This is a genomic window from Microbulbifer yueqingensis, assembly GCF_900100355.1.
GTDB classification, from domain to species: Bacteria; Pseudomonadota; Gammaproteobacteria; order Pseudomonadales; family Cellvibrionaceae; genus Microbulbifer; species Microbulbifer yueqingensis.
Map to the genome: position 1 here is coordinate 56,011 of NZ_FNFH01000008.1, position 57,671 is coordinate 113,681.

Below are 57,671 nucleotides of genomic sequence, written 5' to 3' on the forward strand. Positions count from 1 at the left end.
TCAAGCCAATCGCTCAGGCCGTCGCCATCGCGGTCGATATCGGCAGCGTCGTAACTACCAGGCGCAAGCTCATAGCGAACCTCCCACTCGAAGGGCAGGGTGTCACCATCTTCATCAAGGGCATAGGTCGGGTCCAGCGGCCAGAGGTCACGGAAATCCTCTACACCATCGGCATCGGTATCTATCAGCAGGGGGCTGGTGCCCCGGACGAAGTCCATCAGTGGACGGTCTTCAAAACGCTGGTAATCGGCCGGGTCAAAATCGCTCAGGCCATAGGCTTCCTCCCATGCTGCGGGCAGGCCGTCGCGGTCCTCGTCCCGTGCAAAGAGAGGGTTGAGAGGCCAGCGATCTACAAAAAATTCTGGCTCATAGTCACCGTCGGTATCGTCATTGTCGGGGGCGGTACCGAGCTGGAACTCCTGCAGCGGGGTGAGCAGGTCGGGGTCGAGCGCGAATGGATCGAGGGCATCAAAGGGGTCTGACGGGGATAGACCGTACTGGGCTTCCCACTCATCGGGAAGGCCGTCACCATCCGCGTCAAGCTGGTAACGGGGATCCGTGGGAGCTGCATCATCTCCATCAAGCAGCCCGTCACCATCACTGTCAGGGTGGTCGAGGCGAGTCTTCGCAGCAAACTCCTGCAGGGCTGTCAGGCCATCCGCGTCAAAATCCGCCTCATCGTCACCCGGGGAATAAGGGTCGAGCCAGAACCGGGTAAGTTCAAAATTATCCGGCAGGCCATCGCCATCAGTATCTCTACGGTAAGCCCGGTCGAGCGGCCAGGGATCCTCCCTATCCGGGACAAGGTCCCCATCGGTATCCTCACGATCAATCCGGGTGCCGAGATGAAATTCCTCGATTGTACTCAGGCCATCGTAATCCGGGTCTTGGTGGGCATCGTCGGGGTAAGCCGGATCCAGGCCATGACTGAATTCCCACGCATCGGGCAACCCATCCTGGTCATTGTCGAGCGCATAACGGGGATCTGCCGGCCACAAATCTTCGCCATCAGTGACAAGGTCGCCGTCGGAGTCAGGGATATTGGGAAAAGTCCCCGCCTTAAACTCGGCGAGGTTATCGAGGTTATCGCCATCGAGATCAGCGACAGCATCATTGGGATCAGTCGCACTGAGCCCATGAATATTTTCCCAGTAATCAGGGATGCCGTCCCCATCGGTATCGAGCTCGACACTTGCATGCGCTGCGTCGATGGGGATGAGTGTTAGCGCTACAGCGCACAGCAGAAACCCTTGCTTCCTGCAGAAAGCCTTAAATGAAGCCCCCATGAAAATCCTTATTCCAAATCCAGAGTGATAAAAGGCCAGCGAAACCGCACACTGGCTGTAGCCAACCCCACCTCACGATTAGGGCATATTATCAATATGCCCTAATGCAGGTGGGGCCCCCTCCCGTGCAACAGGCTTGGTTTTTATCTGTTTATCTGCGCAGGGAATATGGCAATCGCAAAAACCGGAAATTATATAGACTTGTTATCAGAAATACTTGAGCGAACATTTGTTCGATTTATTTTTATTAGCTAAAAACAGAAGGCTACTGCGGCTGCAATACTGCGACGGCCCGCGCCATACCTACGTTACAGCTGAGGCCCGTCGGCGATACTCGGACAAAACAGGTCTTTCACCGCTTTATTACAGATGATTACACGCAGGGCCTGCTACCCCGAAGGGACCTCCCACAGCCCGTTTATTTCCAGGCGATACTGGATTTGAGTGGCACGAATGCACCATTTATCGAAATGACAGATCCGGACCTGGATGATAGCGACAGGCGAAATCAAGCAGCGGCATAATTGGCCGTTCGGATAAAGGTGTTTTCCGCTCCAACTGATCTGTTTTCATGTTGATGACCAGCTTTTAGATGGCGCCGCTCGGGATGCTCCTGAAACACCTTTATGAAAAAGAGGAATTCGAATTTCTATGAGTTTCGGAAAAGCGGCTGAATTATTATTAACTTATATACAGGCAGGAGTTGCAGTCTGTTTCGCGCGGAATTATAGAGGATAACCTGGCGCACTCACGATGGTGGCGGCGGCAATCGATCCTGGCGACCCACCTATACGGAGAGAGCATTCAAAAATCATTATTACTGCAAGCGTGGCGGCGCTGGTCACCTACGGCATGCAGGGGCCTCGTCCCCTGAAGCCCCACAACCAGCGCCCGACGTGGCAATTAATACATCACGGACTACTCAGAAACCATCTTCACCCTTGCAGTGGGCTGCAGCGCCTGCGACGCCGGGAATTTCAGGGCGACCCTGGATCACAATGATATTTCCCCGAGGGTATTGGCTAGCAGCGGGCCTCTTGCTTTACCTGAGGCACCACTGCCCTGTCGGTTAGTCGCGAGCCAGTTGCACTGCGAATCACACCAGCCTGTGCACCACCCGGTGACTCCCCGCCTCACTGAACTCGGTACTGTCGATGTTATCCACAAACCGCCACTCGGCCTGGACCTGCTCCCGGTTGAAGGTCAGGGACATGAAGCCGCGCTGGTGCAGGTTGCAGTACTGCAGGTCGTCGATCAGTACCGGCATGCCCCGGGCCAGCTCGACCGCGGACTGCTCGTCCAGCTTGAGGTAGGCCTCCATCCCCGGTGAGGTCACGCTGGGCGTGGCGAATTCCAGCCCCACCAGCCTGCCGCTGTCGTCGGTCAAATGGTTACTCCAGGCGTTGTGGGTGTCCCCCGCCACCACGACTAGGTTCTTTTTCAGCCTGGCGATATGGCGAAACAGAGCCTCACGCTCCACCGCGTAACCATCCCAGGCATCCAGGTTGTAGGGCACTACCTGCGCCAGGCGCGCGCGCTGGGCGTCGGTCAGCGGCTGTCCCTGCAGGCTGGCGGCTTTCAGCTGGACCAGCTCGCGGGTGGGATCCGGTTTCTTGCCGCGGCTGTAATAACTCATGAGGACTTCGGCCGGCAGGAGCATCTTGCCCATCAGCACCTGCTGGCCCAGCAGCTGCCAGTGGCCGGTGGACTTCTCCAGCGTCTCCGCCAGCCAGTTCCGCTGGGTGGGGCCGAGCAGGGTGCGCTCCGGGTCCGCCAGCGCCGCACCGAAGGCGCGGCCGTCGAAGCTGCCGTCCTCGCCCAGGTAGGCGGCGAAGTCGATCTGTTTATCGCGGCCGATCACGCGGGTATCAAGCATATGCAGATCCAGCAGGTCGCCGAACTGGAAGCTGCGGTAGATCTGCGGCCTGGTGTCGCCCATGGGCGGACGGATGGGCAGCCATTCGTAATAGGCCTGGATCGCCGCGGCGCGGCGGGCGAAAAAGTCGCCCTCTTCCGCACTGTGGTTCTCCGCCCCCTCTTTCCAGGTATCGTTGGCCACCTCGTGATCGTCCCACACCGCGATAAAGGGAGCGGCCGCGTGCAGCGCCTGCAAGTCCTCATCGGTGCGGTAGAGGGCATAGCGCTTGCGGTAGTCCGCCAGGGCGAGCGTCTCGCCGCCGTTGTCCGCCGGCAGGGCGCGGCCGATTTCCGCCGCGCGCTCGGTGGCATAACCGTCGGCCGGGTATTCATAGATGTAATCACCCAGGTGCAGCACCGCATCCCAGTCACCGCCCTGCGCCGCCAGCGCGTAGGCATTGAAGTAGCCGGCGGGATAGTTGGAGCAGGAGAAGACGGCCAGCCTAAGCTGTTCCACACTGCCCACTGGCAAGGTCCGCGTCTGGCCTACCGGACTCTGCTCATTGGCGCCCACAAACCGGTAGAAGTAGCGGGTAGCCGGCTCCAGTCCCTGCACATCGATCTTGATGGTGTAGTCCCGGGCGATGTTCGTCTCGACACTGCCCCGGCGCAGAACCTGGGTGAAGTCCCGGTCCCGCGCCAGCTCCCAGGTGACCCGCACCCGATCCGCCGGGGATAACCGGTCACTGTCCCTTACCGGGGTGGCGCGGGTCCACAGGATCACGGCGTCCTGCAGCGGGTCGCCACTGGCAACCCCGTGGCGGAAGCTCACGTCGGAGGGCAGCTCCGGCCGGCTCATGGCCTGCAGCGGGGTGGATACCAGCACGCCGCCGCTGGCGGCGAGCGCGGCCTTGAGAAAGTTGCGTCGGTTAAGCCTGTTCACAATCGTCACGCCTGTCTTGTTTTGTTTATCGGTTGTGACCGGAGAGATCAGGCAGACAGTATGACAGCCTTGCTAAAGGCTGTTAAAGCGGGCGGTGCGCCTTTTTGATAGGCTGGCTACAGTAAACCCCATGACGGTCCCGGGCATGAAATTCGCACCCCTGCATATCCCACTCTCCCTCTCCGCCCTGCTTCTTGTGCTCACCGGCTGCGAGCCGGCCCAGTTCGGCGGCGGCACCGCCCTGCCCGATGGCGCGGTCTATTCCGGCGAGCTGGAGAACCAGCTGTTTCACGGCCGAGGCGAGCTGCGCTGGCCGGACGGGCGCCTCTATGAGGGGGAGTTCCACCGGGGCCGGATGAGCGGCCGCGGGCGAATGGTCTATGCCGACGGCTGCACCTACGAGGGTCAGTTCCGCCAGGGCGAGTTCAACGGCCAGGGGCGCTATGCCTGCGGTGACGCCGTGTGGGAAGGGGAATTCGCAGCCGGGGACCTGGTCCGCGGCTCGGTATCCACCGCCGAGGGGGACACCTACGAGGGTGAATTCAGGGATTTCGCACCCCATGGCGAGGGACACCGCACCACCGCCGGCGGAGCCGAATACCAGGGCACCTTCGAGGACGGCTTCCTGGTGCAGGGAAGCTACCGGAATGATGAGGGGTATCGCTACAAGGGCGGCTTCGAATACACCTACTACAACGGCGAGGGTGAACTCACCAGGCCGGACGGCACCATCATCCGGGCCAATTTTGAGTACGGCGAGGCCAATGGCGAGGGTGTACGGATCCGGCCAGTTGAGGAGGGCGAGGCGCAGGAAGAGAAAGGCTATTTCGTCTCCGGCCGGTACTACCCCAGTGAGCAGGCCTACCGGGCCGCCGAGCGGAACCAGCGCGCCGCTGTAGAAGCGAGACTGTACAGCGAGGCGGAACGGCTGCAGTCAAAACTCGCGGGACTGGAACCCCAGCGCCCCGGGGTCCGCGACGTCTATCTGCTTGTGGCGGGTGGTGATGGTACCGAGGGCGTCTTCGCCCGCGAGGTCAAGTGGGTGGCGGAGCGGCTGGGCACTGTATTCGATATCGAAGGCCGCCATATCCGCCTTAGCAACGGGGGCAATGGCGACCTGCCGCTCGCCACCCGCACCAGCATCCGCAAAAGCCTGCACAAACTCGACGAGTTGATGGATCCGGACGAAGACCTGTTGCTGGTTCACCTGGTCAGCCATGGCGACGACAACGGCGACCTCAAGCTGGCCGAAAAGAAGCTGCCCCTGAACGACCTGTCGGTTAAGGACGGCAAGCAATGGCTGGACGAGCTGGATGCCCGCTACCAGTGGATCATAGTCTCCGCCTGCTATTCGGGCCTGTGGAAAGAGGCCCTGGCTAACCCCGAGCGCGTGGTATTCACCTCGGCCGCCAGCGACCGCACTTCCTTCGGCTGCAGTGATGACTCCGAACGCACCTGGTTCAGCTCCGCACTGTATGGCGACGCACTGCAGTCCGGGGTCGACACCCCGTCAGCCTGGTTTCAGGCTGCCAGCCGCCGTGTCACGGAAATGGAGAAAGAGCAGGATATTGAGGAAGATGAACACTCATTACCACAGCACTCGGTAGGCAAGGAATTCTTGCGCTGGTGGACCCAGTAAACACCCCGGTCCCGGTACCAATGGCGACACGAGGGGTTCCCGCTTCCCCCCATCAGCCCCTGTTGGTCACAAACCAGAGTATCGCCAGCACAAGCAGTATCAAGCCTCCGCCTGCCAGGTGCACGGCAGATATGCCCATCGCAATATCCGCGGCCCCCGGCTGCACTTCCTCCCGGGGGTAGTACTCACCCTCATCGCCCTGCACCCTGGCCTCCAGGGACCTGGCAACAGCGATCATCTTGCCGAGAATTTCTTCATCAGGATTCTTTACGCTGATATTGCCATCGCGATAGTAAAACCAGGCCATATTGCCGCCAGGTTCGTGCCCGCTGTAGGCGGTCCAGACGGCAAGGCCATCGCTTTGCACGCGGATAACCGAACCTTCTGCCGTCTTTCCCTCGGCTGAGTTATCCATCCGCATACTGGGATCGCCGTGGACATATTGCTCCCACTCGGCAAGGGAAATGAGGGGCCCCGCGTAGTCAGACCAGTTGTCCTTCCTGGTAATGTGGAGGTCGTACCCCATCACTTATCCTTTTGTATTCGAGCTGGAATTTTTGCGGCAATGCAAGTGCGCAAGAATTGCGGTGACGCATAACGCACCCAGTGCCAACAGCAGATAAACACTGGCCGCCTGTTCGTCCCAGACCACCATGCCATCGAAGTAGCGGCCCTGGTCGTTGTAGGGTAAGACGCTGCGCAGATAAGCGATTCGCGCAAAGATCAGCGAGAGGCCCAAGCTGATGAACGACGCGATGGAAAATCGGTTGAGCTTCATATTCCTATACCAGGCCGTTTCCTGCTGGGAACTGTTCATCAACCTTCATCGTCCGTATCCCATTGCGCCAGGTCGCCAACCGGCCTCGGCAACCTACCAGCCAGCCACTCCGCACAGTTACCCGGCCTGAAACCCGGATCGTTACACTCGATTACCCACGACAGGAATTCCGCCGGCCCTCCATTCATGTAGGGCGGCGGTGAAACTGGGTAGAAACAGGTGGGCAGGCGATCATTTACGGACAGGTAATTCAGGACATGCCCCAGCTCCTGCACCGTTTGCCAGGCAAGATGATGTCCTATGTCGATATCGAACTTGACCCACCAGCAGCCATCATCGTCGGCATCCTGGCCGTTGACGCCCCGTACCGCGGGCACCTGCTCCAGGAATCCGGTCAGCGTGGCGAAAGCACGTTCATCCATCGTTCTCTCTCTTTTACCTATTCGCTCTTACCGGCGACCTCGCCTCAGGCGAGCCCACGGATTATATCCAGCCGGTTCGCCGGGGCCTCCGGCGAGAGGAAATCGGGAATAGTCCTGGCGTTGCGCCGCGGTCGTGCCAGGAACTCGATGGGCCACTCCGCAATGCGCGCTTCTTTCACGTGAATATATTGGCCGGGTTCCGGCTCATCGATATATTCCTCCTGCAGCACCAGCGCCAGTGGCTGCTCCGCGCCGGCTGCAGACCGGGAAAAGGCGAGCGCCTCCTCGCATGAGGCAAAGACATAATAATAATCATCGCCGCCCTCGGTATCCGGCGCGCCGTTACGAGGTGAGCACCACACACGGTACTCAAGCACCTGGTCCCATACGTAGCCTCCCCCGGCCTTCGCGAGCGCATCATAAGTCCCGATCAGATCTGGGGCTTTTACCGCTGGGTAATCGATCATCGTTTCCTGTTTTCCTACAGTGATCTGCACCCGGCCTCAGCCATGCATCGCCAGTTCGGCGATATGCTGAGCCTTTTCTACCGTAATTCCATCGATAAAGTCCTGGTACAGCTCGTGATCGGTCTGGTGCAGGGAGAGGATCGGCCGCTTGCCGTCGGGCTGGGGATAGACGTCCGCGCCCATAGCGTGAGTGCTTTCATAGTAAGGCAGCTGGTTACAGAGCCAGCCAAAATACCCGCGCTGCGGATCCGGCTCACTCCAGGTTTCCACGTAGTGTTCATAGCTGCTGCGACTGAGGGACACCCACACTCCCCACATAAAGGGTTCAGAGACCCCATCGATGGGTATCTCGAGAATGACACGAGCAAAGTAGTGATACCCGTCCTCATCCTGGTAGTAGCACAGGTCATCGCCTAGCTTGCCCTCGCTCTTGATCCCATCGTCCTGGCCCAGCCAGTGATCCGGTGCGCTGAAGCCAAAACTGGGCGAACCCTCGTGGACTTCGCCGCAGCATGAGCATTTGAAGCTGAAGATTCCCGCCATGTTTATTCCATCCCTATTTTTTAGCCCGCCACTTTCGGGTCGACAGTTTCCTTTCTGTATAGGCAATCGCCCCGGGTGCCAGGCGCAGCCAGCAGCAGGAGGCAGAACCTGCAGATGGTCCGCGCCAGGTTTCCGAGGGTCACCATCGCGCGGCCTCTTTCCGCCAGTACTGCTCCGCCTGCCCATCAAGCAGGGGCAGCAGCTCATCCGCAACCCGATGGCAGGGGTCGCGCCAGAAGAAGATACCTTTCGTATCGTAGCGGGACCAGTGATCGGCCCCGGGGCCATCCGCCCCGAGTCGCAGGCGATGCTGGACATCGTGTGCCGTCACCTTCTCCGCGGGTACCGTCTCGCCCCAGTGCATCCTGGCCCCCGCCGCGGGGCAGGCCGCGACCTCCACCACGAACCCGCCTCCCCGGCGGTCAAACTGGAACGTCAGCAGGTGAACAGACTCGCCGGCATAACGACGGAAATGCGGAAATCTCCCGCTAAAGCCGCTTTTCCGCAGCCGCGGGACCACGCGGTTCTTGAGCACAGCGATCATTCGTTCTCGGGAAGGAGGCATAAAAGGGACAATCCTGGTTCCATTCCGCAGTCGGGCGGTCTTCCGCAACGCCTGGCCGTGCGGTATACCCGAATCTTACCCCGGTTAGCGCCCTCCACATCAAGACCTTCCCTGATATCCTTCGCGGAACAAGACCGGTGCCCCAACGGAGTTGCCGCCGGAACCTGCACCGCCCGCAGGCGTCCTAGACTCCGGATCGCACAGATTGGCAACAGAAGGCTTCATGAAACGACAACTGCAACTCGGTGGCAAAATCGCACTATGGCTCGGCATCGCCTTCACTGCCACCAGCATCCTGCTGGTGCTGGCGCTGCGCTGGGTAGACCCGCCCTCCTCCATGGTGATTTCGGCCTGGGAGCGCAACAGCGGCCGGCAGGCACAGCACCAGTGGCGGCCGCTGGAGCAGATCTCACCCCACCTGCAAATGGCCGTGATCGCCGCCGAGGACCAGAAGTTTCGTGACCACTTCGGCTTCGATTTCACTTCCATGATGAAAGCGCTCAACGAGGATCGCGGCCGCATCCGCGGTGCCAGCACCATCAGCCAGCAGACTGCCAAGAACCTGTTCCTTTGGAACGGTCGCAGTTATGTGCGCAAGGCCCTGGAAGCGTGGTTCACCCTGTTGATGGAAATCCTCTGGTCCAAGGAGCGGATCCTGGAGGTGTACCTGAACGTCGCCGAGTTCGGCGAGGGGGTATACGGGGCCCAGGCGGCGGCGCGAAACTTCTACGGCACCTCCGCGCCTTACATCACTCGCTGGCAGGCTGGGCGCCTGGCGGCGGTGCTGCCGAGTCCCAGGCGCATGTCAGCCAGGTACCCCTCGGCCTATGTGCGCAACCGCACCGCGACCATCGTCAGGCAGATGCGCCAGCTGGGCGGGACCGGCTACCTGCGCCAGCTCTGACGGAGCGCCCGGTCAGGATCCGTTTACATTCAGGACCACCTTGCCAACCGAGCGGCCGCTGCGCAGGCACTCAATGGCCCCGTGTGCATCCTCGAAACCAAATTCATGGCCCACGTGGGGCGCCGGCAGGCACAGTCCCGCGCAGCCTTCCAGCAGACGATCGAACAGCGCCTGCTCCTGCCACAGCCATATCAGGTTGAAGGCCAGCACCGAGCGGTTGGTGCTGATCATCTTCATCACGTCGTAGCGGGGGCGCTTCAGGTACAGCCACGCAGCCTTCAGCCAGTTAGGGCGGTCGCCAGGAGTAAATTCTGCGGCCCCGAAAACCACCAGCCGGCCCGTTGGGGCGAGCGCGTCGAACGACTGTTTCTGTACTTCACCGCCGATGCCGTCCAGCACCGCGTGCAGCGGCCGGCCGGCGAGTTGTTTCCGCAGCTGGGCCCCGAAATCGTGGCCGCGCACGATCACCTCTTCAAAGCCCTGCCCGGCCAGGAATTCCCGCTTGGACTCGGAGCTTACTGTTCCAATGGGCACCGCCCCCATCTGCTGCAGCATGCGCATGGCCTGCAGGCCCACACCGCCGGCGGCGCTGTGTACCAGCACCACCTGCCCGGGCTGCACCGCACCCAGGTCGTGCAGCGAGTAATAGGCCGTGAGGCTCTGCACAGGGAAGGCCGCACCCTGTGGAAAGGACCAGTCTTCCGGGAGCCTGCGGCAATGGCCCGGCAAGACATCAACCGAAGTCGCGTAGCCCCCGAAACGGATGCAGCCGTAGACCCGGTCGCCCACCCGCAGGTCGGTATCGGCCGACTCCCCCAGCTCGCTCACCACCCCGCTGAACTCCAGGCCCGGCACAAAGCTGCCTTCAGGCGTGGCCGAGTAGAGGCCGGTAAGGGCAAAGATATCAGCGAAATTCAGTCCCACAGCCCTGACGTCGATGCGGATCTTTTCCGGGGCCAGAGCCGGAAGGTCCTCTTCCACCAGTTTGAGGTCACTGATGGCTCCGGCTTTGCCTATCCGCCAGGCGTTACGCGATTTATTCACTCGTCAATCTGCCTCTCTGCTTGAGGGCCGGACACAAATAGTCCGGTCAGGGCCCACGCGCTTTTAGTAAGGCTGTGCCAACTATAAAAAATCGCGTTTTCTCAAGGATGAAAAAAGCGACGGTAACTTGACTGCGCTCACAGTCTTTAGCCTGCCGTACGTGTGGCAATTGCTACTGGCCCCCGGCAATGTATCTAATCCCGGGCCAAACCAATACACAGGGGGACCTCCACTTGAAACTTGCACACACGTACAGGGCAGCCACTGCATTCTTTCTTATTTACGGCGGGCTTTTCAACTTTGCGTCCGCGAGCGAAGCAAACATTCCGCACAGCTTTTCCGCCGGCACGCCGGCCAGAGCGGCGGAGGTGAACGATAACTTCAATTCGGTAAAGGCCGCTGTCGACGATAATAACGCACGCATTTCCGATAACGCCGCGGAGATTGCAGCTAACAGTAGCGCGATCAGCCAGATGCAGGAGCAACAGACCCACGTCTACGTCGTTAATCCTACAAGCGTAAATACCGCGCGAGAGCCGGAGACGGCGGTAGATCCTTCCGGCATCGTTTCCAGTACCAGTCGTGGAAGCCGGGTCTGGGCGCCCCTATACCTTCCGCAGGGCGCAATCGTAAGCGACATGGATTGCATGGTCGTGGACTATGCCGATCCTGCGAACTTCTCTGGGGGATTCATTAGGTTGATCCGCTATCCGGTCGCCGTGGAGGGCGCCAATCTGGGAGCGGTTTATGAGGCATTGGTGGATATTCCGCTGGAGACAACCGGGGTCGACTTCACATACCAGCGACTAGCTGACTCTGACGGAGTAGTGGAACACCCCGAAATCGATAATTCGCAATATGTTTACACCATTCAATACGTTATCCAGCGCACAGAGGCGTCCAGCCGCCTCGCAGTTTCCCATTGCCGCATCACCTACCAGCACTGAGGCCCGGAAATGACGATATTGAAAAATTTCACCCTGCTTGCCCTCATGGTAATGGGGACACTCAGCGTTAATGGCTGTGGGTCGGATTCCGGTTCCGGATCCACCAATAACGTCGCGACAACCACAAGCACGCCGCAGCCGGAGCCCACCACCGCTAACTGGGATGAGTTCGACTGGGATGAGGCGGACTGGGAGTGACCCGGTATCGCGATATTAAAAGCTGATCTCAGGCGCCAATCGCGGCGCCTGCATCCGACTGACTCGTAACCGAGGGCTAGATTCAACGTCAATGGTAACTTTTGGCCAGATCCACGCATCGAGTTTTATTTCCCCACCCACTCTCGCCCGGTAGCGGCCTGCCCACCCCAAGCAGCGATGAGCTATTTTCACGAGGCCCCGCCTGCCCGTTTCCGGCCTGATACCGCACGGCCGTATGTCCCGCCGATAGCGAGAAAAGACACGCGCGCAGTCGCTTTTCCAGCATGGCGGAGCGCCAGTCAACTTTGTAGCTAAAACAGGTCGGTCACACGGTGGCGCCTGTTCGCTCTTGCCGGCTCCGGGCTGTGGTAGCATCGGACCATTCCTCATTACGAGGATCCACATTGCGAATAAATAGAGGGAGCTTGCAAACATCATGCATCGCACCAGAATTGCACTGATATTTACCGCCGCGCTGCTGGCAGCCTGCGGCAAGGGGGGCGAGGAAACAGCCTCCAAGACAGCCAGCGCGCTGCCCGAGGGCGTCACCCTGGTCGAGACCTTTGACGGGGAAGGCGCGGACCTCGCCATCCCCTATACCAAGTACAAGCTCGATAACGGCCTGACCGTAGTCCTGCACGAGGACGACTCGGACCCCCTGGTTCACGTGGACGTGACCTATCACGTGGGTTCCAACCGGGAAGACCCGGGCCGCTCCGGCTTCGCCCACTTCTTCGAGCACATGATGTTCCAGGGTTCGGTCAACGTTGCCGACGAGGAACATTTCCGCATTATCCAGGAGGCCGGTGGCACCCTGAACGGTACCACCAACACCGACCGCACCAACTACTACGAGACGGTGCCGGCCAACCAGCTGGAAACCGTGCTGTGGCTGGAGTCGGACCGCATGGGCGTATTCCTGGATGCGGTTACTGAAGAGAAATTTGAAGTCCAGCGCGAAACGGTCAAGAACGAGCGCGGCCAGCGGGTGGACAACCGCCCCTACGGCCGGGCACTGGAGACCATGTACGCCGCCACCTATCCCGACGGTCACCCCTACTCCTGGCCGGTGATCGGCTGGCTCGAGGACCTGGACCGCGCCGACCTGAATGACCTCAAACGCTTCTTCCTGCGCTGGTACGGCCCCAACAACGCGGTGCTGACCATCGGTGGCGATATCGACAAGCAGCAGACGCTGGAATGGGTGGCCAAGTATTTCGGGCCCATCCCCGCCGGCCCCGAGGTCGAGAACCTGCCCAAGCAGCCGGCCACCCTCGAGTCCGACCGCTATGTCACCCTCGAGGACAACATCCACCTGCCCGCGCTGGCGATGATGATCCCCACCGTCCACCGCGGCCACGCGGACGAGCCGGCACTGGACGCGGCGGCAGAGATCCTCGGCCAGGGCCAGGACTCCATGCTCTACCAGCGCCTGGTGCAGACCGGTCGCGCGGTCCAGGCGAGCGTGTCCCACTCCTGTAAGGAGCTGGCCTGTGAAATGTGGTTTATCGTGATCCAGAACCCCGCCTCCGGCGAGTCCCTGGCGGAGATGGAACAGGCGGTCCGCAACACACTCACCGAGTTTGCCGAGCGCGGCGTCAACAAGGACGACCTGGTCAAGTTCAAGGCCGGCTATGAGTCCAGCCGCGTGTTTGGCCTGCAGTCGGTGTCGGGCAAGGTTTCCGCACTGGCCGACTACGAGACCTTTACCGGCAGCCCCAAGGGTATCGACGACGAAATCCAGGCCTACCTGTCGGTAGAGACCGGGGACGTCACCCGTGTTTTCGAGCAGTACATCGCCGACAAGCCGGCGGTATTGCTCAGCGTGGTACCCAACGGTAAGCCGGAGCTGGCCGCAGCCCCGCAGAACCATGAGTGGGAGCGCACCATCCCCGAGAGCTACGGCGACGATGACAAGGCGCTGGCGCTGCGCCCGGTAAAAGACAACTTCGACCGCAGCGTACAGCCCACCGCGGGGATCAACCCGCAAGTAGAGCTGCCGGGTATCTGGGATACCAAACTCGACAACGGCGTGCGCCTGCTGGCGGTGGAAAATACCGAGACCCCCACCGTCACCGTGCAGGCGGTGTTCGACGTGGGCCAGCGCGATGAACCGCGCGGCAAGGCCGGCCTGACCGCGCTGATGGCTTCCCTGATGGGCGAGGCCACCACCGAGCGGAGCGCCGCAGAGTTTGCCGAGGCCATGAAGCGCCTGGGCGCCTCCATCAGCATCAACGCGGACAAGTACGAGACCACCGTGACCCTCAATGTGCTGGCCAAGCACCTGGATAAGGCCATGCCGCTGATGATGGAGCGCATCCTCAAGCCGGCCTTTACCGAAGAGGATTTCGCCCGCATCAAGCAGCAGACCATCGAGGGACTGCAGCAGGCCCGCAAGACCCCACAGGGCCTGGCTACCCGTGCCCTCGGTGCGGTGATGCGCGGTCCCGAGCACCCGCTCAGCTTCCCCACCAGTGGCCTGCCGGGCACCGTTGCCGCCATCACGCTGGAGGACATCAAGGGCTACTACAAGGCCCACGTCCCCACCCACCTGGGCGGCGTGACGGTAAGCACCAGCCTGCCGAAGGAAGCCACCCTCAAGGCGATGGAAGGACTCGCCAAGCTCAAGGTGGCGCCGGCAGCCCGCCAGGCACTCGCCTTCCAGAAGCCGGCGGTCGAGGGGCGCAAGGTCTACCTGGTGAACAAGGAAGGCGCGGCCCAGTCCAGCCTGCGGGCCAGCCAGTACGCCCTGCCCTACGACGCCCTGGGTGACTACTACCGCGCGTACCTGGGCAACTTCCCGCTGGGTGGCAATTTCAACAGCCGCATCAACCTGAACCTGCGGGAAGACAAGGGCTATACCTACGGCGCGCGCACCTACCTGGTGGGCGAACCGCAGGACGGCCTGTACCTGTTCAGCTCCGAGGTTAAGAAAGATGCGACCGCCGACGCGCTGACCGAGGTACTCACCGAGCTCGAAACCTACGATAAAGAAGGCATGACCGAGACCGAGTTCAACTACCTGCGCTCGGCCATCGGCCAGCAGGAAGCGCTCAGCTATGAGACCCCCGGCGACAAGCTGGGCCTGCTCAGCCGCATCCTGCGCTACGACCTGCCGCTGGACTACCGCAGCCAGCAGAACGCCATCCTGCGGGAGGTCGACCGCAAGACCCTGAACAAGGTCATCAAGGACGTGCTGGAACCGGAGAAGCTGTCCATCGTGGTAGTGGGCGATTCCGCCAGCATCCGCGAGGAAGTGGAAGCGCTGGGCATGCCCATCGTCGAGCTAGATGAGGACGGTTATGTGAAAGAAGCCGAAGAGCCCAAAGAGTCCGCGGAATCCGCCAGCCTCTGAATCGGCTGACACTGTGGTAAATCAAAGCCCGCCATCCGGCGGGCTTTTTCGTTCTAGGCAAGACACCAGTTCCGCCCAATGGCGACCTGGTGTCTTACGAGAGGCGACAAAAAAAGCCCTTCGTTTTTTCCAAAAATCATTGGTGGCGGGGGCGCCTTGAGTTAACGGCTTTGTGATTTACGGGCACTGTCCTGCTTCAAAAAAACCCGCCTACAACCCGAGCCGCTCAGCGACTGACCCGAAGTGAAGACGCCTCCACACAGGGCAAAGCCCGGCCGGCCAGGGAAAAATACCATGCCCGGTTTTTGCCGGTCTCACCGGCCGCTCATGGACTTCGCCTGACAGACCGGGCGTCAGGGCGCTGTCCTCCGGGAGTGGGCAGCCGCATATTCCGCCGCGGTATCATCATCGTCAGCGCCGACGCGCCCGCCAATAACTGCCACCACCAGGCTCAGAGCGTAGGCCACAAAAAACAGCCACAGCATCGCCACGATGTAGTCAGAGATTGCCTCGACGTCCTGTTTGAAGGCCTGGACGAGATCTTTCCTTTCGGCGGCAAGGCGAGACTCCACCCTGGAAACGATAGCCTCAACTTCCTGCGGATTGAGTTCGGTATTGGCGGTCAGGGCCTGTCGCGCCCTCTCGACGTCCCCGGTCAGCAGATGCCGCCCAATCTTGGCGGCGAGTTCCGCATCGAGCTGGCTGAGCGTCTTGCGAAGCTCCGCGCGGCTGACCTTCGGTCCTGCGGCCTGGGCAAGGTTTGCTGTCATTGTGTCCAGCCGGTCTTCCACCATTGCCCTGGCTTCCTCAACGGCCTCGCTCTCCTCGAGGGTTTCGTCGAGTCGGTTCCTTACGCCTGCCAACAGCTCATCGGCTTCCCGGCGCGACAGGTTGATCTCCCGCAACAGTGTCGCCCGCGCCTGGTCGACATTCCCGGCGACCAGGTGCTCTGCCACACGCTGCAGCGTCTGCGGATCGAGTTTTTCGATGGCGGTACGGATCTCGGCCTCGGTAACGCTTGCGCCCCCGGCAGGCTCAACATCCGCGAGTGTGTCGGCCGCTGCCGTCTTCAGCTCAGCGCGAATTTCATCTGTATAGCGGGAGGAGGCCAACTCTGTGAGACCGTCCACCGTCATCCCGGCGCCACGAACCACTTTACCGCCGAGGCTCATGGTAGTGGTCGCTATCCCTTCCGCGGCAGCGGCACCACCCCGGGCTGCGCCACTGAGCAACATGCCGTCAATGATTAAACTGATTATGAGCGCCACGGCCCAGACGACAACACCATGCATCATTCCCGCGCTCCGGGTGCGACGGCCGGACATACGCGCGGCCAGGAAGCCGCCGATAAAGTACACGACAAGCATGGTTGCCACGACCCAGATAACCGTGCCGACGCCCAGCCCCTCCCCGATGGCACCGAGGTCCGTCACATCGACGACACTGAAGCCAATCGCGCTGCCGAGCAGGAGAAGCAGGAAAGAAATCGCAAGTATCGCAAACACGGCTGCGATGACGGCGCCCCAGCTAATGCGGGAGCGATATACCGGGTTTGCAATCGTGACGGGTTCTTCGTGAGTGACCATTTTACTATCCAGCTTTCTTGGTGAGTGTGGAGCCTGTCGGTGCAGTCAAGGTGCCGCCCTCCGCACAACAGGTGCCCGGGTGCGGCAGGTTTCTTCATCGAGAACACGCATGCAGTTTAGCTCCCGATTCGATTCAGGCTGGCGCAGGGATATGGATAGAGCTCCCGGTCGGGCGACAGCTTTACCGCCAGCCGACCTGGCTTCGCAGTAAAAGCTTCTGACTCAGCGACATCTGGTCAGTTTGCGAGGTCATGCTGGGCGCCTGTTAGCAACGTCTCGTTCAACGATGACGTTATTTCCAGGCCAGTAGGTTTTTCCTGGCAGAGCCTTTCGTCTCCAGGCGCACTTGGCTCTATGAGTTGTATCCTGCGCCCGCCTGTGTTCTTGGCAGCGGCGTACTTGAAGCAGCGTAGCTGCCCGCGCAGGGGCCTGTGTGCGCCAATGGACAGGCCTGGCGCTTTGCGGCGCCAATTTTTACCCAAGAAATAACACCAGAAGCCAAAGATGGGAAAACCCGGGATAACCTGCAGCTTGCAGGCTCCCGGGTGGGGGGAAAGGTCGAGCGGCGTGGCCAGTGGCCTGCGATCGCCGCCGCGCGAGTCAGCTCAACCCGGCACTGGCCGCTCGCGCGGCATGCAGCTTTTTATAGCTCTCGATCAACCGCAGGTGCTTGTCAAGGCCCTCCAGCTGCATATTGGTGCGCGTGAGGCCGTGGAAACGGACGGTGCCGGTTACTGAACCCACCACCGCTTCCGTGGTCTCCTCGCCGAACATGCGCTTGAGATTGGGGAGGAAGTCGTCCAGTTCCAGCTCGTCGTCCAGCACTATTTCCAGCACGGCGTTCACGGCCTGGTAGAAGAGCCCGCGCTCGACGGTGTTGTCGTTGTACTGCAGGAACATTTCCACGTGCTCCAGCGCTTCTTCATGGCGCTGCAGGGCGAGGTAGATTAGGAGTTTCAGTTCCAGCACGGTGAGCTGGCCCCACACGGTGTTCTCGTCGAACTCGACCCCGATCAGGGTGACGATGGTCTCGTAGTTGTCGATCTGGCTTTCCTCTAAACGCTCCACCAGGTCTTCCAGCTGGTCATCGTCCAGCGTGTGCAGGTTGAGGATATCCTCGCGGTAGTCCAGCGCCTTGTTGGTGTTGTCCCACACCAGGTCTTCCACCGGGTAGACCTCGGAGTAGCCGGGCACCAGGATACGGCAGGCCGGCGCGCCCAGGTCTTCGTACACGGCCATGTACACCTCCTTGCCCATGTCCTCGAGGATAGCGAACAGGCGCTCGGCCTCGGTCTGGTTGGTGTCGTGGTGATCGCCGGAGAAATCCCACTCCACGAACTCGTACTCAGACTTTGCACTGAAGAAGCGCCAGGACACCACGCCGGTGGAATCAATGAAATGCTCCACGAAGTTGTTGGGCTCGGTCACCGCCTCGGTGCTGAAGGTGGGCGGCGGCACGTCGTTCAGGCCCTCGAAGCTGCGGCCCTGCATCAGCTCGGTGAGGCTGCGCTCCAGCGCCACGTGGAAGCTGGGGTGGGCGCCGAAGGACGCGAACACGCCGCCGGTGCGCGGGTTCATCAGGGTCACGCACATCACCGGGAAGCGCCCGCCCAGGGAGGCGTCCTTTACCAGCACCGGGAAGCCCTGCTTCTCCAGCGCCTCGATGGCCTCGACAATATCCGGGTATTTGGCCAGCACCCCGGCAGGCACGTCCGGCAGGGCGATTTCGCGCTCGATGATCTCTTTCTTCACCGCCCGCTCGAAGATCTCCGACAGGCACTGCACCTGCGCCTCGGCCAGGGTGTTGCCGGCACTCATGCCGTTGCTGAGGAACAGGTTCTCGATCAGGTTGGAGGGGAAGTACACCACCTCGCCGTCGGAGCGGCGCACAAACGGCAGCGAGCAGATACCGCGATCGATGCGGCCGGAGTTAGTGTCCACCAGGTTGGAGCCGCCCAGCTCGCCCTCCGGGTTGTAGATGGCCAGGCAGTAGTCGTCCAGGATGCCCTCGGGCAGTTCGTCGCCTGGGCCGGGCTGGAACCACTTCTCGTCCGGGTAATGGACGAAGCCGGCGTTGGCGATTTCCTCGCCGAAGAACTGGTCGTTGTAGAAGAAGTTGCAGTTCAGGCGCTCGATAAACTCGCCCAGCGCCGAACACAGTGCCGCCTCCTTGGTGGCGCCCTTGCCGTTGGTGAAGCACATGGGGCTTGCCGCGTCGCGGATATGCAGCGACCACACGTGGGGCACGATATTGCGCCATGAGGCGATCTCGATCTTCATGCCCAGGTCCGCCAGGATCTTCGTCATGTTGGCGATGGTCTGCTCCAGCGGCAGGTCCTTGCCCTCGATGAAGGTGCGGTGCTCCGCATCCGGCTCCACCATAAGTAGCGCCTGGGCGTCCTCGGCCAGGTTGTCCACCGTCTCGATCTGGAACTCTGGCCCGGTCTGCACAACCTTCTTGACCGTGCAGCGGTCGATGGAGCGCAGGATGCCCTGGCGGTCCTTCTCGGAGATATCCTCCGGCAGCTCCACCTGGATCTTGAAGATCTGGTTGTAGCGGTTCTCCGGGTCGACAATATTGTTCTGCGACAGGCGGATATTGTGGGTCGGGATATCGCGTGCCAGGCAGTACACGCGAACAAAATAGGCCGCACACAGCGCCGAGGAAGCCAGGAAGTAGTCGAACGGGCTGGGTGCCGAGCCGTCGCCCTTATAGCGGATGGGCTGGTCGGTGATGACGGTAAAGTCATCGAACTTGGCTTCCAGTCGAAGGTTATCGAGAAAGTTGACATTGATTTCCATGGGGGACTACCGGGCTTGGGAAATGTGGCGAGCCATAGGGCTGAGGCGCGCATTATCCAGTTTTTGCCCCGGCCCGTCTGCCTGATTTGTAACCAGACGGTCAGTGTCGGCCTCTCCCCAGGTGACTGCACGGCACCAGGAAGTCAGGGGCCGTGCCAAACCACCGGCTCGCCCAATCGGGCCCTTTGGCGGAGGTTTCATAGGCCTTCTGAGCGCCTGGCGGCTTCATCGTAATTTCTCACCTGCCATTTGGGTTTCAGGGCTTCACTCTCCCTGCCCGCTTCGATGTGAATATGGGCTAACTCGATAACAGGCTGCCAACTTTCCTCGGGAGAATGCTGTGCTGCCTTGCAGCTGCAAAAGATTAAAGTATTCGCAGAGTGGAAAATCAGATATTTTTTCCGTCGCCTGAGGCACATCATCGGCGCCATTTTCTGAGCTTCCGGAATTGAGATTCATTAATTTTTCATGATATTTGCTTTCTGTTTCGCCCAAACCTCTCACTTTATGATTTTCTGCGCCAACAGCTAGATCCACGATGGATATCTCCCGCCTCGGTGACAAAATACCGGCGATATAACAGCCCCGTCATTTTGAGTGCCTTTAATTTTTCCCCTTTCAACTCCCTGCCCCGACTATCGCGAAGACTCTTTCGTTATCTCCTTAATTTGAGCGGCAGCAGCGAAGCCCCCTTCGCTGTCATTGTCGCGAGCTTTTTCAAGGGTTCGCTATATGACTGCCAGCAGTACTGTTGGCCCACCACTTGCAAAGTTCAGGTGTGCACGGCGCTCAGCGGAGCCGAATACCAGCAAGATTTTCAGAGGAACACATCATGAACCACGACATCGACCGCGCGCTGGACGATCTCGAGGCGGAAGGAACATGGGAAACACCGTTCGCCGATGGAGTAGATACTGACGAGGGCTATGAGGCCGGAGAGTCCGAAGCATTCGGAGACGAGAATGAAGACGACGACGACGACGGATATGGAAATGAGTTTGATGAGTATGGAGAAGAGGCTGACTCACCCCTGACTGAGGAGGAGGAGATAGATTTCACCATGGAGCTGCTCGATGTCTCCGGCGACGAGGAGCTGGATCAGTTCCTCGGCAAGCTGATCAAGCGCGCATCACGAGGTATTCGCAAGATTGGCAGGCGCGGGCGGCGTTTCATGCGTAGTCGGGCTGGGCGACGGTTGAGAAAGCTTGCAAGGGGCGTGGCCAGGCGAGCGCTACCCCTGGCAGGAAAGGCGGTGGGCACCTACTTCGGTGGCCCTGTCGGTGGTGCCGTTGGAGGGCCAACGGCGGCAGCCGCTGGACGTGCCCTCGGCCTGGAAATCGAAGGGCTGAGCCCCGAAGACCAGGATTTTGAACTGGCGCGCCAGGTCGTACGTTTTACGGCCGGCGCCACCAATGCCGCTGTAGAGGACAACGAGCGGGGCACCTCGTCTGATGAGGCCCTGCGACGCGGCGTGGTAGCGGCAGCAAAACGACACGCGCCAGGCCTGCTGCAACGTAATTCGCAGCTACGTAGAGGCTCGGCTTTGAGCGGGAGCTGGATACGCCGCGGCGACCGGATCATCCTGAGTGGCGTTTAACTGTGTCATCTCTTGATACATCAATACGCTTCCTCGCCTGGGAGGCAAGGGCGCTGCTGGCACGGCTGGGCCAGCTAGAGCCGCTGTCACTCCGGACACCTGCCGCGCCGGCAGCAACCCTGGCGCCTGCCGCCATGGCAGCAATCGAGGCCCATTTGATCCGGGAGCGACGCGAACTGCGAGTAGAGGTATTGGATTTCCTGGCATGGCTCGAGGGGGCCGACGGGCGCAATGCCGCACCCAATCAGCGACAACGACGCTTCGCGCTTCTGAAAATGCGATTCAATGCAGAACTCGATTCGCTGGACATCTTTGCCGACGTGCTTAACCAGCGCAGCGAGCACGAGACGGGACTGTGGCTGGGGGGACTGGATGCGGCGGCCAGTGACGGCCTCCATCGACCGGGAGTGCTGGCAGCACCCCCTCCCGTAGTAACGTACCTCGACCGCGGTCACGGTGCAGCGATTCGCCGGGCGCGCACACGCCTCCCCGGACGTGGCACTAACCCCGTAGCCGTGATTCGCGTGCCCCGCGAACGCATGGTCGGGAGTGGCATTGGAGCCTCTTTGCTTCACGAAGTGGGCCATCAGGCAGCAGCGATGCTGGACCTGATCACCAGCCTGCGAGGCGCACTGCGGCACCACGCTGCCCGGGCAAGTGGTCACCTACCGGCCTGGCGACTCTGGGAGCGCTGGATCTCGGAGATTGTGGCGGATCTCTGGGCCCTGGGAACTCTCGGGATCTCAGCCACTACGGGCTTGATCGGCGTGGTCAGCCTGCCCGGGTACTTCGTCTTCCGCATGCGACTCGACGATCCGCATCCCTTTCCCTGGCTCAGGGTAATGCTGAGTTGTGAAATGGGCCGCCAGCTCTTTCGTGATCCGCAGTGGGACCATCTCGAACAGCTCTGGGTAGGCTTTTATCCTCCCCAATCCCAGAGCCATTCTCGCCGGCGGCTGCTGGAACTACTTCTGGAGACCCTGCCCGAGTTCGTGCAGCTGCTGCTGGAGCATCGCTCAACCAGGCTGCACTGGCGCTCTCTGCGTGAAGCCCTTCCCGCTTCGGCACGCTCGCCCACCCGACTGCGCCAGCTATTCAGGTCTTGCGGTGGCGACATTTCGCAATTGTGCAACATCAGTCCAACCCTAGCGATGGCCACTATTGGCCAGGCTGCAGCCGACAAGCGCCTTGCGCCCACTACCGAGAGCCGCTTACTTCGCCAACTACTACGCCACTGGGCCCTGAAGCGGGTAATTGCACAGAAGACGGATAACGCCATCTGCCATTGCCAGCCCCCTCTCCGACCAGTCAGAACGCGGTGAGGCCCGACAATTACCACTGATTATTACTGGAGAACGGACATGACAAACGATAGCGAACTGAAACTGAAGCTTGTGGCAGATCCTGAGCTTGTCTACAAGGGCAACCCGGTTAAACTCACAGCCTCTGTGTTAGGGCCTAATGAGGTGGATTACACCGATGATTATACCTTTTATTGGGAGCTCACCGCAGGTCCGGATCTCGCTCAGCTCAAGGGCGATGTCTTTAAGGTAGGCAGTTCATCAGATGACGCAGAGGTATTCCTAGACACGGAAAATATGCTTCTCGGCAGCTATACTATAAAGGCCTCAGTGAAGGGCTCCAATGAAAAAAATAAAAATGGCGGTACCGCAAACGACAAAACGACTGCTAGGGCCCGGAAAGAAAGCAAATCACGCACCAAAGAAGAAGACATCTCGGATCTATATGATGAAGTGAAGATCACTGTTCAAGCTTCCGCTCAAGCGGTGCTAGCGGACCAGATCCTCAAAGATGGCATAACGGTCACCTCTCGCAATCCTGAGCCTAGTGCGGACCAGGGCCTGTGGGTCAAGCTGCGCGAGTGCCTTGAGGGCCGGCGCTTCACAGAAGACTACAAAGAATTCATCGATGAGATCATGTGCGGTAAAAGCCGCAGACCCAACCACAATGAGCTAGATGCGCTGCCCCGCGAACCCTGCGCGTATCGGCACGGTGTCAATGGCTATCAGCTGCTAAAGGCAGCAACAGAAGCCTTCCTGCTCTGTCATGCGTGCTGCGACAGCTTGACGGAAATCAAGCAGAAAAAGTTCGACGCTGATGAGGAGCGCTTACGTCTGGGCTACAGCGCTTCGCGACAACAGATGCAGCAGCGCTTGAAGGCCTACCTGAAGACAAACGCTAGTCCCCAGACACTACCCTACCTACGAAAAATTCTTGGCAACCTCGATCTACTCAATTTAAAGCCTGACGCCTACCCCTACTGCAATGACAGCCTCCGCGGCCAGCCCTGCCTGTTTGAGCTCATCTGGTCGTACTGGCAGGAACAGGGCGGACTGATGCAGACGATCAATGCCATCACGCTGCGCTTCCAGAATCGTCGTGTCCGCCCCGTGGGTGAAGCGGATCCCCTCGCAAACCTTGCCCTTGACCCGTTGCGCCCACTGAATAACCTCTTGTGGGGCTATATCCAGGATACCAACCAGCGCCTGACCGTCGCCCGCCGCGCTTACGAGTACGAGCATGAATATGGCCTCACCATACAGGGCAAGGCGGTGGGCGATCTGCAGCCGGTCGAGCGTCGGGCCCGCTTCCTGGAGTCATTCCACGCGCTGCTCCACGCAGCTTCTGTGTTCTACCACGACAAACAGAACACGATGGTCAATCCCGATCCTTTCCCAATACTTGAGAAAATTCGCGCAGTCCACCTGCTGCTCGCCGAGGGAGCACACAATCAGTTTGGCGACCTGCCATCAACGGCTCGCGCAGAGATGATGCTGGCGCAGTGGCTGATGGCCCAGCAACCGATGCGAGAATTCCTTCAGTCCCGGGCCATGGTCCCGTATGCCGAGCCCTGGATGGGGCAGGTGGACGCCATGCATAAGTTGATGGGCTGGTCCGACGCTTCTGCCACCTACTTCGCGCGCCTTGCCAATTATGGCGAGATGATCCTGCTGTCGATCAGGTATGGCAATTGGGCTAGCGTCAACCACCCCGCGCAAGCGGAAAACTGGCTGACTTACTGGCGCGCCGAAATCCAGGGCTACATCGAAGCCTATAGAACCGTGACTGGAGTGGACCTGGCTGCGAAGCCACAGCAGCCGGCACGCATTAATACGACGCAGCCCAGTGAGCTACTTCAGAGAGGGTCCCAGTCATGAGATACCTCTCAAAGGCCGATCGGACTCGACTCATTCCACAGCTTGAAACTCTGCTCGTCGATCGAAAAGAAATTCGAGAACTACCGCCACAGCCCAAGTTGCCTCCGAGGAGACATAGCCGCTTGTCGGGATCAGTCGGAAGGAGAGGTACTAATCGCAAGAAGGACGTCCGGTATGTTCAGCTACTACTGAATACATTCATTGTTGCGGGCAAGCTCCCTGGATTTCGGCGCTTGAATATTGATGGCATCGCGGGCTCGAACACGGTCAAAGCAATTAAAGCTTTTCAGCGCCTCGCCGTTGGTATGACCAATCCTGACGGCAGAATCGACCCAGGCGGAAAGACACTAAAAGTGCTTGGTGGATCGGCCTTGCCGAACACCATATTTCCGGGACCACCGAGACAACCTACGGTTCCATCATCGACACCTCTCGGCCCGACCGGTGTTCCCTATTTCCGGGGTGTCCAGAAGCCGATTTGGCCTGTCCAAACTACACACCCTAAACGTCTGAAAATAGCCCCACAAGATATTCGTAGCAAGTGGAGAAGCAGAGGGTTTGGTGCGCGTCGGGATAATGGTAGAAGACACCAAGGTGTTGATCTCTATGGTTATCACAAAGATCTAGTTGTCGCCATAGCAGATGGCGTAGTAGTCGATAATCCTCGGCATTTTTACCATGGGACCGACAGAGTTCTCATACGTGGCGAAGGGGGCGTTATTCTCTACGGTGAAATCGAACATCGCTCTGCCCAGAAAATGGGTTTATCAAAGGGAAAGTACGTAAAGGCAGGAGACCCAGTTGGTAGGGTCGGGCGCATGTCCGGAGGAAGCAGCATGCTTCATCTGGAGGCCTACCGAACAGACATAACAAGTAGGCCACGCAAACGGTGGTATGCAGGAAAGTCCCCGCCAGCCGAACTACTCGATCCTACCGATTTATTACAGCGGGCAGCGGCGCGGGACCGGGAGGCCTCTGGCATAAAGAACGAATTGATCGGCAAAGATCAAAATCTTGCACTTCTCCCGGAGATCGAAGCGTTTCTCGCCGATTCCCCTAACTCAACTGACCAGATTCAACAGCTGGAATTCCCCGCGTTAATTGTGCGGAGGCTGTCGGGGTCAGTCGGAAATAATGGCATCAATCGAGAAGACGACGTCCGCTCTGTCCAGCAACTACTAAATATTTTTATCATTGCAGGCTGGCTTCCCGGCATTGGCCCTTTATCGGTCGACGGCGTTGTTGGTCCGAAGGTCATCGCTGCTATTAAGGCTTTCCAACGCGTCTTTGTTGGTATGATCAATCCCGACGGCAGAGTCGACCCAAGTGGGAAGACCCTCGCGAAACTCAACGGCTCAGTGTTCCAGCAACCAGCATCAGCAGCCGCGCCATTAAAACCAATCGCAACGGATGGCACTACTCCAAGCCTGGTCACCGGACCTGTGCAAAGAAGCCTTGCGGACATTCGGTTTATTGCCTACAAAGCTGGGCTTACAAAGGCTTATCAGGACTTCTTGACGTTCCTGGCTTACGGTGAATCAAGAGGAAATAACCTGACAGGGCTAGGGATCCCAGGGCAATTCCCTCCATGGACGAAGACATACCAAAAGTGGGTTGACCGTGGAAGGCCATCTCTAAAGGGCAGTCAGATCCGAGAGGCCAATGCCGCGGCGAAGGGATATCGTAGAAATCAAAGATCGCTTGGCGGATGTTGGCCCGAAGTAAACTACACCTTCGGATCCGGAGGATGGTTTGGTTTTCTTCCTTCAAGTGGCCTGGCAGTTTTCAGAAATACAGAAATTACTTGCTTACATCCTTGGTCGATCTTCGATGGGCCGACCTCTGTGGTCATGGCAATGGGCTATATTTATAGTCTCCAGCGTCGATTTTCGTACAAAAGAAACCCTACTGTACTCACATTAAGAATCGGCTTTGCGTCCCCATCAAAGATGAGCGACGTTGAATTCACCAACAAGAGGATTCCCAAATATACACGACAGCTTCGGGCGATTGGCTTAAGCGACGAATTCCTGAATATGGAGCTTCCTCCACTACCGGCATTTGACCCTCTAATATTAATGAAACGGCTTGGCGCGATACTATGGCTCCCCAGATAATTAGTTGCTTCTTTCGTCGGGCTTGGTAGTCTGGATTGGATATGGCCACTAAGTATGGGCTAACGAGCGGTGGAGACTACCAAGTCTGGCGATCTAGAAGTCTGCATATATACCTGATAAACGCTGCGAGTATCATCACGCCCACTATCAGGCTATTTTTCCTAGTTCCATGAAATTAAAATCAGCCAAGTTTAATTAGCCCCCCAAATTAAGCTCCGGCGGCCTGCAGATATTGCTGCACAGCACGTTGTGATACTCGCAATCGATGCGCCGAGCGAGCGGTGTCACCATTCTCCTCTATCAGCACTATGCGGTAAGCAGTGTCGGCCACAGCACTGCGCAGCTCGGCGATCCCGTTACCTCTGGCCAGTGCCGTTCGGATTGCTTGCTCCCAAGCGTTATCAGGCCAAGTAGGCATGTGCTCGATAGCAGCGTTGACTTCCGCCTCCGGCAAGCAACCCAGGGTAATCGGCCCCGGCGGTACATAGCGCTGACCGACATGTAGTAGCAGCTGGCGCAATTCGCGGACATTGCCGGGGTAGCTGCGCTGCAACAGGTAGTCGCGTACAGACGCGTCAAGCACTGGTGTTACCCCTTCCTCCATCAGCTCTTCGATAAACGCCTGCGCCAAGTGGGGTATATCTTCACGACGCTCTGCCAGTGAAGGCATCCGTAGCACGCATCCGGCGATACGATAGTAGAGATCCTCCCGGAAACGCCCGCCAGCTATATCTGCCTCGAGATCGCGATGAGTGGCACAGATCAGGCGGAAGCAGGTGTGCAGCCACTGGTTGCTGCCAACTCGCTTATAGGTGCCCTCCTGTATCACACGCAAAAGCTCCGCTTGTAGGCGCAGCGGAAGTTCACCAACTTCATCCAGGAACAGGGTGCCTCCATCGGCTTCAGCGAAGGCACCATCGCGGGCGCGAACGGCACCTGTGAAGGCACCCCGCTCGTGACCAAAAAACTCACTCCCCGAGAGCTCCGGGACAATAGTCGTACAATCGCACACGACGAAAGGACACGCTTCGGAATTTTCACCCAAATCATGGATCATCCGCGCCAGCAGCTCTTTGCCCGTGCCGGTTTCGCCCGTCACTAACACCGCACTTCGCCTGAACCGGGCAACCTCTGTCGCTGCATAAAGCACTCTCCGCAGGGCGGGGCTTTGCCCGCGCAGCCGCGCTCTTACTATGGGTGTATTCAGTGACGTGTCGATTTCAAGCCAACGCTGTAGTCGCGACACTATTGAGTTGGCGGGCTCCGCACAGCTGTCCCAAGCCAGAATATCGCGGGCGCCGGCGCGCAGCAGTGCCCAGGAATTCTCACCGGCAATGGTGCTGGCACTAGCTGCCACCGCTAAAGTCTGTGAGCCTCGCTGTCGCTTGACCTCGTGTAGAAAGTTGTGAACGTCAGCACACGGCTTCTCGAACAATAAAACGCCCGGGCCCCGGTAGTCTCCGGCGGCCCTGGTCACAGCAATATCCTCGTGCGCTAACTGCCCAATCAATATGTCGCGTGCTTCCGCGGGGAATTCCGCTGTGCATTGGAGCCAAACCCGCCGCTCTCCCATCTTGCGTTCGCTGATGATGTGACCCACTATTCGACCCTCGGCTTTTAACGCCAAGCATGCCCGTCGAAAGCCGCAAATCCCCTCCTCGATGGCGCGATCTGGGCTTGGCTCAATGGACTATTGGATGCTTAAGTGGGAGAGATAATAGCGGAATTGAATTCGTGTATGTTGGTCTAACTGACGAAGGGCAGCATAGACGACGGATCAATTATTACACCTTGTTACAACAATCCCCAGTACGACAGTGCGCACTAAAGCACAGACAAGTAACCGGCCCATTTTGCCCAAAGGAAGCTATTACCGACAATTGAGAGTCCGCCAATTCATTACACAAGCTCATTTCCCAGCAGATACAGTTTAGATGAAACAGATGAAATCTGTGGTCACCAGGATCGAGGCAGAAAAGAAGCGACAAGGTTTAGCTGGCTTTCAGATCAACGACTTGTCGAACTAGCCGAATAAGAGGAAGTGCGCGTTCTCGCTGGCTCGCTTGCCTAGTTCGCAACCAGCCGGACAGGCCCCGGCACAGAGTGACGACACCCGCTCGCGGGAGTCACTCCCGCCCGCCTCCCTGCCCGGCGCCGGCTTGTTGCAGGGAGATCATCTTCTGGAACGGCTCGAGCATGGACCGGAGATCCTGATCCGGCTCGAGTAGCTCCATTGCCATCGCGATACTCTCCACCGTCGACAGACTGTTGGGCAGCGAGGAGCGGCGCACCCGGTAGTTGGACTGCAGGTCCCCCTCCAGGCTTACCCGCGGCAGTTGCTGCAGCGCCGGGTGCAGGTGGAGCATCTTCTTCGACTTGCGCCAGTTAGCGTCGATCACAACCAGCTGCTCCAGGGGGCCGCTGGCCATCATCCCGCCCTTGCCCACCTGCTCTACAGCGGGAAGCCAGTCCAGGTTGGGATAGAGCAGCGCCGAACGGGGCGCAAGCAGTCGCGCCAGCCCGGTACCGGTCAGCGTTTCCGCCACCACCAGCTCGCTGTTCTCCAGGCACAGGTGCGCCATGCGGCCAGTGTTGAACGGGTGCTTCTCTTCCAACGGGTGCTGTATGATCAGCACCTTGATTCGGTTGGGAATATGGACCAGCGCGCTGCAGTAACAGACGTTCAGCGGGCGTTGGCAGGTGGGGCAGATCTGGCGCGGCATAGATGAGTGAGAATCCCGAGTTTACGGCCCACTGGCTCTCCGATGCAGAGATCCCACTGGCCAGCAAATTCTACCGCACCTACAAATTTCGCGGCAAAGCGCGGCGCCATGATCCCTGCATGGTGATCAGGAACAGCCACCAGCAGATCATCGCCTGCGGATGCCTGCGTCAGCTGACCGGCGCGCAGTTGCTCACCGGGGTGGCGGTGGCGCCGGACTACCAGGGACAGGGGGTCGCTCGCTTGCTGCTAAACAGCATGAGCGAGGCTTTTGGAGAGCTTACATTTACCTTCCCCTACCGCCACCTGGTTCTGTTTTACAGGTCCCTGGGTTTTGCAGAGGAAAGGCCGGGTGGGCAGCCAAGCTCGATCGTCGATCGATACTCCACCTACCAGAAGCAGGGGCGCGATATCCTGGTGATGCGCTATCACGCCCCGGCAGATTCCTGACTGACGTTCTTACTTATTCGGTTCTTCAATAAAGCGCAGGTAAGGAATCTTGGCGTGGAATGTACCGAACTTTTCCCTGGCCTGTTCGTCGTCCAGGGTCAGCGCCACAATCACATTCTGCCCCGGCTCCCAGTCTGCGGGTGTCGCAATCGGCACACCATCCGTAGCCTGGACGGCATCCAGGGCACGCAGGATCTCGCCGAAGTTGCGCCCCACCGACATGGGATATGACATGGTCAGCCGTACCTTCTTGTCTGGACCTATGATGAATACCGTACGCACGGTTGCAGTGTCGGCCGCTGTGCGGCCATCGGGCAGGTAGGCATCAGCTGGCAACATGTCGTAGAGCTTGGATACCTCGAGCGAGGAATCATCGATGATGGGGAAATCGGCAGGCGCCCCGGCAAAGGTTTCGATATCCTGCTTCCACTTCACGTGATCATCGACACTATCTACAGATACGCCAATCAGCTTGGTGTTGCGCTTGGTGAATTCATCGGACAGCTTTGCGGCGGCCCCGAACTCGGTCGTACATACCGGCGTAAAATCCTTCGGATGTGAAAACAGGATAGCATAATTGTCGCCAATCCATTCATGGAACTTCAGCTCGCCGGCGGTAGAATCCGCGGTAAAATCTGGCGCGGTATCGTTTATACGTATAGCCATAGACACTAGTCCTCAGTTGAAACCCAACGTGAATTCAGGGCCATTGCCCCCGAAGCCAGACATGGTCATAGGATCAGGGAGCATGTTGCGGCCAAATGATTTGGAAGCGACGCAAGGCATAGTACCTGCAAGCCGGGCCCTGCGCGCACCGGGGCGTGGAAACCTGCAGGATCAGTCACCAGAATCTACAGGAAAGACAATCCACAGCGGACCTGGTCGTCGCTCGCAAAAATTCGTGACTAAAAATAGCCAGAGAGAATCAAGGTAGACAAGATCCCGGTGGCCAACCAGCTATGGAGGACGCCACGCCTGACGTTTGGCTGGAGCTAATGGCCTGAAGGGGGCTCGGGCTGCGGGAAGATAAACAGCGCGACAAGCTATGTGGACACACCGGGAGAGAACAGCTCGGCAAGCCCGCGCCACAGGGGCTTCCTGAGGGCGAGCGCTTCAAAGCCTGCTCGGGTGGAGCCACTTTTATTCCGGTGGCTCCAACCAGCTTCATGACATCCAGAGCGCCGGGAACGCCAGCGTTTGGCCCAAATTCGTGGCAGGAATAATCGCAATAAAGGCAATTTGGGTAACGACGTAAATAGGGACGCTCCACTTCAATACCGGATGTACACCATTGAATTTCATCCGGTCCATGATCATTGGGGCTACCAGGAGGACATAGGTCGACAATAGGGTCACAGCCATACCGTCAACGGGAACGACTGGCAAATAAGCCACACGTGTGACAGAGGCCGAAATCATGCTCAGCGAGGCCATTAGCATAAAACGTTTATGGCTATGCAGCCGTTTCCTGTACAGCACGCCTAGCGCGTAAAACACAGCAAAGCTTAAGAGCGTGTGCAAAATAGCCCATACAAAAGTTGCACGGTACATCAAATACGACTGGTCCCAACTACTATCGTACCCCGCCATTACCCCTACAAGCATTTCGATCCCGCTGAAAAGTAGCAGTGCGAAAAGAGCCAGGCTTGAGTAGCCAAGTTTCTTGTGAAGTGCAGTATTGCCTGTTGCCGACAGGTTAGACTGTACCGTGAACAGGACATACCAGCCCAGGTACAATATCGCATGTACGATAAAGGACACTGAGACAGATTCAGCTGGGTCCAAAATCTTGGAATAGTGCGGCAGGAGGCTGACTATGATTACGCCGAGCAATATGAGCGAGAAATTCCGATATATGGGCTGACGCGTAAACCGAACGCCTTTCTCCGACCAGCCAAGCTCGCCTGATTCCAGTTTTCCTGTCTGCTCCATCTTATTATCCTTTTCTGGTTTTTATTAATTTCATAACTGCGGTCAGCAGGATCGGCCAGCGCTGCGTGACTAAGGTGGTTATCGTGAGCGTTTTTATTATGTCAGGCGCCACTCCTTAGATCAGCTTTTCCAGATACTCTTTCAAGACCCGGGCGTGGTTGTGCTCCTTATCTTTCGCACCATACAAGAGAACAAGGTTTTTCTGGGTTACCTCTTCGAGGTGCTCTTTCGCCAGTTCCTTATTCTTGCTGAGCTCGCTTAGATACTTCTTCCTGAAATCTCCCCACTTATCGGGGTCATGATCGAACCATTTGCGCAGGTCATCACTGGGGGCCAGGTTTTTCCAGTGGCCGTCCAGGTCAGCCTCATCCTTTGAGATACCGCGTGGCCACAACCGGTCTACGAGTGCGTGATATCCCTGTGGCACGTTGTCATCATAAATACGATGTATCTTGATATTCATACCTGCAGCACCGAGCGACGGGAGACATACCAGAGGTAACGATCCTACTTCTGGATATATGAAGCCCCTGATCATTTACCATGGTAGATCAGCTTTCTAAGCTTAACTGCTTTGCAGGTCAATTTCCTATAAAAGTGGTCCCGCCAACCCCCAGTAGTAGAGGCATAAGCAGATACTCAGGCGGCTCACGGACAGCTCAGAGACGCTCCGACAAAGTAGAGGGTTGGTACGGTCGTGTAGTTAATAGATTCGGAGTGGTTGCGCGATTTGAATTAAGCCCTGAGGCCGGAATCAATATCGCTTAACTGTCTCACGGTAGCCATCGCCTTCTCCTTCTTTGGCTGCATAGTTTTCCAGTGAAAATTGCTGCCCACGCACTCCCCCTCCCACCCCGTAGCTATACAGGAGCTCATACCTGGGACTCGGATCCGTGGCAGTCTCAGCCAATTACCCTAATTGTGGGTGCCCTTTTTACTTTTACACCGGGAGGGAGTGAATACCGGCGGATGTTTTCCCACCTGTTTGCGAAGGCGTCCGCCCTGTTGGGCGGGCTATCTAGCAGCTTGCCTCGCGCGGCTTCAGATTGACCAGGTTATTCAGGACGCCTTCCAGGCCACCGTAGACAGATATCTTGTCGATACGCGCGGTTACCCGCTCCAGGGCTTCCAGCTCCTTCAGGCGCATAAGTACCGGGTTGTTGTCCATCATCTTTGCGGTGTTATGCAGCGACCGCATCGCCTGGGTTTCCTCCCGGCGCTTGATCAGGTTGGCCTCGGACTCCTTCTGGGCCTCCACCACCTGGTTGAGGATCTGCTTCATATCCCCCGGCAGGATAATGTCCTTCACGCCGACCGTCGCCAGCTCGATACCGTACTGTGCCAGCTTTTCCCGCGCAGCCGTGGCGATGCCCTGGTTCAGGCTGTTCTTGTCCTCCAGCAGCGCGTCCAGGGTGTTGCCCCCAACCGCCTCACGCAGGCGCAACTGGAGTTCACGGTAGATGTATTCCGCGTAGTTACCCAGCTTGAGCGCAGCGCGCTCGGCATCCAGAACCCGGTAGTTCGCGCTCAGGTTGATGCGCAGGCTCACCCGGTCACGGGTGAGGATTTCCTGGCCACTGACCTCCACGGTCTGCAGCCTGAGATCCACCAGGGGCACAACGATGGTCCGGTTGTATTTCCAGAAGCCGTAACTGCCGGGTTCGAGTTTGCGTACCAGCGTTCCGTTGACGGTGAGCAGGCCCACGTGTTCATTCGGCACCTCGACATAAAGGAGAGCGGACTCCACCGACGCCTTCGGTACCGCGGCGGAGCCCCGACCGAGCAGGCTGACAAGCCGCTCATCCACGGTGTACTCCTCGCTGATATCGATAATATCGACGCGCACCTTCTCCACGCCTTTCCAGACCGCCAGGAAAGTACCCGGGCTGAGGACATCCACCAGATGTCCGTCGCGGTACAGCAGGCCAACCTGTTTGTCACCCAGCTCGTAGGTCTCTGTGTACGGCGCCAGCTTTTCCGCATGGGTGCTGAGGAAGAATTTGGCGTTCGGGCGCTCGAACAGCACACCACTGATATCGTGGATCTCGACGGTGGCCCTGCCAGCCAGGTGCAGCAGGCGGTGCCGGCCGGGCTCGAGCACGCCGACAAAACGGTTACGGCGGAACAGCAGCGCCCGCTCGTGATCGGCAATATCTACACTTTTCCATATCATCATTTTGCTTTTCCTTACATCCATTCCCCGGCGCATTGACTGCGCAACCAGAGGTGAGGCCCACCCGGAAGCCCGGGGGCCGGCCGCTTGAACCAGGCAGGTGACACAGTCATCGGCCGGCCGGCCTGCAGCGGGATACGCCAATGCGCATTGCCTTCGCTTCAGGCGAGTCCGGCGTGGCTGCGCCACGTGCCAGGTTGCCCACCACCGGCGCCCGGACTTCCGGCGCCTCCGGACACCAGCGGCTGCCTTCCCGGGGGACGGCAAGTCGCCAGGACCCAGGGGCCATGGGCCTCTGGTAGTCAACAAGGGTCTTAACCCTGTGGGGATTTGAACCCCAGGCTTTCGCCTTTTCCGGATAAGTCGTGTAATCGACGACGTTACTCTGGCAGGAGTCGAACCTGCGACCGGCCGAAACCTTCGGCTGCTCTACCTCTGAGCTACAAAGTAGTGTTCAGGTAATTGCGCCGGCAGGTACACAGCAAGCCACAGGCTCCTGTGCCGGGCTGGCGTTGTGAACCAGCTCCGCATGCCGGGCCATTGGCCCAAACTCTTTGACAGTCACCAGCGTATTGCAGGTGACCAGTGTTCTAACGGGGGCACATCCCCTGTGCCATTTTTCATCCCTGGGCATATCCTGCTGCCAATACCTACCGTGCTTGCATGCTGTCCGGCACATTGACAATCCAAGCCGGCCCGCTCTCCCTGCGCACACTGATTTCTGTCCCGGTGAGCTGCCGGATCACCTCGATATTGGTCAGCAGGTGCTGGCTCGGCGCCAGCGTCCTGAAGCAGCCGCCCCGACCCAGCACCATCGGCAGCAGCAGCTGGTCCGCCAGGTGTTCGCCAACCGGAACACCGGCTTCCATATATCGCTTGAACTCTTTCACCGCGCGGCCGGCAACCCGTTCCGACGACAGCTGCTTCTCGCCCACCACCTCGATCACCTCGGTGACGTGCTCCGCGTACACACGCAGCGAGACGATGTTGCCAGGCCCGAATGAATCCACCTGCCGGCGGTGCAATTCTTCCGGTACCCAGTCGCCCTTGCTCGCGATATGCCGCAACTCCCGGTCAGCGACGTGGCCCGGTATCTGCGCCGAGGTGACCAGCGCCTCCTTGCTGAGCACAGCGCCCCGCTCCAGGAGATCCAGCGGCTTCAGTTCGCCCACCGGGTAGATTCGTGCCCGCCACTTGCCGCCGCCGGCGGGGTAAAAGCCGAACCTTTCCAGCTGCACCTCGGCCCGGTAACCCATCTGCGCCATCACCGGCAGGAAACCAGCCTGGATAAAGTCGAAGCTGGGCGCCTGCTTGTTGTGAGTGCCGCCCTCCAGGCAGACCTCGCTCACCCCATCCGCCAGCAGCAACGGCAACAGGATGGTCTGGAACACCAGGCTGGTGCTGCCGGCGGTGCCAATGGCAAACCGATACTCCCCCGCACGCACCTCTCCCGGCTTAAAGGTCACCTCGGTGGAGCTCAGCTCAGCCCCCGTCACCTCCGCGCCGGAGATCGCCTGGGCCGCATGCAGGCACACCAGGTGCTGGCGCATCAGGCCCGGCTTGCGGCGGCCGGCGCGGATATTCCTTATCCGCACCGGCTCCCCCAGGCAGGTCGAGAGAGTGAGCGCGGAGCGGAAAATCTGGCCGCCGCCCTCGCCCTGTGATCCATTAATGGTATGCATGGTCCTATCCTTTCACGCAGACGACCTGTTTCAGGGTGTAGACCACTTCCACCAGGTCTTTCTGGGCGGCCATCACCTTCTCGATCGGCTTGTAGGCCGCCGGGGTTTCATCGATTACGCCGGCATCCTTCCGGCATTCCACATCGGCGGTGGCCTGCAGGTGCTCTTCCAGCGACACCAGCTTCTTGGCCTTGGTGCGGGACATGACCCGGCCCGCGCCGTGGCTGCAGCTACAGAAGCTGTCCGCATTTCCCAGCCCGCGGACGATGAAGGAACGTGCCCCCATGCTCCCCGGGATAATCCCCATCTCGCCTTCACGGGCACGCACCGCCCCCTTGCGGGTAACCAGCACGTTCTTGCCGAAGTGGTGCTCGCGGGACACATAGTTATGGTGGCAATTCACTGCCTCCATACGGGCCTCGAACTCCATCCCCAGCGCCGCCTTCACCGCATCGATGGTGCGGGCCATCATTACCTCGCGGTTGATGCGGGCAAAGTCCTGCGCCCACTCCACCGCCTCCACATACTGGTCGAAGTGCTCGGTACCTTCCGGCAGGTAGCTCAGGTCGGTATCCGGCAGGTGAATATGCCAGCGCTCCATGTCCTTCTTCGCCATCTCGATAAAGTGCGTACCGATGCGGTTACCCACACCGCGGGAACCGCTATGCAGCATCAGCCAGACGCTGTCGTGCTCATCCAGGCACATCTCGATAAAGTGGTTACCGGTCCCGAGCGTACCCAGGTGGTTGATGTTGTTGGTGTTCTTCAGCACCGGGTGCTTTTCCTGCAGTGCATCAAACTGCGCCGCCAGCGGCGCCCAGGCCTGCATCACATCGTCCGGCAGGTTCCCCCACGCACCCTTGTCGCGGCTTCCGCGCAGCCGCGCGGAACGCCCGTGGGGAACCGCCCGCTCGATAGCGGAACGCACACCCGCCAGGTTGTCCGGCAGTTGCGACGCCTTGAGGCTGGTGCGAACCGCCATCATGCCGCAGCCGATATCCACACCCACGGCCGCCGGGATCACGGCGCCGAGTGTCGGCACCACACTGCCGATGGTGGCACCCTTACCCAGGTGCACGTCCGGCATGGCCGCCACCCACTGGTGGATAAACGGCATGCGGGAGATGTTCTTCAGCTGCTCCTTGGCCTCAGCTTCGAAAGGCACGCCGACAGTCCACGACTTGATCGGTACACCACCGTCCTGCATTACTTCATAGGCTTGCTGAGTCATTTTTCCTTTCCTTCTTCTTTCTTCCTGGCCTTTCTCAACCGCTGCCAGGTTCATACTTGCTTATGTGTAATCCCTGTATTGCCAAGACAGTGCCAACTTTTGCCCAGCTGACGAAAAAACTTTTAACCCATTGATTTAGATACAGAAATTCCCTCGTAAATTGATTCGCCGCCATCGACCACCATCATCGAAGCGCCACGCATCTATCTTTTTCGATAGGCAGATAATATATTCGATACCCATGAAAACAGTTGCTATCAGTATTCTCGGCACCACCATGGACCGGCGCGGCAAGGGCGATAAGCGCTGGGACAAGTGGCGGCCGACCGTTTCCATGTGCCAGCACGAAGACCTGCTGATCGACCGGCTGGAACTGCTGTTCGACAACCACTCCCAGGGCCTGGCCAACCAGGTCACCGAGGACATCGCGCTGGTGTCGCCGGAGACCGAGGTGGTTCACCACAAAGTGAACTTCCCGGACCCGTGGGATTTTGAGACGGTCTACAGCCAGCTACTGGATTTTGCCCGCGGCTACCAGTTCCGCCCCAACCGCGAGCGCTACCTGACGCATATCACCACCGGCTCCCACGTGGCGCAGATCTGCCTGTACCTACTGACGGAGGCGGGCTACCTGCCCGGCCAACTGCTGCAGACCTCCCCCGCCCGCCACAACAGCGATGCGCCCGGCCAGTACCAGGTAATTGACCTGGATCTATCCCGGTACGACCAGATTGCCTCGCGCTTCCAGAAGGAACACCAGGAAGGCACCGTCTACCTGAAGGGCGGCATCCAGACCAACAACGCGCCGTTCAACCGCATGATCGAGCAGCTGGAGAAAGTTTCCATCCGCTCCAACGCACCGATCCTGATCACCGGCCCCACCGGCGCCGGCAAGACCCAGCTGGCCCAGCGGGTGTACGAACTGCGCAAGCAACGCGGCAAGCTGGAGGGGCGGCTGGTGGCCATCAACTGCGCCACCCTGAAAGGGGAGAACACCATGTCTGCCCTGTTCGGCCACAAGAAAGGCGCCTTCACCGGCGCCACCGCCGACCGTGCCGGCCTGCTGAAGGAAGCCCACAAGGGACTGCTGTTCTTAGACGAGATCGGCGAGCTGGGGCTGGATGAGCAGGCCATGCTGCTGCGGGCCATCGAGGACAAGCGCTTTATCCCCTTTGGCTCGGACCACGAGGCCAGCAGTGACTTCCAGCTGATTGCCGGCACCAACAAGGACCTGGCCCAGAAAGCCAGGGAAGGCAGCTTCCGCGCCGACCTGCTGGCCCGGATCGACCTGTGGACCTACGAACTGCCATCCCTGCGCGACCGCATCGAGGACCTGGAACCCAATGTCGACTACGAACTGGAATCCTTCTCCAACAAGGCCGGGCACCTGGTGAGCTTCAATAAGGCAGCGCGGGAAAAATACCTGGCGTTCGGCCGTTCAGCCGACGCCACCTGGGCGGCCAACTTCCGCGACCTGAACGCCAGCATCACCCGTATGGCCACTCTCGCAGATGGCGGGCGCATTACGGTGGAGGTAGTGGATGAAGAGATCAGCCGCCTAAAGTACAAGTGGCATACGTCCGGGCACAGTGGGGAGCATGCCCGCAGTGCAGTGGAGAGCGTCCTGGGCAGCGGCCGCACCTCCGAGATGGATTACTACGACCAGCTCAAGCTGGCCGCCCTGATCGATGTGTGCCGGCGTTCCAGCTCCATGGCGGAGGCCGGGCGCAAGCTGTTTAACGTGAGCAGGCAGGCGAAAAAGTCGAATAACGACTCGCACCGGGTGAAGCAGCTGCTTGGCAAGCACGGGTTAAGGTTTGAAGACCTGAAGTGCTAGCCGCTGGGCCGGCATGAAAATTGGGCCCCGCTATCCATGCGGGTCACCTACCACGACTGGCCGCTACATGGATCTCACAACACCAATTAAGGGTTCCAGCAGGCCCCAGTAATGCAGCCCGAACGTGATACTGGCAATGCTCATCGCCAGCCCGACCATGACCCCGATAAAGTAGAGAACCGGCACCGTTGGGTAGATAACAGACTCGGAGGGATGGCGGGGGTTGTAATGCACCATCAGGCCAGGCCCAGTGCTGCGTAGCTTCTCCACAGTACCGATTGCTTTTTCCTCCCTCTGGGTGCCATAGCCTTCCCAGTGATAATTGCTTCCCGTGTATTCCCGGCCTCCCACCCTGTAGCTGTACAGAAGGTCCAGGCCGTAGAAATAGCTTGGGTTGCCCCCAGCGGAGGAACGCTTGAGGGACGTCTCAGCTTTCTGGAGCTGCGCAGAGGCCCGGGGCCAGTAGCGGGATGCGCGTGCCCGGCGCCACCCCTGCAGGTTAACCTTGATTACCGAGCAACCTAGTAGGCACCATGCCAGCAGTGCCGGAGCAAGGAATACTGTGGTACTGGCAAAGGCAGCCAATGCGCTCAGCAACAGAACTATCAAGATAATGCGGCCACTGTACTTCTCCTCGAAAGAGAGGCTCCGCTGTGGACGGGCTTGGGCTTGATCTAGTCGCTCTCTTATATAGTTGCCTTTCTGCTCGTACAAAGGTTGCTCCCCGTTAGGCGCCCGGATGTATTCTCGATCGAGAACGAACTTAATTTCACCCTACTCAGCGATATGAATATATCCCCGTCAAAGGAAGGCTTCTACCTGTCTTTTTAGTTCGCACATGTGAGCCCGCGCTTCTTCTGCGAATGCTTCATCCGTTTCTGAGAATCCCATTTCATAGGCGACCAGACTTCGCTGACCCACAAGTCGCAATTGCAATGTTACCTTGGTTGACGGCTTTATTGGCCTGTGAGGAACATCACTCGATGTTACTACATCTGAATAAACAGTATCGTGACGCGCCCTGATGTCTACCCTTTCGAAGCTATTAAGCGGAAGGGTACGGGTGAAGATAGGTTTTACTATCCCGTAATGGATTTTCACGACTTGCTCTGCCGGACAGATCTGAATGATTCTCCTACCAAACGAATACCAAAGAAAGAATGGAAGAAATGTGAATACCAGAACCACTAGCATCCAGCGTGGTGTTGGAGGAACCAAATCCAGAACCAGCAGTGGAGACGCCCAAAATACTGCGACAAAAAAATAGAAGACTCTGTGCCAGGGAGAAAATATCTCTTGGAATGTGAACACGCTTTTCCCTAAAGATTTCGCCATGAAGATCCCGCCTTACGCTAGTGCCCAAACCTGGACATCCACCAACTAAAAACGATTACGCACCATCCGCATTGAAAGCCCTTTCTGCTTGTGGAAAATGCTGGTTTATTTATCCACCTCACTGGATAGGCGGCTGAGTGGGAGCTGCAAGAAGTGGTGGAGCGCTGGCACCAGCTGTGCAGGGGCTCTGTGCTCTCCCATCACTACGTACGCAATGAGGCGCTGGGAGCTGCGGAGGTGGCATGCCTTACCGAGGTCAATTAAGTCTCGGGGCTCCGCTTTATTTGCCGGCACGCCAACATTTTACTCTGACCCAATTATTTTATTTTTTAAAACTATTGAATAATGGTTGTGTGAGACAGCCACTCGATGAGGTCCGTTACCGTTAGGAATGCCAGGACTATCACGATTACACAGAAAACCAGTGTTCCAATCTGGTCCCGAGTGATTCCGCGGCGTACAAATGCCTCTGCGGGGTTATCCGGGTTTACAAATAAATAACGGCCGTAAAGTCCCGCCCTGACCCGCTCTATATGATTCGTGGCATCGTGAAGTGTGGCGAAAAGCTCGCCGAGGTGGAGGTTTATGTCGTCATTAAGGCGCCGGTAGGTCTTCCCACCATACTCATATTCAAGCTCATATTTTGGCTTGTACCTGTGGTTGATGCCGTCCGAAGATCCTCGCTCAAAGATAACTGTTGACGAAGCAACTCGGTATTCCCGCGGGACCCAATCGTAGCTGCTACAAGATCTGCGCATAGACCCTGTCGTATATACCAGGCCCCAGATACCGAGAACTGTTACCAGCCCACATAACAGGTTGATCGAAAATTCGCCTGCGACGATATAGGCATAAATAGCGCTAAGTGCTGTCGCCAGAAGCAGCCATAAAAATAGTTTCACTTTAAGACTCATCTTTTCATCTGATACCAATAGTGTCTACTCCAATAGCAAATTAAACGTAACAGGTTCAACATATTAGGCCGCACTAATTCGTATTCTGGCTTATCAACTGGAATAAGTTTCCGCTTCCGGAAAATTTTCCAATATATCGTGTTCTGTGCTGCCACCCTCACGTAGAACTTCTCCAATTCGCAACTCAAATGAATAGCTGTGTATCTCTAGGAAGCCCCATACAATGAGGGAGAAGATGCTTATGATCATCCAATTACTGTGAGCAATCGAATCTAGAAAGTCGACTTCAGTCGGCCCCAAGAGCTTACTTGTTATCCAAAGCAATAAGATATTTACAAATGCACCTCTAGCGATACGATCTCTACTGCTTCTTGAATTTAATTCGCTTACAAGCTCTGGCTTCTTTGTGTACACGCTAATCAATCCTTTAGAGCTTGCTCCACTTTCTCCTAGAAAAATATTTCCGGCATTTTTACGTACATTTTCAAACTCATCTTTACGGAGGACATAGCCTTTAAGTAACGCCTTTAATGAATATTTCTTTATCGGGAACTTAGAGGTGATCATATAAGCAAGTGCGTCAATGAACATTCCTAACACGTAAACGACAGGTGTAATCATTACAGCCTGGGTAAGAGGAGCGGCAGCCTGAAATGGTACCTCCATCATTGGGAAAAGCCACAATAAGGCCATTGCGCCTACAACAAGGTATTCGATTAGTAGTCCTGGTAACGCCATGATTATTTCCGAGCTTTTAAGGTTGTGCGTAGGGTTCTATATGTAGAATTGCTCAATATCAGCTAGTTGTCAGCCTCAGCCGAGAAATTTTTCTGCGGAGTTCTTGGGCCAGCTTCTGCTTTTGAGCACCGTAGTGAAGTTGTCGGTGGCAATTAGGACACAGGGCGGCAGCATTGTTGATTGTATCTTCGCCCCCATCCGCGAGTCGCTCAACGTGGTGCACCTCTAAAAATGGCGAGCCATCTTCTCGCATGAAGGGCGCAGGATTACCACAGCACTCACAATTTCCAGCCGCCGTAGCTAATACCCAGGCCACTACTTCGGGGTCTCTGACAAACTGGGTTACTGAGGACTGCGTTGCAGGTGGCTTCTTGTTCCCCTTCGGCGGCAATGACGGCGGATTCTTCCGAAGCTTTTCAACGGAAGCCTCGAAGGCGGCGCTTGAACCAATGTGTTGCCCTTCACTGTCGGCAATGAGCCTTTCCAGAACCCGGATTACATTGGCTCCAACATTGCGTGCTGGCTTCAGACCTGAAATCCAGCGACGGCCTTGAAGGGCGTACACATATGAAATATTTTGCATTCGGTATTCATATGACTTGGGAGTACGGCCAAACCTATTTGCAAGCATTTCATAGTACGACTTCTTAGTGAACGCCTGCGCACTGCTTTCTCGTCGGTGCATTTCTACGTAGACATCTACAGATGCCTTAAGCTCTTCTTCTGTCCAGTTCTCACTCAAGGATTACCCCTAACATTATGATGCGTGCGTCGCCAAAGACTACGATGAGCGTATATTCTAGCCATCAGGTTTCTCGTCGATGCCAGCTATCCAAATCTTATTCTAACCCCACAGATTCAACGACAGGCTAAGCACCGCCTGTGCTTAGGTAGCGATCCCCGGGAGCCCATGCCGGAGCGGATGTCATTCCGGAGCCAGTACTATATTGGCCTACGTGGACCTGAATCCGATCCGCGCCAGAATGGCCGACACTACGGAAAGTTCGGACCACACCTCAATCCAGCGCCGCATCTCTGCTGCGAGAGATGGCCGCCAGCCGGACGTGCTGCTGTCCTTTGCAGGCGATCCCAGGGAAACCATGCCGGAGGGCATGCCGTTCCGGACGCAGGACTATATCGAGCTGGTGGACTGGAGCGGGCGCATTCTACGCAAAGGCAAGCACGGAGCTATCGATAGCAGTCTGCCGCCGATCCTCGAGCGGCTACAAATTGATCCAGGCACTGGCTGTATCTCAACCGTAACTTCGAGAGCCGCTTTAAGTCACTCGTCGTCAGCGTTCACACCGTGCGGAGTGCGTGAGAGCAGCTTGGCAAGCGCTGGACCCATGGCATTCGCGACTGCGAGCGCTGCTTATCCCCGCCGTCTACTCCCTAAAACCTTGCTTTGCTATTAACCGACGCTATCGCGGCCTTACTGCGAGGGTCTGGCTCGTATCAGGAACGCGATCTGCCGTGACTATACTCAATTCTCTTCTACGACGAGGCTTATCGTCCACCATTTAATACAAAGCAACCTAATTCGGATAAACCTACAGGGAACGACAAAATTGATGGGTGTCCTATTTATTTCCCCTCAACTAGTGGCAGGCTTCTCGCAGTTCCCCCTATAGTGAAAATTGCATTTTCACCTTCGGTGGCTATGTCTAGCTCTGTATTTTTCAAGGAGTTAATCGTATCTATTTTGGACTTCTCTGCAATTTCGGCGAGATCCTTTACAAGAGCGGCATTATCTTTCTTTAGTCTCTCCGCTACTTCTCTCCAAATTTGAGCCTCACGCTTTAATTTTTTAATCTCATTTGGATCTAGTGAATCCATAGCAGACTGTTCGGCTTTTGCTGCTTGCACTTCAAAATCATTAACTTGGCTGCTTGCCTTTTCTGCCATTTTGCCCTGTATTTTTTCGCTTATTATCTTGACAAGCGATGAAATAATCTCAATCAAATGCTGCTTAATTATTGGCCAAGCATATTCCTTAAACCATGGCCAAAATGTAGCCACTAAAAATTCTCTGACGGTGTTTACAATACTCATTACTTCCTCCTTAAGTCACCGACCTACGTAAATAAAGTACGATTTTCGTAATAAACTAAAAATTTCTGTTAGATTACCATCTTGGGAAGTTACTTTTTAGTTATTTCTCCCCACAAATCTCTCTTGAGCTTCAATAGTAACGTTTTCGTCCTTCCTACTCTTTTTTATTATTCGAAAGAATGTTTTCTACTTTAACTTAGCTCTTTTATTCACAACCACCAAAAGCGGCTGTTTCTGCGAAGTTGACTCGATGCAATTATTCAAATAGTGAGTGTTCTTTTTATTTGCAGTCCGGCCAATCAGGTTGAGGTATAAACTGTCTGGCCCGGTAATTCTTGACTGCCTTATTGAGCGGTGACTTCGGCCGCCTTGTCCACAGACCCGGAATAGCGCGCGGTAATATCCTCCAGCACCCAGTCCAGCACCGCATCCCGGCCCACGCGGTAATCCGCCCAGCGGGTTGGTATCAATACGTCCGGCTGGATACCCTGGGAGGCCTGGTCCTGGAAGCGGTACAGGCGCTTGGAGTAGTTGACTTCGATACCGGAGTTGGGCAGCGTGAAGCTGTCCATGTCCTGGTAACCCACCGGGTTGCCCCCGGTGGGTTCGCCTACCAGGGTGGCGTTAAACATTTCGCGGAAGTGGGCGGCGTTGCTCATGCCTGCGGAGAAGGTGGCGTTGCCGATCAGGGTGTAGATGCCGCCGTCCCAGTCCAGCCCGTCCACCAGGATCATCTGGTGGGCGAAGCGCAGGCCGACAAAGAAGTCGCCGCCGGTGTTGTCCCGCAGGTCAATGACCAGGTTGCGGATGCGGTGGTCGTCCAGGTACTCGCGCACATCCTCGGCAAAGGACCCCATGTCGGAGAAGGATGGGTAGCGGGCAAAGTAGACGTAGGCCACGCGACGCTCCTCATCGGCGGTCAGCCACAGGTACTCTGACTCGGTCACCAGCTTTTCCCCGAAGGGCACAATCTGCTCCGCGTAGCGGACGGTGACGCTCTCACGGTAATCCGAGCAGGAAATGGCTTCCAACGTGACCATTTCCCGCTGGCCACGCTCGTCCTCAAGGGTAAAGGTGGCGGAGGCAGGATCATCCACGATACCCAGGCCCGCCAGTATGTCTGCGACATTGAGGTGATACGGCAGGTGGCTGCGCAGGGAGTATTCGTTCTCCACGGTCTGTACCACGGGTTCCAGCTTTTCGACTACCTCTGCGGTGGGCATCTCCCCCACCGCCACCAGCTTGCGCCCCAGCAAGCGACGGTGTTCCGGCCCGGTACGCAGCAGGCGCAACTCGCCATCCATGAACTGGAACAGCAGCGGGTAATGCTGGTGATCCGTGCTCCAGAATGGCACGCGGGTATGGCCGTCTCCCACCAGCCGGCTGATGCGCATCAGCTCGACCATTACCTGATCTTCTGTGAGCCTGGGGAGGTCTTCCTTGAGGACTTGCAGTGCACCCTGGAAGTCGTGCTTACCAACTGAGTGATACAGGTTGATGTGCCGCTGTTCGAGCGTATGGCGATATACCTCGATATCATCCTGCCACTTCTCTGCCTCGGTAGGGGGCAATGCTGATGCGGAAGAACCGCTAAACAAGGCCAATCCGGCGAGGATGGCTACATGTAATCCTTTAAACATTCTTCTTCCTTGATCAATTTGCAGAGTTATTATTTTTGGCTATCCCTTCGAGCTCATAGGCCTCTCGATTCAAGCAGGATCATAAGTGCATTAGTGCGTCAATATTTTACTCTGACCCCAATTATTGTGCGTGTGAGCGGCTCGGCAAGCGCTGGGCACAGGGCGTTCGCGACTGTGAGCGTTACCTATCCCCGCCGTCTATTCCCTGAAACCTCGCTTTTCTCTTAACGGGCGCTATCGCATGCTTACTGCGAGGGGCTGGCTCGTGCCGGTAATGTTATCTGGCATCGCCTTCCACACATCATCTTTGCGGCGAAGCGAATTCCCCATCATCTAACACTTGGCAGCCGGGTTCGGAGCGGTCTACAGGGAATTGCCCAATTGATGGGTGTCCTTTTTATGTCCAATCCTTTTCGTGCCTGATTCCCAATTGGTGGGTGTCCTATTAATTTCCCGATTGGTGGGTGTCCTTTTATTCTTCTTTATTCGAGTTTCTTTGCCAAGTGCAATGCTAGGCCACTGATGACAATAGAGCTTCGTAATGAGCTTTGTCTGTCTGTAGATGTTTCATTATGTCGTCAACGGCATTACCTATATCACATACCAGGTCCGAATTATTGGCCAACCTTTCAATATTATTCAAGTGGCTAAAATAATGAAGTACTTTCAAAATTCTTTTAGATTTCTGGGCTCCAAACAACTGTTCTGCCCGCTGATCTACTGTATCTCGGGTGAAGCTTGGTATTCTAGAGTATGTATATAACTCGACAAACCGCCTTACCGCATTCGGTATTGACAAAAGCAACTCTAGGTCTTCCTTATCTTCGCTTTCATGGAAGCGATAAATAATACTGAAGAGATAGTGGTACTCCGAGGAATACATCTCGATTGACTTTGGTAAGTTAACGATTTTAGATTCCTTACTAGAAACTCTCTTGACCTGAAAATATGCACTTTTTTTATTTCCTAGCGGCAACTCTTTGAGCAGAGAAAAAAATTCGAAGTTATGAGTTGATATAAAGATTTGCTTGCACTTACATTGCCATTGCAAAGAGCCACCATCTTGATTTTCAAACTTTCCGAAGAAATAATCTTTAATCAATGCATTCACTTGGAATATGTGGTTGCTATCAAGACTCGAAATAGGATCATCAATATATACAATAACCTGATTAAGCTCCTTGAGCTCCGCTAACTTCGTTAGGAAGAATGAAAATGCAATGGCAGATTTTTCACCTTCACTCAGATTTTTGGCGAGACTCCCCTCTCTAGAAAGCCTAAATCTTTCATATCCATCTATCTCAACCACTTCAATCCGAATTTCGTCTCGGCCAAGAAAATTGGATATATATTCGTTAAGAACCTCTCTGCCTTTTTGAGCTTTACTTATCGAGGCCTGCAATTCCTGCACTTCAGCTTTAAAATTCTCAGCTATGCTTCTATATTTTTTCTTATGATTTGAGAGTATTTTTCTCTTAGCTACTTTTCTATCAATTTCATTATCTATCAGGAAGGTTGCCGCATAGTGCTTCTTTAGTTCATCAATAGCTACCTGTTTCTGATCATCAAAATTTTCAGTGGCCTTATTTGATCGATAAATTGCATCGTTTATCCGCTTCAACAATTCTCTGATTAAATCTTCGGGACCGCTAGAGTATAGAATTTCACCGACTTCTGAAAATGGCGCATCATGCTTCGCTTTAAGATTATTTATCAGTCTCTCAATTTGATGGTTATACTCCTCAATTGAGCTTTCGATACGAACGTTCAGCTCTTCAATGTTAGTTCTAAACTCTGGGTACAGCTGATTTTCATTAAGGTGCACGTAAGTTTTTGGGAGCTTTTCAGCATGCCTCATTAGACTTTTCAATTCTTCTTTATATCTGGCCAGATCTTTAGAGAAGTGTGATTTAAAATCTCTAATTCTTTTTTCTTCAATCTTCCCTCCACAAAACTCACAATTAGTCTTTCCCTCGTTTATAGATAGCCCTTTTTCAATCCAATCTGAAATGGCAGGGTTATCTCTCAAATACTCGATAACGGAAGAAAAGGAAGGTGTTTCCTTAAGTTTTGCGTTGCACTTGTCGAAAAACCCCCTTGCCCCAAGTTGTATACTTATGCTTTGAACTTTTTCTAATCTATCGGTATCAGTTGCTAATGCTTTCTTTAACTTAGATGTTACTTCGCTATCGCTTAGTACAGATTGGCTAATAGGTTTGGGCAAAAGAGCTATTGTTTTATCTAGATGAGTCGCTGTGTAGGCTTCTACTATATTGAGCGTGTTTTTGATTTGTTTAGCGGTGTTTGTTTTCAAGGAGCTGACCAGTTTTTCAATTTCTTTATCTACATTTTTCTTTTTCTTGTACCCAGTTCTACAGCGCTCAACCGAAATCGAAAGTTTTTCAATTTTCTTTTCGGCCTCAATAGTGTCTTCACCCAAAAGAAGAATGGGGTTGAAAGACTCACCGTCCCAACTCAAGTTGTTTTCAATAAATTCTGAATTGAACACCCTCACCAAAGGTGCGTTATCTTTGAAATTGTGCTCATCTAATTTTGTGCCATCCGTTAAATCAAACGTAAATTTTCCGGCCGGAAAATCAGGGTGGGTGGCTCTATGCTCTAAAGTTGAGAAGACTCTAGAAAAAGTAGTTTTTCCTGAATAGTTCCAACCATATATAATGTTTTTTTCATTAAAATCTTCAAGTTCGGATGAGCTACTGAAGTTGTTGAAGACACCAAATGACTGTATTTTCTTTAATGATTTTAACATCGCAACTCCACTTGGACGTTTCAGTTAGTCGCCGCTTTAGTGGTCGACCGAGCTGTCTGTTTATGCAATCCTCCGTAATCGGAACGATGTTGATTGGTTTTGTTTGCGGCAATCGCCATTAACTCATCGCTGTCATACGGTAGTGATTCAGAATCTTCCGAACTGAGTGCCTTTGCTGCCGCAAGTAGGTTATCTGCCGTAGCTCTCGATTCTGACCACATATTTTCAAGAAAGATCATGCTATCGTCATTGACCCTCCCTTCCTCCTTCAAAGACTCTATTCTTCGAACGATCATCGAGCTTCTTTTATTTGTTGAATGCGCCAACCCCATTAGTAAGTGAAAGGCTTGCTTATTCTGGCTTTTCTCTCTTTTTTCCTGAGATATCCAGTGGTATATGGTCACTGCATTAACAACCAGAGATAGCAATGTGATAAGGCTTAAGGAGACGTTGTTTGCATTGAGTATTTCAACCATTCTCAGAACTCACCTTTTATAACGTTCGCATCAGTGGCGGCTGAAGAGTAGCGTAAGTCGTCCCGCGCAGGAGCGTAGGGCCGAAGCTTACTGCCTGTGTTTGTTAATTGCTTTTTGCTTTGCTGCCGCTATAACGCTCAAACTCCATGCCTAGCAGCTTGAACTTCGCCGCATATGGTATAACCAAGAGTCCGACAAAAATACCAAGAAGGGTTAATTGCTGAGAACTGAATTTGTAAATATTTAGAATATCTAGAGTAAGAATTATGCCAACCAGGATAGCCATTAAGTAGCAAGCGAGACTGAAACTGTCTGTAACCCTATTAGATTTACTCTTTACTTCAACCTTATTCTGGGCACGACCACCAGTGAGCAGAGACTTGAATGACGGTGGCGATGGGATAAGTGTTACGCTGCCATCGGACTCATTGACAACACCAATTTTCTTGCCCCCTGTGTCGAAGATATATACAAGAGACAAAGGACTAGATGGAAGAAGTTTTGCGTATGATATAACTTGCCTTGCAGCGTTGCTTAAAGCGTTATCTCTGCACCCTTTCTTTACTTCGATTATAGCTACAACATCATTTGAGTCAGGGTCGATAATAGCTACATCAATGTATTTTCGATGCCCTTTTCCATCGCTGACAGCAAACTCAAAGCGAATGGAACTCTCTGGATAACCCAACTCTATCAATTCTTGAATTAGATAATTAATTGCTTCTACTTCTGTCAATGCTCAAAACTCCATATTACACTTAAAATTTTATTCGAAGGGCGCGCCTTTATATAAGCATTATGGGTCTATTATCTTCTGCGTCTCTGACAAAACGCGACACGCCGCGTTTTGCGGACTTTATTTCTGTCGTTTTATCACAATCCGTACCGCATTAGAGTCAAAGACTCACGCAAATTTCGCCGCGGATAGACGACGCGGCTAGTGATCCGCGTCCGGCTACTTGTGTCCCGATTGCATATGGACAGGCAACATCGGCGAGCTCATCCAGTGAGGACAAGTCAGCTTTTCCCTTTAGCATCCTCAACAAACCGCTCCATCTCCCCCTCCAACATCCCCATCGGCAAAGCCCCATTAGCCAATACCGCATCATGAAACGCCCGGATATCAAACTCCTCCCCCAGCTCCTTCTCCGCCTTCGCTCTGAGTTCGCGAATCTTGATCTCCCCCATCTTGTAAGACAGCGCCTGGCCCGGCCAGGAGATGTAGCGGTCTACCTCGGCGCGCACGTTGGCCGGTGACAGGGAGGTGTTGTCGGCCAGGAAGTCCAGCGCCTGCTGGCGGGTCCAGCCCTGGGAGTGGATGCCGGTGTCGATGACCAGGCGCGCGGCGCGCCACATTTCGTAGCTGAGGCGGCCGAAGTGCTCGTACGGCGTGGTGTAGATACCTTCCATCTCTTTGCCCAGGCGTTCGGTGTAGAGTGCCCAGCCCTCGCCGAAGGCGCTGATGTACAGGTTGCGGCGGAAGTCGGGGACGTTTTCCAGTTCCTGGCTGAGCGCGCCCTGCAGGTGGTGGCCGGGCACGGCCTCGTGCAGGGTCAGCGCCGGCAGTTCGTACAGGGGGCGCTGGTCCAGCGCGTGGGTGTTCACCCAGTAGGCGCCGCCGCGGGTGCCGCCGATGGCGGCCGGGTTGTAGGAGGCGGTGGTGTAGTTGGGGGCAATCTCGTCCGGCACCGGCACCACGCCGTAGGGCAGGCGCGGCAGCTTGCCGAAGAATTCCGGCAGGCGGTAGTCGATCTTCTTGGAGATGTAAGCGGCTTCCTTCAGCAGGCCCTCCGGGGTCTCGGCGTAGAACCGCGGATCGGTGCGCAGGAACTCGGTGAATTCCTCGAAGCTGCCGTCGAAGCCGCTCTCCTCGATCAGCGCCTCCATCTCGGCGCGGATGCGCGCTACCTCTTTCAGGCCCACCTGGTGGATCTGGTCCGGGGACAGGTCCAGGGTCACATAGCGGCGGATGGTGTAGCGGTAGTAGTCCTCGCCGCCGGGCAGCTGCTCGACGCCGATGGTCTCGGTGGCGGCATCCATGTAGTCGCCCTCGAGGAAGTCCGCCAGGCGCGCGAAGGCCGGCATGGCCACTTCACTGATCGCCTTTTTACCTTCGGCCTGCAGTTTTTCCTGTTCGCCTGCGGGCATGGAAGCGGGCATATGCGCGAACGGCTGGTAGAGGCTGCTTTGTGTCGGGTCTTTATAGACCTGGGCGCGCACGGTGGGCGCCACGCCCTGCACCACTATCTGCGGCAGCACGAAGCCGTCGCGGATGCCCTGGCGCATGTTGGCAATGTTCTCGTCGAAGTAGCGGCCGAAGTCGCGGATGCGGGCGATGTAATCCCGGTAGTCTTCCGCGCTGGTCATGGCCAGGCCGTCGCTGGCCCGCAGCGCGCCGGTGTAGAAACTGGAGAAGGTGTTGAAGGGGATGCGATCCAGGTACAGCTGGTTGTGGTCGACGGAGATACCCAGCACCCATTCCAGCAGGTCGCGGTTGACCCGGTCGCTGTCATCCAGCTTGCTGGCGTCTATCTTCTGCAGGCGGGCCAGGAACTGCTGCTCGGCCTTGAGGCGCCGCGCGCGGTCTTCCGGCGCCACGCCCGGCAGGCGATCGTTGTAGTCGGCCACGCCCATGCGCCCGGCCATGATGGGGTTTTCCCGCAGGCTGTACTGCCAGTGCTCATCGATGATGGCCTGCAGCCGGTCGGCTGCATCCGCGGCGCGGGCGCCGGGGGCGCTGGTGGTGACTGCCAGCCAGGTGGTGGCCAGCAGGATGGGCAGGAAATTGCGCAGACGGGCCGGGATGCTCGCCATAGTACTTCTCCACGATATCTGTGTGTTGTTGTTATCGTGCCCGATTTTTTTGTGATATGGGCCATGTGACGATATCACGACATGCACCGAAAAGGGGCAGCGGATGGCGGGTAATCGATTACACGAGATTGCACGGCGGTGCAGTTTTTTTCACGGGCGGGCCGCCCTTCCCCTATATAAGTAAGCGCTAACATTACTGGAGCCATCGATGTGGTGCGGCGGCGGTGGTTGTGAGGGCGGAGGCAAGGAATAAGGAGGACAGGTGAACTACATCTGCGTCTATTGCGGTTCCAATCCCGGGCGGCGGCCCGAGTACCTGCAGGCGGCCGGTGCGCTGGCGGCGGAGCTGGTGGCGCGGGATATCGGGCTGGTGTACGGCGGCGCCGGTATTGGCATCATGGGGACGCTGGCGGACGAGGTGCTGGACCGGGGCGGGCGCGTGATCGGGGTGATTCCGGACGCGCTGGCGGTCCGGGAAGTGCCCCACCCCCGGGTGACGGACATGCGGGTGGTGTCTTCGATGCACGAGCGCAAGGCACTAATGGAAGAGCTCTCCGACGGCTTTATTGCCCTGCCCGGCGGGCTGGGCACCCTGGAGGAGCTGTTCGAGATACTCACCTGGGCCCAGCTGGGTTTTCACCAGAAGCCCTGTGGCCTGCTGGACGTGGCCGGCTACTTCCGCCACCTGGCCAGCTTCCTGGACCATTGCGTGGAAGAGCAGCTGCTGAAGCCGCAATACCGCGAGATGCTGCTGGAGGCGGACGACCCGGCGCGGCTGTTGAAAATGATGGAGGACTACCGGCCGCCGGCCATGGACCAGCGGCTGTCGCGCGACGAGCTGTGACGGGTATCCACAGCCTTCAGGCAACTGGATTGAATTATCAATTGCGGTTTCACAACGCCGGGGCGGTTAGGTGGCGCTTACTTCGCTGGGCTGCCGGCTCGTGCCTCTTGCTTCTATTCGTGAAGTTTCTGTTACCCACACATTCCTTGGATAGTTCTGTGAATAAGTTTTGGGTATCCCCCCTGAATCGCGTGGTTACTAGACTTAGAAAAAACGTTTGAAAAAACAACAGGTTATGGAGGCTCGTCCACAAGAGATGGGAGTGCCGGGCCGGCATGTGGATTATTGCGCCGCGGCGGGCGGTGGTGAACGTATCAGTGTTGGTACAAACGGCTGAGTTATCCAGAGGATAATCGCGGCTGGGGATAAAGTTTTGGCTTTGCCCGGTCCGGAGTTAAAACACAGAATCCTCTGTCGTCATCCCGCTGGGCCGGCATTCCGGCGACTCGTCAGAGCAACGAAGCTCACGCCGGGAGCCAGGACCCCGGGGACCTGCCGTGACTCAGCAATATCCGAAGCGCACATTGAGCCTCGACGGAACGCGAGCCGCAGAGATACTTACTAATTCGGTGCCCTCTGCAATTCCCGACTCCGCATAGCTGGATCCCGGCCTTCGCCGGTGTGCCGGCCCAGCGGGATGACGACGGAGGTTTGTATCCGAGCTATGGGGCTAGGCTGCGCCGGGCGAGCGGAATGACGACGGAGGTTTTTTCTGGGTTGGGGGTAACACTGGTAAGGCGTGCCAGTTTTTTGCGCGGCTGGTTAAATACAAAAAAGCCCGGTGTCGCAGTGCGGCACCGGGCTTTTTATTTTTTCACTGCGCTAGCAGTGTCGGTCAGGCCTTCTCTACGGTCTGCTCGATACGGCCGAAGATGGACTTGCCGTTGCCGTCGAACATCTCGATGGCGATCCTGTCACCGAAGTCCATGAACGAGGTGGTCGGCTTGCCGTCCTGGATGGTCTCGATCATGCGGATCTCGGCGATGCAGCTGTAGCCGACGCCGCCGTCTTTCACCGGCTTGCCGGGGCCGCCGTCCAGTTTGTTGGACACGGTGCCGGAACCGATGATGGTGCCGGCGCCCAGCGGGCGGGTCTTGGCGGCGTGGGCAATGAGCTGGCCGAAGTGGAAGGTCATGTCCACGCCGGCGTTGGGCTCACCGAACTTGTCGCCGTTCAGCTCGGACACCAGCGGCAGGTGTACCTTGCCCTCTTTCCAGTTGTCGCCCAGCTGGTCGGGGGTGACGCACACCGGCGAGAAGGCGCTGGACGGCTTGGACTGGTAGAAGCCGAAGCCCTTGCCCAGTTCGTTCGGGATCAGGCCGCGCAGGGAGACGTCGTTCACCAGCATCACCAGCTTGATGTGCTTGAGTGCGTCCTCGGGGCTCACCCCCATGGGCACGTCGTCGGTGATGACGGCGATCTCGGCCTCGAAGTCGATACCGAAGCCCTCGCTCTGCGGCATCTTCACCGGCTCACGCGGGGCCAGGAAGGTGTCGGAACCGCCCTGGTACATCAGCGGGTCGGTCCAGAAGCTCTCGGGCATTTCGGCACCGCGGGCCTTGCGCACCAGCTCTACGTGGTTGACGTAGGCGCTGCCGTCGGCCCAGTGGTAGGCGCGCGGCAGCGGTGAGTGGCACTGGGCCTGGTCGAAGGCTTCGCCCTCGATCTCGCCGTTTTCCAGCTGCGCGTGCAGTTTTTCCAGCTTGCCGGAAACCTGGTCCCAGTTGTCCAGCGCGCTCTGCAGGGTCGGTGCGATGTCACCGGCCGGCGCCATGCGGGACAGGTCTTCGGAGACCACGACCAACTTGCCGTCGCGGCCGGATTTAAGGCTGGCTAACTTCACTGTGCCTCCTTCTTGTTCGGATTGAATTCCCCTTCGCCGTGCATCCACGCGGCGTGGCGGGGCGCTTTCTTGGTGCGGGACCACTCCTCGAGCATGTCTTCGGCCACCCGCTTGAGCTCCTCGTGCATGCCCGGCTCGGCGGTGTTCGCGGCGAGCTCGATACGGTGCCCGTTCGGGTCGAAGAAGTAAATGGACTTGAAGATGGTGTGGTTGGTGGGGCCGAGCACGTCGATGCCCGCATCTTCCAGCTTCTGCTTCATAGCCATCAGCTCGTCCATGCTCTCCACTTCCAGCGCGATGTGCTGCACCCACTGGGGGGTGTTCTGGTCGCGGCCCATGTCCGGGGAGTTGGGCAGCTCGAAGAACGCCAGCACGTTGCCCTGCCCCGCATCCATGAAGATGTGCATGTACGGGTCGGGTTCCCCGGTGGAGGGAACCTTGTTCTCGGCGATGGCCAGCTGGAAGTCCATGCCCAGGAGATCGCGGTAGAATTCCACGGTCTCCTTGGCATCGCGGCAGCGGTAGGCCACGTGGTGAATACGCTTGATGCCCATGGGATCAGCCTTCTTTTGCCTTGTCACCGATCACGCCGCGCTTCAGCTGGTCGCGCTCGATGGATTCGAACAGTGCCTTGAAGTTGCCCTCGCCAAAGCCTTCGTCTTCCTTGCGCTGGATGAACTCGAAGAACACCGGGCCCAGCATGTTGGCGGAGAAGATCTGCAGCAGCAGGCGCGGCTGGCCGCCCTCGGTGGTGCCGTCCAGCAGCAGACCGCGGGCCTTCAGCTCGTCGGTGGGCTCGCCGTGGCCCGGCAGGCGCTCTTCCAGCATCTCGTAGTAGGTCTCGGGAGGCGGGGTCATGAATTCCATGCCCTGCTCTTTCAGGCGGTCCCAGCAGGCGATCAGGTCGTCACAGGCAAAGGCGATGTGCTGGATGCCCTCGCCGTTGTACTTCATCAGGAACTCTTCGATCTGGCCGCCGCCACCGGCCGCCTCTTCATTCAGCGGGATGCGGATCTTGCCGTCGGGCGCGGTCATCGCCTTGGACAGCAGGCCGGTGTACTCGCCCTTGATGTCGAAGTAGCGGATCTCGCGGAAGTTGAACAGGTCTTCGTAGTACTTGGCCCAGTACTCCATGCGGCCGCGGTACACGTTGTGGGTCAGGTGGTCCAGGGTGTGGAAGCCACAGCCTTCCGGATGCTTGTCGACGCCCTCGATCCACTCGAAGTCGATGTCGTAGATGGACTCGCCTTCCTTGTAGCGGTCGATCAGGTACAGGGTGGCACCGCCGATACCCTTGATGGCCGGCAGGCGCAGTTCCATCGGGCCGGTTTCCACTTCCACCGGCTGGGCGCCCTTCTTGATGGCCTCTTCGTAGGCGAACCTGGCGTCCTTCACGCGGAAGGCCAGGCCGCAGGCAGACGGGCCGTGCTCGCGGGCGTAGTAGTCGGCGTGGCTGCCCGGCTCGTAGTTGGTGATGAAGTTGATATCACCCTGGCGCCACAGTTCCACGTCTTTGGAGCGGTGGCGGGCGACCTTGGAGAAGCCCATGGCCGTGAAGACGGTTTCCAGGATGCCTTTCTCCGGCGCGGTGAATTCGACGAACTCAAAGCCGTCGAGGCCCATCGGGTTTTCAAACAAATCGGCCATGGTGGTCCTCCGTTATCTCTCTTACATCTCTCTATATCTGCGCAGCCATGCGGTTGTGGCGGCAGTGAGGGTAGTTTCAGGTGCAACGAAGTTAGTTGCACGTGTAACTAAAGTCAAGAGACGCCAGCCAAATGTGTGGACAGTGGCCGCCATGCAGTCACCAGACCGTGAAACTGACGCGATCTGCATCGATCTCCGCTTTTGCAGCGAAACAGGCTGCATATTGCGGTTTATCTCCCGCCGGTGCGACGGGCCGCCCGATCGACTGCCTGGCGACAGGCTCCTGAGGCAGTTCTAGCGTGCCGGGAAGCCGGCCAGTGGTAACGGGTGGCGTGGCCCGAACAAACCAGCGCGGCCGGCGCCGCACCGTTACAATCGGGGCCGACAAGAACAACAGGGCCCGGCCATACCGGGCCGGCCACCGGATCCCGTAACCATGAAGAAGACCCTGATCGCCCTGCTGGGCGGCGTCACCGCCCTGGCCCTGGTGCTGGTACTGCTGGCCCCGCGGCTGCTGGGCTTTTCCGTCACCCGCCTCGACGACGCCGGGGGCGTGGCCACCGCCATGGGCGCCAAGCTGGCCTGCTCGGGCCACTTTATCTCTGGCTTCGGGCACGAGCGCATCGTCGACGACCTGGCTTCCTACTCGCCGGTCAACCGCCTGCTGGAGCTGGAATACGGCGAGCGCAGCGTCTCCGCCGCACTGCTGGGCATGGCGCGCGCCAGCGCCACCTACCGCGAGGGCCTGGGCTGCACGCTGGATATCGGCGATACCGGTGCGCTGGACCGGGTGGAGCTGGCACCGCTGGCGACCCGTGATGAGGAGTGGCCCCGCGGCAACACCGTCTCCACTATCGACGCCAGGCTGCAGCAGCAGGTAGAGGAAGTGCTGGCGCGGGACAACGCCGCCGGCCGGCAGACCCGCGCGTTGGTGGTAGTGCAGGATGGCAGGCTCGTGGCCGAGGCCTACGGGCCGGGGATCGATGCGCAGACACCGCTACTCGGGTGGTCCATGGGCAAGAGCCTGACCGCGATCCTGCAGGGCCGGCTGGAAGCACTGGGACTGGCGGGCAGCCTGGAGGGACCGGTATTCCCCGAGTGGGAGAGTGACGCGCGCGCACGCATCGGGCTGGAGGACCTGCTGCAGATGTCCTCCGGGCTGGGATTCGACGAGACCTACGCGCCGGGCAGCGATTCCACGCGGATGCTGTTCGGCGCCCACAGTGCTTCGGGTGTTGCCCTGGCGAGCCCCGCGGCGCGGGAGCCGGGCAGTCACTTCTCTTACTCGTCCGGTACCACCAACCTGATCGCGCGCTGGGTACACCAGCGCCTCGGCGGCGATGTGCAGGCGAGTGTGGACTTTTTCCGGGACGAGCTTCTGCGACCGCTGGGCATGGCCCACACGGTATTCGAACCCGATCCCAGCGGCATCTTCGTAGGCAGTTCCTACATCTACGCCTCCGGTCGCGACTGGGCGCGGCTGGGACAGCTGATGCTGGGCGGCGGCGAGCTGGACGGCCGCCGGCTGCTGGAACCGGACTGGGTGGCGCGTGCCACCAGCCCCAACAGCAGTGCCAACGATCCCCGTTATGGCTACCAGTTCTGGCTGAATGGCGGCGGTGACACCCTGCGCTACCCGGAGTTGCCGGCAGATGCCTACTTCATGCGCGGCAACCGCAAGCAGGTAGTCATGGTGTCGCCGTCCACCAACACCGTGGTGGTGCGGCTGGGGTGGTCTTCCGGCGCCTATCCGACCGGCAGCAACTTCGCCAGCATACTGGCGGCGCTGCCAGCCCGACCGGATGGCGCCTGAAGGAACCGGGTCAGCGGAGGCTGCGCGACTACTGTTGCGGCTGCATCCCGCCCTGGGCGCACATACCGTCGGTGCCGCAGTCGGCGCCCTGGTTGAACTGGCCACCCATGCCGGTGCACTGCTGCTCGGAAACCGGCGCGGAGCAAGTGTTGTCGGCCTTCTGGCAACAGCCCATCATGTCGGTGCCTTCCATGCCGGGCTGCTGGCCGTCCGGCGTGGTGGTACCGCCGCCTTCCTGCATGCCGCCGCCGTTCTCCATCTGGCCGTTTTCCATGCGCTCTTCCTTGCGCTCCTCGCGTTCGCTCTCACATCCCGTGAATACCGCCAGCAGGCAGCCGATCATCAGCAGTTTGGTGGTGAATTTCAGCAGTTCCATAATGACTCCCTCAGGTTTTGGGAATGGCCCCGGCCCTTACAGCACGGGAATTTAAATCGCACGGAATCGGCCCGGCTGCTCAGGTTGCCCCGCCCAGCTGTTGCCCGACCGCATCGGTGGCCGTCTCGGACAGGCCGAGTACCGCCGCCAGTG

Annotated in this window: 49 protein-coding genes and 1 tRNA gene (2 of these 50 only partly in view); 13 read left to right on the top strand and 37 right to left on the bottom strand. The window is 57.6% G+C overall.

Features of this window, described 5'->3' with window-relative positions:
* A protein-coding gene (locus BLT26_RS15235; protein ID WP_091516611.1) for a hypothetical protein crosses the window boundary here: on the bottom strand, positions 1 to 1,286 show its 5' end (the start). It extends 5,677 nt beyond the left edge of the window; 1,286 of the gene's 6,963 nt are visible here — the first part of the coding sequence; it begins with the start codon at positions 1,284 to 1,286; its stop codon lies off the left edge, out of view.
* Between the two features lie 1,096 nt (positions 1,287 to 2,382).
* Positions 2,383 to 4,086, bottom strand: a complete 1,704-nt coding sequence (locus BLT26_RS15240; RefSeq protein ID WP_091516614.1) for an alkaline phosphatase D family protein — start codon at positions 4,084 to 4,086, stop codon at positions 2,383 to 2,385.
* Positions 4,087 to 4,231: 145 nt separating this feature from the next.
* On the opposite strand from BLT26_RS15240, the gene BLT26_RS15245 reads away from it, so the two are divergent.
* Positions 4,232 to 5,725, top strand: coding sequence for a C13 family peptidase (locus BLT26_RS15245; RefSeq protein WP_091516846.1), 1,494 nt, complete (start codon positions 4,232 to 4,234; stop codon positions 5,723 to 5,725).
* Between the two features lie 52 nt (positions 5,726 to 5,777).
* Here BLT26_RS15245 and BLT26_RS15250 read toward each other — a convergent pair whose 3' ends face one another.
* The 6 genes from BLT26_RS15250 to BLT26_RS15275 form a co-directional block, all read right to left on the bottom strand.
* On the bottom strand, positions 5,778 to 6,251 hold the full coding sequence (locus tag BLT26_RS15250; RefSeq protein ID WP_175453148.1) for a hypothetical protein: 474 nt from the start codon (positions 6,249 to 6,251) through the stop codon (positions 5,778 to 5,780).
* Positions 6,252 to 6,254: 3 nt separating this feature from the next.
* Positions 6,255 to 6,542, bottom strand: a complete 288-nt coding sequence (locus tag BLT26_RS15255) for a hypothetical protein (RefSeq protein WP_091516619.1) — start codon at positions 6,540 to 6,542, stop codon at positions 6,255 to 6,257.
* A complete protein-coding gene (locus BLT26_RS15260) occupies positions 6,542 to 6,925 on the bottom strand; it encodes a hypothetical protein (protein ID WP_091516623.1) in 384 nt (127 codons plus the stop codon). The genes BLT26_RS15255 and BLT26_RS15260 overlap by 1 nt, the downstream gene beginning before the upstream one ends.
* 44 nt (positions 6,926 to 6,969) lie before the next feature.
* Positions 6,970 to 7,392, bottom strand: a complete 423-nt coding sequence (locus BLT26_RS15265; protein ID WP_091516627.1) for a GCN5 family acetyltransferase — start codon at positions 7,390 to 7,392, stop codon at positions 6,970 to 6,972.
* A gap of 36 nt (positions 7,393 to 7,428) precedes the next feature.
* Positions 7,429 to 7,935, bottom strand: a complete 507-nt coding sequence (locus tag BLT26_RS15270) for a DUF2199 domain-containing protein (RefSeq protein ID WP_091516630.1) — start codon at positions 7,933 to 7,935, stop codon at positions 7,429 to 7,431.
* Positions 7,936 to 8,074: 139 nt separating this feature from the next.
* The gene (locus BLT26_RS15275) at positions 8,075 to 8,479 is read right to left on the bottom strand and encodes a DUF4304 domain-containing protein (protein WP_217631467.1); all 405 of its coding nucleotides are present in this window, start codon (positions 8,477 to 8,479) and stop codon (positions 8,075 to 8,077) included.
* 244 nt (positions 8,480 to 8,723) lie between these two features.
* On the opposite strand from BLT26_RS15275, the gene mtgA reads away from it, so the two are divergent.
* Positions 8,724 to 9,404 (top strand): monofunctional biosynthetic peptidoglycan transglycosylase, encoded by a 681-nt coding sequence (gene mtgA, locus BLT26_RS15280; RefSeq protein WP_091516639.1) that lies wholly within the window; start codon positions 8,724 to 8,726, stop codon positions 9,402 to 9,404.
* Positions 9,405 to 9,416: 12 nt separating this feature from the next.
* Here the strand turns inward: mtgA and BLT26_RS15285 are convergent, their stop codons facing one another.
* Entirely contained in the window at positions 9,417 to 10,448 is a 1,032-nt protein-coding gene (locus tag BLT26_RS15285; protein WP_091516642.1) for a zinc-binding dehydrogenase, read from the bottom strand.
* Between the two features lie 233 nt (positions 10,449 to 10,681).
* Between BLT26_RS15285 and BLT26_RS15290 the strand changes: the two genes are divergently transcribed.
* The 3 genes from BLT26_RS15290 (at position 10,682) to BLT26_RS15300 (ending at position 14,948) form a co-directional block, all read left to right on the top strand.
* Positions 10,682 to 11,395, top strand: coding sequence for a hypothetical protein (locus tag BLT26_RS15290; protein ID WP_139169618.1), 714 nt, complete (start codon positions 10,682 to 10,684; stop codon positions 11,393 to 11,395).
* Between the two features lie 9 nt (positions 11,396 to 11,404).
* Entirely contained in the window at positions 11,405 to 11,593 is a 189-nt protein-coding gene (locus BLT26_RS15295; protein WP_091516649.1) for a hypothetical protein, read from the top strand.
* A gap of 436 nt (positions 11,594 to 12,029) precedes the next feature.
* On the top strand, positions 12,030 to 14,948 hold the full coding sequence (locus tag BLT26_RS15300; RefSeq protein WP_091516652.1) for a M16 family metallopeptidase: 2,919 nt from the start codon (positions 12,030 to 12,032) through the stop codon (positions 14,946 to 14,948).
* A 353-nt stretch (positions 14,949 to 15,301) separates the two neighbouring features.
* Here BLT26_RS15300 and BLT26_RS15305 read toward each other — a convergent pair whose 3' ends face one another.
* The 3 genes from BLT26_RS15305 to BLT26_RS16415 all read right to left on the bottom strand — a co-directional run bounded on the left by BLT26_RS15305 (position 15,302) and on the right by BLT26_RS16415 (position 19,873).
* Entirely contained in the window at positions 15,302 to 16,534 is a 1,233-nt protein-coding gene (locus tag BLT26_RS15305; RefSeq protein WP_091516656.1) for a hypothetical protein, read from the bottom strand.
* 600 nt (positions 16,535 to 17,134) lie between these two features.
* Positions 17,135 to 19,336: an OsmC domain/YcaO domain-containing protein gene (locus BLT26_RS15310; protein WP_091516659.1), complete on the bottom strand. Its 2,202-nt coding sequence runs from the start codon at positions 19,334 to 19,336 to the stop codon at positions 17,135 to 17,137.
* Between the two features lie 264 nt (positions 19,337 to 19,600).
* Positions 19,601 to 19,873: a hypothetical protein gene (locus BLT26_RS16415; RefSeq protein WP_139169621.1), complete on the bottom strand. Its 273-nt coding sequence runs from the start codon at positions 19,871 to 19,873 to the stop codon at positions 19,601 to 19,603.
* Positions 19,874 to 20,168: 295 nt separating this feature from the next.
* On the opposite strand from BLT26_RS16415, the gene BLT26_RS15320 reads away from it, so the two are divergent.
* The 4 genes from BLT26_RS15320 to BLT26_RS15340 all read left to right on the top strand — a co-directional run bounded on the left by BLT26_RS15320 (position 20,169) and on the right by BLT26_RS15340 (position 26,229).
* Positions 20,169 to 20,933, top strand: coding sequence for a hypothetical protein (locus BLT26_RS15320; RefSeq protein ID WP_091516666.1), 765 nt, complete (start codon positions 20,169 to 20,171; stop codon positions 20,931 to 20,933).
* Between the two features lie 2 nt (positions 20,934 to 20,935).
* On the top strand, positions 20,936 to 22,255 hold the full coding sequence (locus BLT26_RS16420) for a hypothetical protein (protein ID WP_139169624.1): 1,320 nt from the start codon (positions 20,936 to 20,938) through the stop codon (positions 22,253 to 22,255).
* 39 nt (positions 22,256 to 22,294) lie between these two features.
* Positions 22,295 to 24,112 carry a hypothetical protein gene (locus BLT26_RS15335; RefSeq protein WP_091516675.1) on the top strand — a complete coding sequence of 606 codons (1,818 nt, stop codon included), beginning with the start codon at positions 22,295 to 22,297 and terminating at the stop codon, positions 24,110 to 24,112.
* Positions 24,113 to 24,345: 233 nt separating this feature from the next.
* Entirely contained in the window at positions 24,346 to 26,229 is a 1,884-nt protein-coding gene (locus BLT26_RS15340; protein ID WP_175453149.1) for a peptidoglycan-binding protein, read from the top strand.
* 208 nt (positions 26,230 to 26,437) lie between these two features.
* On the opposite strand, the gene BLT26_RS15345 is transcribed toward BLT26_RS15340, so the two are convergent.
* Both BLT26_RS15345 and BLT26_RS15350 read right to left on the bottom strand, forming a co-directional pair.
* Positions 26,438 to 27,829: a sigma-54-dependent transcriptional regulator gene (locus BLT26_RS15345; protein WP_139169626.1), complete on the bottom strand. Its 1,392-nt coding sequence runs from the start codon at positions 27,827 to 27,829 to the stop codon at positions 26,438 to 26,440.
* Between the two features lie 526 nt (positions 27,830 to 28,355).
* Positions 28,356 to 28,952 (bottom strand): tRNA-uridine aminocarboxypropyltransferase, encoded by a 597-nt coding sequence (locus tag BLT26_RS15350; protein ID WP_091516687.1) that lies wholly within the window; start codon positions 28,950 to 28,952, stop codon positions 28,356 to 28,358.
* Between the two features lie 2 nt (positions 28,953 to 28,954).
* Here BLT26_RS15350 and BLT26_RS15355 point away from each other — a divergent pair, with 2 nt between their 5' ends.
* The gene (locus BLT26_RS15355; RefSeq protein WP_091516690.1) at positions 28,955 to 29,401 is read left to right on the top strand and encodes a GNAT family N-acetyltransferase; all 447 of its coding nucleotides are present in this window, start codon (positions 28,955 to 28,957) and stop codon (positions 29,399 to 29,401) included.
* Between the two features lie 9 nt (positions 29,402 to 29,410).
* Here BLT26_RS15355 and BLT26_RS15360 read toward each other — a convergent pair whose 3' ends face one another.
* The 7 genes from BLT26_RS15360 to BLT26_RS15390 all read right to left on the bottom strand — a co-directional run bounded on the left by BLT26_RS15360 (position 29,411) and on the right by BLT26_RS15390 (position 36,419).
* A complete protein-coding gene (locus tag BLT26_RS15360) occupies positions 29,411 to 30,067 on the bottom strand; it encodes a peroxiredoxin (protein WP_091516693.1) in 657 nt (218 codons plus the stop codon).
* Between the two features lie 498 nt (positions 30,068 to 30,565).
* Positions 30,566 to 31,333 carry a hypothetical protein gene (locus BLT26_RS15365; protein WP_091516697.1) on the bottom strand — a complete coding sequence of 256 codons (768 nt, stop codon included), beginning with the start codon at positions 31,331 to 31,333 and terminating at the stop codon, positions 30,566 to 30,568.
* A 115-nt stretch (positions 31,334 to 31,448) separates the two neighbouring features.
* Positions 31,449 to 31,796, bottom strand: a complete 348-nt coding sequence (locus tag BLT26_RS15370; protein WP_091516701.1) for a DUF488 domain-containing protein — start codon at positions 31,794 to 31,796, stop codon at positions 31,449 to 31,451.
* A 555-nt stretch (positions 31,797 to 32,351) separates the two neighbouring features.
* Positions 32,352 to 33,509, bottom strand: coding sequence for a slipin family protein (locus BLT26_RS15375; protein ID WP_091516704.1), 1,158 nt, complete (start codon positions 33,507 to 33,509; stop codon positions 32,352 to 32,354).
* A gap of 377 nt (positions 33,510 to 33,886) precedes the next feature.
* A tRNA-OTHER gene (locus tag BLT26_RS15380) sits at positions 33,887 to 33,956 on the bottom strand.
* A gap of 200 nt (positions 33,957 to 34,156) precedes the next feature.
* Entirely contained in the window at positions 34,157 to 35,188 is a 1,032-nt protein-coding gene (gene rtcA, locus BLT26_RS15385; protein ID WP_091516709.1) for an RNA 3'-terminal phosphate cyclase, read from the bottom strand.
* 4 nt (positions 35,189 to 35,192) lie between these two features.
* The gene (locus BLT26_RS15390) at positions 35,193 to 36,419 is read right to left on the bottom strand and encodes an RtcB family protein (protein ID WP_091516713.1); all 1,227 of its coding nucleotides are present in this window, start codon (positions 36,417 to 36,419) and stop codon (positions 35,193 to 35,195) included.
* A 241-nt stretch (positions 36,420 to 36,660) separates the two neighbouring features.
* On the opposite strand from BLT26_RS15390, the gene rtcR reads away from it, so the two are divergent.
* Positions 36,661 to 38,256, top strand: a complete 1,596-nt coding sequence (gene rtcR, locus BLT26_RS15395) for an RNA repair transcriptional activator RtcR (protein ID WP_091516719.1) — start codon at positions 36,661 to 36,663, stop codon at positions 38,254 to 38,256.
* A 63-nt stretch (positions 38,257 to 38,319) separates the two neighbouring features.
* Here rtcR and BLT26_RS15400 read toward each other — a convergent pair whose 3' ends face one another.
* The 11 genes from BLT26_RS15400 to BLT26_RS15445 all read right to left on the bottom strand — a co-directional run bounded on the left by BLT26_RS15400 (position 38,320) and on the right by BLT26_RS15445 (position 50,995).
* On the bottom strand, positions 38,320 to 38,970 hold the full coding sequence (locus BLT26_RS15400; RefSeq protein WP_175453150.1) for a DUF3592 domain-containing protein: 651 nt from the start codon (positions 38,968 to 38,970) through the stop codon (positions 38,320 to 38,322).
* Positions 38,971 to 39,057: 87 nt separating this feature from the next.
* The gene (locus BLT26_RS16425; RefSeq protein WP_139169628.1) at positions 39,058 to 39,591 is read right to left on the bottom strand and encodes a hypothetical protein; all 534 of its coding nucleotides are present in this window, start codon (positions 39,589 to 39,591) and stop codon (positions 39,058 to 39,060) included.
* A 335-nt stretch (positions 39,592 to 39,926) separates the two neighbouring features.
* Positions 39,927 to 40,505, bottom strand: coding sequence for a DUF3592 domain-containing protein (locus tag BLT26_RS16775; protein ID WP_091516724.1), 579 nt, complete (start codon positions 40,503 to 40,505; stop codon positions 39,927 to 39,929).
* A gap of 93 nt (positions 40,506 to 40,598) precedes the next feature.
* Positions 40,599 to 41,243, bottom strand: a complete 645-nt coding sequence (locus tag BLT26_RS15410) for a hypothetical protein (protein WP_139169629.1) — start codon at positions 41,241 to 41,243, stop codon at positions 40,599 to 40,601.
* A 58-nt stretch (positions 41,244 to 41,301) separates the two neighbouring features.
* Positions 41,302 to 41,985, bottom strand: a complete 684-nt coding sequence (locus BLT26_RS15415; RefSeq protein ID WP_091516733.1) for an HNH endonuclease — start codon at positions 41,983 to 41,985, stop codon at positions 41,302 to 41,304.
* An 842-nt stretch (positions 41,986 to 42,827) separates the two neighbouring features.
* Positions 42,828 to 43,295 carry a hypothetical protein gene (locus tag BLT26_RS15425; RefSeq protein WP_091516741.1) on the bottom strand — a complete coding sequence of 156 codons (468 nt, stop codon included), beginning with the start codon at positions 43,293 to 43,295 and terminating at the stop codon, positions 42,828 to 42,830.
* A gap of 344 nt (positions 43,296 to 43,639) precedes the next feature.
* On the bottom strand, positions 43,640 to 44,935 hold the full coding sequence (locus BLT26_RS15430) for a S41 family peptidase (protein WP_091516744.1): 1,296 nt from the start codon (positions 44,933 to 44,935) through the stop codon (positions 43,640 to 43,642).
* A 511-nt stretch (positions 44,936 to 45,446) separates the two neighbouring features.
* Positions 45,447 to 47,705 carry an AAA family ATPase gene (locus BLT26_RS15435; protein WP_091516748.1) on the bottom strand — a complete coding sequence of 753 codons (2,259 nt, stop codon included), beginning with the start codon at positions 47,703 to 47,705 and terminating at the stop codon, positions 45,447 to 45,449.
* A 20-nt stretch (positions 47,706 to 47,725) separates the two neighbouring features.
* Positions 47,726 to 48,181, bottom strand: a complete 456-nt coding sequence (locus BLT26_RS16430) for a hypothetical protein (protein ID WP_139169632.1) — start codon at positions 48,179 to 48,181, stop codon at positions 47,726 to 47,728.
* 103 nt (positions 48,182 to 48,284) lie between these two features.
* On the bottom strand, positions 48,285 to 48,917 hold the full coding sequence (locus tag BLT26_RS15440; RefSeq protein WP_091516751.1) for a type I restriction enzyme HsdR N-terminal domain-containing protein: 633 nt from the start codon (positions 48,915 to 48,917) through the stop codon (positions 48,285 to 48,287).
* Between the two features lie 281 nt (positions 48,918 to 49,198).
* Positions 49,199 to 50,995 (bottom strand): DUF885 domain-containing protein, encoded by a 1,797-nt coding sequence (locus tag BLT26_RS15445; protein ID WP_091516753.1) that lies wholly within the window; start codon positions 50,993 to 50,995, stop codon positions 49,199 to 49,201.
* 262 nt (positions 50,996 to 51,257) lie between these two features.
* Here BLT26_RS15445 and BLT26_RS15450 point away from each other — a divergent pair, with 262 nt between their 5' ends.
* The gene (locus BLT26_RS15450) at positions 51,258 to 51,839 is read left to right on the top strand and encodes an LOG family protein (RefSeq protein WP_091516756.1); all 582 of its coding nucleotides are present in this window, start codon (positions 51,258 to 51,260) and stop codon (positions 51,837 to 51,839) included.
* Between the two features lie 835 nt (positions 51,840 to 52,674).
* On the opposite strand, the gene BLT26_RS15455 is transcribed toward BLT26_RS15450, so the two are convergent.
* Genes BLT26_RS15455 through hppD form a run of 3 tightly spaced genes read right to left on the bottom strand, consistent with a single transcriptional unit; the run spans position 52,675 to position 55,329 of the window.
* On the bottom strand, positions 52,675 to 53,682 hold the full coding sequence (locus BLT26_RS15455; RefSeq protein WP_091516759.1) for a fumarylacetoacetate hydrolase family protein: 1,008 nt from the start codon (positions 53,680 to 53,682) through the stop codon (positions 52,675 to 52,677).
* Positions 53,679 to 54,263 (bottom strand): VOC family protein, encoded by a 585-nt coding sequence (locus tag BLT26_RS15460; RefSeq protein ID WP_245720732.1) that lies wholly within the window; start codon positions 54,261 to 54,263, stop codon positions 53,679 to 53,681. Before BLT26_RS15460 ends, BLT26_RS15455 begins: the two co-directional genes overlap by 4 nt.
* On the bottom strand, positions 54,241 to 55,329 hold the full coding sequence (gene hppD / locus BLT26_RS15465) for a 4-hydroxyphenylpyruvate dioxygenase (protein WP_091516766.1): 1,089 nt from the start codon (positions 55,327 to 55,329) through the stop codon (positions 54,241 to 54,243). The genes BLT26_RS15460 and hppD overlap by 23 nt, the downstream gene beginning before the upstream one ends.
* Before the next feature lie 436 nt (positions 55,330 to 55,765).
* Here hppD and BLT26_RS15470 point away from each other — a divergent pair, with 436 nt between their 5' ends.
* Positions 55,766 to 57,142 (top strand): serine hydrolase domain-containing protein, encoded by a 1,377-nt coding sequence (locus BLT26_RS15470; RefSeq protein ID WP_091516768.1) that lies wholly within the window; start codon positions 55,766 to 55,768, stop codon positions 57,140 to 57,142.
* A 28-nt stretch (positions 57,143 to 57,170) separates the two neighbouring features.
* Here the strand turns inward: BLT26_RS15470 and BLT26_RS15475 are convergent, their stop codons facing one another.
* Positions 57,171 to 57,518, bottom strand: coding sequence for a hypothetical protein (locus BLT26_RS15475; protein WP_091516771.1), 348 nt, complete (start codon positions 57,516 to 57,518; stop codon positions 57,171 to 57,173).
* Positions 57,519 to 57,597: 79 nt separating this feature from the next.
* Positions 57,598 to 57,671 carry the final stretch of a tellurite resistance TerB family protein gene (locus BLT26_RS15480; RefSeq protein WP_091516775.1) on the bottom strand. The gene runs 718 nt beyond the window's last position, so only the last 74 of its 792 coding nucleotides appear in the window; the start codon falls outside the window, past its right edge — the gene reads right to left on this strand; the stop codon is at positions 57,598 to 57,600.

Bases quoted from the DNA above. Each gene is read 5' to 3' on its own strand.
- BLT26_RS15245 (WP_091516846.1), top strand. From the start codon at position 4,232: ATGAAATTCGCACCCCTGCATATCCCACTCTCCCTCTCCGCCCTGCTT.
- BLT26_RS15250 (WP_175453148.1), bottom strand. From the start codon at position 6,251: ATGGGGTACGACCTCCACATTACCAGGAAGGACAACTGGTCTGACTAC.
- BLT26_RS15255 (WP_091516619.1), bottom strand. From the start codon at position 6,542: ATGAACAGTTCCCAGCAGGAAACGGCCTGGTATAGGAATATGAAGCTC.
- BLT26_RS15260 (WP_091516623.1), bottom strand. From the start codon at position 6,925: ATGGATGAACGTGCTTTCGCCACGCTGACCGGATTCCTGGAGCAGGTG.
- BLT26_RS15265 (WP_091516627.1), bottom strand. From the start codon at position 7,392: ATGATCGATTACCCAGCGGTAAAAGCCCCAGATCTGATCGGGACTTAT.
- BLT26_RS15270 (WP_091516630.1), bottom strand. From the start codon at position 7,935: ATGGCGGGAATCTTCAGCTTCAAATGCTCATGCTGCGGCGAAGTCCAC.
- BLT26_RS15275 (WP_217631467.1), bottom strand. From the start codon at position 8,479: ATGATCGCTGTGCTCAAGAACCGCGTGGTCCCGCGGCTGCGGAAAAGC.
- mtgA (WP_091516639.1), top strand. From the start codon at position 8,724: ATGAAACGACAACTGCAACTCGGTGGCAAAATCGCACTATGGCTCGGC.
- BLT26_RS15295 (WP_091516649.1), top strand. From the start codon at position 11,405: ATGACGATATTGAAAAATTTCACCCTGCTTGCCCTCATGGTAATGGGG.
- BLT26_RS15300 (WP_091516652.1), top strand. From the start codon at position 12,030: ATGCATCGCACCAGAATTGCACTGATATTTACCGCCGCGCTGCTGGCA.
- BLT26_RS15305 (WP_091516656.1), bottom strand. From the start codon at position 16,534: ATGGTCACTCACGAAGAACCCGTCACGATTGCAAACCCGGTATATCGC.
- BLT26_RS15310 (WP_091516659.1), bottom strand. From the start codon at position 19,336: ATGGAAATCAATGTCAACTTTCTCGATAACCTTCGACTGGAAGCCAAG.
- BLT26_RS15320 (WP_091516666.1), top strand. From the start codon at position 20,169: ATGAACCACGACATCGACCGCGCGCTGGACGATCTCGAGGCGGAAGGA.
- BLT26_RS15335 (WP_091516675.1), top strand. From the start codon at position 22,295: ATGACAAACGATAGCGAACTGAAACTGAAGCTTGTGGCAGATCCTGAG.
- BLT26_RS15350 (WP_091516687.1), bottom strand. From the start codon at position 28,952: ATGCCGCGCCAGATCTGCCCCACCTGCCAACGCCCGCTGAACGTCTGT.
- BLT26_RS15355 (WP_091516690.1), top strand. From the start codon at position 28,955: ATGAGTGAGAATCCCGAGTTTACGGCCCACTGGCTCTCCGATGCAGAG.
- BLT26_RS15360 (WP_091516693.1), bottom strand. From the start codon at position 30,067: ATGGCTATACGTATAAACGATACCGCGCCAGATTTTACCGCGGATTCT.
- BLT26_RS15365 (WP_091516697.1), bottom strand. From the start codon at position 31,333: ATGGAGCAGACAGGAAAACTGGAATCAGGCGAGCTTGGCTGGTCGGAG.
- BLT26_RS15370 (WP_091516701.1), bottom strand. From the start codon at position 31,796: ATGAATATCAAGATACATCGTATTTATGATGACAACGTGCCACAGGGA.
- BLT26_RS15375 (WP_091516704.1), bottom strand. From the start codon at position 33,509: ATGATGATATGGAAAAGTGTAGATATTGCCGATCACGAGCGGGCGCTG.
- rtcA (WP_091516709.1), bottom strand. From the start codon at position 35,188: ATGCATACCATTAATGGATCACAGGGCGAGGGCGGCGGCCAGATTTTC.
- BLT26_RS15390 (WP_091516713.1), bottom strand. From the start codon at position 36,419: ATGACTCAGCAAGCCTATGAAGTAATGCAGGACGGTGGTGTACCGATC.
- rtcR (WP_091516719.1), top strand. From the start codon at position 36,661: ATGAAAACAGTTGCTATCAGTATTCTCGGCACCACCATGGACCGGCGC.
- BLT26_RS16425 (WP_139169628.1), bottom strand. From the start codon at position 39,591: ATGGCGAAATCTTTAGGGAAAAGCGTGTTCACATTCCAAGAGATATTT.
- BLT26_RS16775 (WP_091516724.1), bottom strand. From the start codon at position 40,505: ATGAGTCTTAAAGTGAAACTATTTTTATGGCTGCTTCTGGCGACAGCA.
- BLT26_RS15410 (WP_139169629.1), bottom strand. From the start codon at position 41,243: ATGGCGTTACCAGGACTACTAATCGAATACCTTGTTGTAGGCGCAATG.
- BLT26_RS15425 (WP_091516741.1), bottom strand. From the start codon at position 43,295: ATGAGTATTGTAAACACCGTCAGAGAATTTTTAGTGGCTACATTTTGG.
- BLT26_RS15430 (WP_091516744.1), bottom strand. From the start codon at position 44,935: ATGTTTAAAGGATTACATGTAGCCATCCTCGCCGGATTGGCCTTGTTT.
- BLT26_RS15435 (WP_091516748.1), bottom strand. From the start codon at position 47,705: ATGTTAAAATCATTAAAGAAAATACAGTCATTTGGTGTCTTCAACAAC.
- BLT26_RS16430 (WP_139169632.1), bottom strand. From the start codon at position 48,181: ATGGTTGAAATACTCAATGCAAACAACGTCTCCTTAAGCCTTATCACA.
- BLT26_RS15445 (WP_091516753.1), bottom strand. From the start codon at position 50,995: ATGGCGAGCATCCCGGCCCGTCTGCGCAATTTCCTGCCCATCCTGCTG.
- hppD (WP_091516766.1), bottom strand. From the start codon at position 55,329: ATGGCCGATTTGTTTGAAAACCCGATGGGCCTCGACGGCTTTGAGTTC.
- BLT26_RS15470 (WP_091516768.1), top strand. From the start codon at position 55,766: ATGAAGAAGACCCTGATCGCCCTGCTGGGCGGCGTCACCGCCCTGGCC.
- BLT26_RS15475 (WP_091516771.1), bottom strand. From the start codon at position 57,518: ATGGAACTGCTGAAATTCACCACCAAACTGCTGATGATCGGCTGCCTG.